Here is a 55,494-nt window from a genome sequence, read left to right on the forward strand (position 1 = left end):
AGACCTTCGTCACCAACCGGGGCTCTACGCTGGTCCCCGGATTCGGTGGCAAGCGGCCAGACATGACCATGCCCACCGGCGCAATCCATGTCGATCCGCACATCCGCGAAGCCTGGAACAAAGGCGGCGGAGACCGATGAGTTGGGATACATGAGCGCACGCTTGACCACCGGCGAGAAGAAGTTCTTCGCGATCGCCGCCATCACCGTTCTGTTGCTCGTCGCCGTCATCGGCGGCTCGGTGGCCGCGTTGGCCTCCGGACACGAGGACAACGACGTCCCCTATCTGCATGTCGCGAAGGGCAACACACTGATCACGGTTGAGCCGCTGATCTACTGCTCCATCGAGATGAAGGACTGCGAAGGATCACCGACCAACAAGCCGACGCGGATCCCCGTGCAGGTCGGCGACGCGGTGATGGTGTCGCTGTCGAGTGACCTGTCGGTCGGGCCCTGGACGCTCGTGGTGCAGTACCTCAGCAAAGACGGGTTCGACAACACCGCCGAGGTCTTCTACCGCAGCGACAGCAAACGCACATTCACCCTCGCCTCGACCCGCGACCGGATCCTGGCGACAATCGAGATCAAGCAGCCGTCACAGAAAGAAGACGCGGGCGGCTTCATCCCACGCGGGATCTGGGGCATCGACACCCTTCCCGACGGTGTCGATGTCCCAGCATCCGATTAGTCCGGATCCTGAACCCAGCCGGCTGATTCGAACCCAGCGGCGAAGCTGCGCGAGGACTACCTAGAACTACTAGAACTACTTAGGTCTCGAGCTCCCGGGCAACGGCCCGCACCACCTCGGAGATCCGGGCGGCGGTCTTGCGGTCGGGGTATCGACCCTTGCGCAGATCCGGCTGAATCTTGCCTTCCAGCAACGTGATCAGGTCGGCCACCATGCCGTGCAGCTCGTCAGGACTGTGCCGCTTGGGCTGTTCCTTGCGCGCTTCCCGCGTGTTCTTGGCAACGCTGGGAGCCGGATCAAGAACCTTGACCGTCAACGCCTGTGGGCCTCGACGACCCGCCGCCATGCCGAACTCGACCCGCTGGCCGGGTTTGAGCGCCTCGGTCCCATCGGGGAGCGCGGACGAGCGCACATAGACGTCTTCGCCCTCATCTTGCGAGAGAAAGCCGAAGCCCTTCTCCGCGTCGTACCATTTCACCTTGCCGGTAGGCACTGTGCTCACCCTCATCTACTCGCATTGCCCAAAACGAAAGCGCCCGCTGCGGGCAACTGGCCCAGCCGGACGCGTTCGGTCAGTCTAGCGCCTCGGCCAACCCCCGAGCACACGGGTTTTCGGCCGCCTCGAACCTGCACTACCGTTGTCTACATGCGCAAAGCCGAAGGCAGCCTGTTGCTGCGGGCCGCTGTGGGACTGTTTGTCGTCGGTGTCATCGCACTGCTCTGGCTGTTTCTGAGTACGCCGATCACCGGTGAGACCGCTCCCCTGTTCGTCTATCTGCTCACCATGTGTGCCCCGCTCGGCTTTTTGCTCGCGCTGATTTTTGCGTTGCGATCAGGGCGACGCCATCGGGACGCCGCTGCGCACCAGGGCGGCGGCTCGAGGTCGCCACTACAGTGACTGACGACATGACGCTCTCAATCGACGGAGCATTGACTCCCACCAGTGACGGCACGGCACTCCGCGCTGCATACAGCTGCTTTCCGACCGGTGTGGTCGCCGTGTGCCACCAGGGTGACGGCGAGCCCATCGGCATGGCCGCCAGCTCGTTCGCCACGGTGTCGCTCAACCCGCCACTGGTGTCGCTCTGTGTCCAGAACGAATCGACGACGTGGCCCAAGTTGCGCAGCGCTCCCGTCATCGGGCTGTCGGTGTTCGCCCATGATCAGGACGCCGAGTGCAAACAACTCGCGGGCCGAGCCGATGCGCGATTCACCGGGCTACGGGTGGAGACAACCGACGACGGCGCCCTTTTCATCGGCGGAGCGGTGGCCCAGCTGTCGTGCACCATCTACAACGAGATACCGGCTGGCGACCACAGCCTGGTCCTGCTCAAGGTCGAGGCGTTGCGCGCCGACCCGTCACAGGAGCCGCTCGTATTCCACGCCAGTGCGTTCCGGGCGCTGGAACGACGGCCGTAGCAGCCACGACTTCAGGCCCCATCGGAGAACGCCCGTAGTCAGTTTTTTCCGCGGATCCAACCTCGATCGGGCGATCACCGTAGGCTTGTACAGGTGACCGCCATCGCTCTGGGTATGCCAGCAGGCTTATCCGTCCGCCCGCCCGTCGGGACAGACGCCGTCATGCCCACCAGCGGTCCCATGGTGGACACCTTCGGGCGCGCCGTCCGCGACCTCCGCGTCTCGGTGACCGACCGCTGCAATTTGCGCTGCACCTACTGCATGCCCGCCGAAGGCCTCGACTGGCTCGACCGCGACGACGTTCTGACAGCTGCCGAGATCGTCCGCGCGGTCTCGGTGGGCGTGCGCGAACTAGGGGTGCGAGCGGTCCGGTTCACCGGTGGCGAGCCACTGTTACGCAAGGACCTCCCGGAGATCATCGAGGCGGTTGCCGCCCTCGATCCCCGGCCCGAGATCGCGTTGACCACCAACGGACTGGGCCTGGCCCGGCAGGCGAAACGACTGGCAGCAGCCGGCCTGGACAGGGTGAACGTCTCCCTCGACACCGTCGACGCCGCCAAGTTCGCCGCCATCACCCGTCGCGATCGCCTTCCCGACGTGCTGGCGGGCCTCGAGGCCGCGGCCGACGCCGGGTTGACGCCGGTAAAGGTCAACGCCGTACTCGACACCGCCGGCGGCCTCGACGACGCCGCCGCCCTCCTGAAGATGTGCCTGGACAAGGGCTATCAGCTGCGGATCATCGAACAGATGCCGCTGGACGCCGAACATCACTGGTCACGCACCTCGATGATCACCGCCGACCAGATCCTCGCCCGCCTACGGCAGGACTTCGATTTGCGGCCCGACGACGTGGCGCGAGGGTCGGCCCCCGCGGAACGCTGGATCGTCGAGGGTCATACCGGGCTCGACGGAAGACCTGCCCGGGTCGGGGTCATCGCCTCGGTCACCCGCCCGTTCTGCGGCGATTGCGACCGAACCCGACTCACTGCGGACGGCCAGCTCCGCAACTGCTTGTTCGCCACCTCGGAGACGGATCTGCGCAGTTTGCTGAAGTCAACTGACGCTACAGATCAGGAAATCGCCCTGCGGTGGCGACAGTCCACATGGGGCAAGCTTCCGGGCCATGGTGTCAACGAGCCGGGCTTCCTCCAACCCGCACGATCGATGTCTGCGATCGGGGGCTGACGATGCGTATCTGCGTCCGATTCTTTGCCGCCGCCCAAGCAGCTGCAGGTGTGGAACAAAGTGTGGTCGAACTCACCGACAAAGCCACTCTTGCGGATCTGGAAATCCAATTGGGTCAAAGCAATCCGCAGTTGGCTGAAGTATTGGAGAGATGCTCGTATCTGCATGAGTCCGTTGCCGTTCGCGACCGCTCACGAGTGCTCTCGAGTGGCGACACCGTCGACGTACTGCCGCCGTTCGCGGGCGGTTGAGCGCGTTTCACCGTGCGCAGCAACGTGTCATTCGACCCACATCGGCGTCTCATTCCTTCGGATGAGGCTGTGACGTTCCTCACATAACGGTTGGGTTACGGTACGGACACGGGACGACAGTCATACCGATGAGCAGCAGTAATGCCGAAACCGCCGAAAACAGGCCCGCCGACACGTCGAAAAGGCCGTCGAAGAAGTTGTGTGTAACCACTGATTAACCCGTACCGTCTGTCTCGGTCGACCTGATCGGCCAGACCGCAAGTGAATATTCCCGGCTCGCCGCGCCCAACCTCGTCCCGCGAACCGAGAAACTCCAAACGCATTTCAGGGACGAGGACGGGGGACCCAACATCTCCTGGAGATCACCGGGTTCCGAGAAATCGGAGCCCTTGGGGTGAAGCCCGCGCAAGCGGACCGAGCAACCTCTCGCTCGAACCCGACAGCTGACTTCGTAGGCGCGTGGAGAGAGGAAGTACAACTCATGTCCGGACGTCATCGTCAGCCGACCACCACTGGTCGCACCTTCGCCAAGCTCGCCCTCACCTCTGCCGTCATCGGCGGCGGCGCCACCCTCGCCTTCGCAGGCGGCGGCAACGCCGGTGCAGCCACCGACGCCGAGTGGGACCAGGTCGCCGCGTGCGAGTCGGGTAACAACTGGGCCATCAACACCGGCAACGGCTACCAGGGTGGACTGCAGTTCAGCCCGAGCACCTGGACCGGCCACGGCGGCGGCGAGTTCGCCCCCTCCGCCGACCAGGCAACCCGTGAGCAGCAGATCGCTGTCGCCGAGCGCGTTCTCGCCAGCCAGGGACCCGGCGCATGGCCGACCTGCGGCACCGGCCTGAGCGGCGCCACCCCGCGCAACGCTCCCGCTGCGGCCCCGAGCCTCGAGGTCCCCGCACTGCCCGAGCTCCCGCAGCTCCCGGACCTGTCCGCGCAGACCGACGAGATCGCCAACCAGCTGAAGGCTGCGATCAACGATCCCGCGATCCACGCACTGATCGATCAGGCAAATGCCGCCGGTGACCTCGACGCCGGGCAGATCGCCTTCTTCAACCAGTACAAGGACATCCTGCCCCTCCCCTGATCTCGGGGAGCCCAGACGAAGGGCCTCGCACGCGACCATGAGTCCGTGCGGGGCCCTTTTCCATGTCCCGATGATGGTGGGTTCGGGCGAGCATTTGCCCAGGTCGACCTCACCCGAACCCACCAATTCCGGGGGTGGGTGGGGCGCTCGGGTCAGGCGCAGCCAACCCATTCGTCGGTGCCGTCGGCGAAAACCTGGTGCTTCCACACCGGGAGTTGAGCCTTGACCTCGTCGACCAGCAGTGCGCACGTGGCGAAGGCTGCCTGACGATGATCGGCCGCCACCGCGACCACCAGTGCCGCATCACCGATCGCCAGCGGTCCCACCCGATGCGACACAGCGACCGCACGTACACCGTCGGCCCCGGCCGCGATCTCTGTCACGACCTTCTCGACGACCTCGCCGGCCGTGGGATGCGCGCTGTAGTTCAGCGCGGTGACGTCGCGGCCGCCGTCGTGATTGCGCACCGCGCCGACAAAACTCACGATGGCCCCGGCTGTTCCGCCTGAGGCCTCGGCCGCGAGGGCCTCATGCTCGGAGGTGGACAGCGGATCTTCGGTGACCACGGCACGGGCGACGATGGCAGCCATCAGTGATCGCCTCCGTTGATCTGGTCCAGAGCGTGCGTGAGCACGGGTGCAAGAACCTCGAGACCGTCACGGACACCACCCGTGGAACCGGGCAGGTTGACGATGAGGGTTCGACCCGCGATTCCAGCTGTTCCCCGCGACAGGACCGCCGTGGGGACCTTGGGCAACCCGCTGTTTCGGATGGCGTCGGCCAGACCGGGTATTTCGCGTTCGATCACCGCGGCGGTCTGTTCAGGGGTCTGATCGGTGGGGTTCAGACCGGTGCCGCCGGTGGTGAGGATCAGAGCTGTCTCGTCTCCGACGGCTGTTCGGAGCGCTGCGCCGACCTGGTCACCGTCGGGAACCACCACCGGGTCGCTCACCACGAATCCGCGGTCGCGTAACCATTCGACGATGATCGGGCCCGAGCGGTCGGCGTACACGCCACCGGCGGCGCGCGTCGACGCCACGACAACCACTGCGGTGTGGGGGTCAGCGGTGTGAGGGTCTGCAGTGTGGGGATCGGCCATCAGAGCCCACCGCCCGCGGTCTCGTCGGCCGGCCGGTCGTCCCGGGTCCAGTGCCCCTTCTTGCCGCCGGTTTTCTCCTGGAGACAGATGTCGGTCATCTGCGCGCGCGGATCGACCGCTTTGACCATGTCGTGCAGCGTGAGTCCGGTCACCGCGACAGCAGTGAGGGCTTCCATCTCGACGCCGGTGCGGTCGGTGGTGACCGCGGTCGCGCGCACCTCGATGAAGTCTGTGCCCAACTCGAAATCGACGCTCACTGTGCTGAGCGCGACCTGATGGCACAGCGGGATCAGCTCGGGTGTCTTCTTGGCGGCCATGATGCCGGCGATGCGGGCCGTTGCCAACGCATCCCCTTTGGGCAACCCGCCCGTCGACAACAGCGAGATCACGTCGGAGGTGGTACGAAAAACCCCGGTGGCCACCGCTTTACGCGTGGTGACCGCCTTGCCGCCGACATCGACCATCTGCGCCGCCCCCGTCTCGTCGAGATGGCTGAGACGTCCTGGGCCGGGCCGGTCGGTCGGCGCGCTCACCGATCAGCGATTGACGGTGGTTCGCGGGTGAAGGTAAGGCAGGTCGTCGACCGGGAGCGGGAAGGTGACCTCACCGAACGGTGACAGTGCGCCGGAGACGTGCGCAGCGAACTCACTGACGGCGTGCTCGCCCTCGGGAACCTCGGGCCAACCATTATCGACGTACTTCTTCTTTTCAGCCACGGGCGTCATTCTGCCATGAGTGGCCCGCATATCATCTACTGGATGAGCCCCGACCAGCCAATCAGTCTGGCCGACGACCTCGCCCGCCGCGACGACGACCAACTGCTCGATCTCCTGCAGTCCCGGCCGGATCTGGCCAGCCCTCCCCCACCCGGGGTCGAGGTGCTTGCGCAGCGCGCGATGTCGGCGGCCTCGATCAATCGATGTGGCGAAGACCTGGACCTGCTGGCGGTGGCGGTGCTCGAGACGATCGCGGAACTGGGTTCGCGATCCGGACAGACCCGTGGGCTGTCGCCTGTGTCCACCGACGCCATCGTCGAGGCGCTGTCCGAGCGAGCCGCACCCGACGCGATCCGGGCGCGCATCGACAACCTCGTCGACCTGGCGCTGCTGTGGGGGCCGCCCGATGCGCTGGTCACAGGACCGCACATGGCGGCGGCGTGGCCGTGGCGTTCGCGTCTTGCGACCGCCCCTGTCAACGCGTTGTCGCTCGCCGAGATCCGCGCGAAGGTCGACGCCCTCGGCGACCGGGAGCGTGACCTGTTGTCCACCCTGGCGTCGGGACCCGGTCTGGGACGAACCCGTGACGCCGGGCTGGGACCCGACTCGGATCGTCCGGTCCCGAGGTTGGTCCATCAGGGACTGCTGCTGGTGGTCGATGAGCAGACCGTCGAATTGCCGGTGGTGATCGGCCAGCTCATCCGCGGCGAGGATCCCGCCGAGCCGTTCGAGTTACGGCCGCCGGAGCCCTCCGGTGGCGGCGGACGCAAGGTCGGCTTGGCCGAGGTCGATGCCGCGGCCGGTGGCGAAGCGCTCGAGTTCCTGCGGCACAGCGCCGACGCCATCGAGACCCTCGGTGCCCACCCGGCGGCAGTTCTGCGGGCCGGCGGCATGGGCGTCCGGGAGATCCGTCGACTCGCCAAGGCCCTGTCCGTGGACGAGAAACGGGTAGGCCTGGTCATCGAGGTACTCGCCGGACTCCGCCTGATCGATTCCGGATTCCCCGTGCCCGACCCGTCGGACGGTCTCGAACCGTCATGGGCCCCGACCACGTCCGTCGACAGCTGGTCGCATCAGGCACCCGAGCGCCGTTGGTTCTCCATCGCCTCGGGATGGCTGGATCTGCACCGCAGACCGTGGCAGATCGGCGGACGCACGCCCGACGGCACGTTGATCGGCGCGCTGGTCGGTGCGATGCCCGAAGGTGCTGCCCGCGCAGAGCGGCTTCTTGTGCTCCAGGCGCTGGCCGAGGCCAAACCCGGCGCGGACGTCACGTCGGTCGCCCTGGGCAGGCACATCGCGTGGCGGCATCCCCGGTGGCTTCGCCGCATGCCGCAGTCGACGATCATCGAGACTCTCGCCGAGGCCCAGTCGCTGGGCCTGGTGGCTCACGGCGCTCTGACGTCGGCGGGCCGCGAACTCATCGCAACCGGTACACCCGACGAGGTCGAGGCCGCCACGGTCGCGGCGATGGCCAAGTCCATCCCCGCTCCCATCGACTTCTTCCTGGCTCAGGCGGATCTGACCGTGACGGCCCCGGGGCCACTGACCCCGGAGCTCGCCGCCGACTTGGCTCTGGTCGCGAACCTGGAGTCCGGTGGCGCGGCCTCGGTGTACCGGGTGTCGGAGTCGTCGGTTCGCCGAGCCCTCGACGCAGGCCGTACCGGCACCGAGCTGATGACACTGTTCACGTCACACTCCAAGACCCCTGTGCCGCAGTCACTCTCGTATCTCATCGACGATGTCGCGCGTAAGCACGGACAGCTGCGCGTCGGCGTGGCCAGTACGTTCATCCGTTGCGAGGACCCGACGACACTGGCGGCGGTGCTCAATTCACCTGTGGCCGAACAGTTGTCGCTGCGCGCGCTGGCCCCGACCGTCGCGGTGTGCGACGACCCCATCATCGATGTCCTGGACATCCTGCGGGCGGGCGGATTCGCCCCGGCCGGTGAGGATTCGGCCGGCGAACTGGTGGACCTGCGCACGCGCGGTGCTCGGCTGCCGACCCCGAGGGAACGCCGCGCGTCGGCGCGCAAGCCGTCACTGAGTTCACCCGCGCGCGATCGGCTGGCTGCGGTGGTGGGACACATGCGATCACAGGACGCGGCGAACGCAGCCACGCTCACCGCGGCCGGAGCCGGAGGGTCGTCGGTGACCGGCGGCGGCCTGCCTGCGACCGCGCTGCTGCAGACCGCTTTGGCCAACAAGCAGTCGGTACGGCTCGGATACGTCAACGCCGAGGGCTTTGCGTCCAAACACGTGGTGGTACCCCGGATGATCGGTGCCGGCCAGGTGATCGCGCTGGACCCGGGTAGCAACGACGAGCACCGGTTCTCACTTCACCGGATCACCAGTGTGGAGATCGTCGACTGATCGGCCGAGCGGTCACCATCGGTTGGCCAGGTGGTTCGGCCGCGGCGACGCTGCGCCGTAGGGCTCGCGTAGCGCATTCGAACGGCTGTTGAACACCACGAACAGGTTGCTACGGGGGAACGGCGTGATGTTCCCGGACGATGCGTGCAGGCAATTGGAGTCGAAATACAGCGCCGAGCCCGCCGGGCCGGTCACGGTGTCAATGCCCAGCTCGTGGGCCAGCGACGCCACGTGTTCTTGATCGGGGGTGCCGAACGGCGGCCGATAGGACGCCAACGACTCGCGGTGGTACCCGTCCGGTGTCTCGCCGGGACAGCTCACGTACACCTTGTGAGATCCCGGGATGATCATCAGGCAGCCGTTGTAGTCATAGTTCGGCGTCAGCGCGAGCGACACACTCAGCGCGCGCGGCACCGGCATTCCGTCCTCCGCGTGCCAGGTCTCGAAGTCGGAATGCCAATAGAACGGTCCGCCGGCGAAACCGGGTTTGAAGTTGATCCGGCTCTGGTGGATGTACACCTCGTCGTCGAGGATCTGTTCGGCGACATCGATGATCTCGGGCCTCGCGCAGATCTCGGCCACCACGTCACTGAGCTTGTGGACGTCGAACACCGAGCGCACCGAGCCGTCGGACGATTCCCGGATGACACGTTCGTCTTCCCCCAGCCGGTCGGTCAGCTCGGCCACGTCGGCAATGCACCTGTCGACATCTGGGCGAGTCAGCACCTGGTCGGCGGTGTGATAGCCACGAGCTTCGTAGGCTGTGATCTGCTGAGCGGTCAGCGGCCCTCGCGCCGTGCCGCCCCACACGGCCGGGTCGGGGCGCTGCCCGATCCTGCTCAAACCCGTCACCCGGGTGCGGTACGGGTCCTCGCTGTCGGTCTCGGCTGTGCCGGTACGTCCCGTGTGAACAACGGTGCTCATGGTGCCCCCTTCGCAAACCGATGCCGCCGGGAAGTTCGACGGCCTGTTAACTGTTGGTTACGAAGCGAGTTGCCAGATGTAGCAGCTCTCAATCCCCCGGCCACCGCTCGTGGCACAAACTGCTGCTTCTGAGGAGAATGGTTCCTTGTGACTGACGGACCGTTGATCGTGCAATCGGACAAGACCCTTCTACTGGAGGTCGACCACCCCCAAGCTGCTGAGGCGAGGGCCGCGATTGCGCCGTTCGCCGAGCTCGAGAGGGCTCCCGAGCACGTGCACACCTACCGGGTGACACCGCTCGCGTTGTGGAACGCTCGTGCCGCCGGGCACGACGCCGAGCAGGTGGTCGATGCCCTGGTCACGTTCTCCCGTTATGCGGTGCCGCAGCCGCTGCTGATGGATGTCGTCGACACCATGGGCCGCTTCGGCCGGCTGCAGCTGGTGAAGAGTCCGGTGCACGGATTGACCCTGGTCAGCTTCGACCGCGCGGTGCTGGTCGAGATCATGCGCAACAAGAAGGTGGCGCCGATGTTGGGCGCCCGGGTGGACGACGACACGGTCATCGTCCATCCCTCCGAGCGCGGCCGTCTCAAGCAGATCTTGCTCAAGGTGGGCTGGCCCGCCGAGGACCTCGCCGGGTACGTCGACGGTGAAGCCCACGAGATCAAGCTGGACGAGAACGGCTGGGAGCTGCGTGACTACCAGCAGCTGGCCGCCGAGTCGTTCTGGGCGGGCGGCTCCGGGGTGGTTGTGCTGCCCTGTGGTGCAGGCAAGACCATGGTCGGTGCGGCCGCGATGGCCACGGCGCAGGCCACCACGCTGATCCTCGTCACCAACACGGTCGCCGGCAGGCAGTGGAAGCGCGAGCTCATCGCACGTACATCGCTGACCGAAGAAGAGATCGGCGAGTACTCGGGTGAGCGCAAGGAGATCCGCCCTGTCACCATCGCCACCTATCAGGTGATGACCCGCAAATCCAAGGGCGAGTACCGGAATCTCGATTTGTTCGACTCCCGCGACTGGGGGCTGATCATCTATGACGAGGTCCACCTGCTCCCCGCGCCGGTGTTCAGGATGACGGCGGATCTGCAGTCGCGGCGCCGCCTCGGTCTCACCGCCACCCTGGTGCGTGAGGACGGCCGGGAAGGCGACGTCTTCAGTTTGATCGGACCCAAGCGCTACGACGCGCCGTGGAAGGACATCGAGGCGCAGGGCTGGATCGCTCCCGCCGAGTGCATCGAGGTGCGGGTGACGCTCACCGACAACGAGCGGCTCGAATACGCGGTTGCCGAGCCGGAGGAGAAGTACAAACTCTGTTCGACGGCGCACACCAAGATCAATGTGGTGAAGTCGATCCTCGAGCAGCACAAGAACTCTCAGACGCTGATCATCGGCGCCTATCTGGACCAGCTCGACGAACTCGGCGCTGCCCTCGACGCGCCCGTGATCAAGGGGTCGACGAAGAACAAGGAGCGCGAGGAGTTGTTCGCGAAGTTCCGCACCGGCGAGATCCAGACGCTGGTGGTCTCGAAGGTCGCGAACTTCTCGATCGATCTCCCCGAGGCGTCGGTCGCGGTCCAGGTGTCGGGCACATTCGGTTCTCGCCAGGAAGAGGCTCAGCGTCTCGGGCGATTGCTGCGCCCGAAGGCCGACGGCGGTCAGGCGCACTTCTATTCGGTGGTCTCCCGCGACACGGTCGACGCCGACTACGCGGCACACCGCCAGCGGTTCCTCGCCGAGCAGGGGTACGCATATCGGATCACCGATGCCGACGATCTGCTCGGGCCCGCCGTCGGCTGACGATCTTTTCGCCGGCGACGACGCGGAGGTGGAACCACCGGCAATGGGGTATCTGACGATCGGCAAACTGTAAGCTGTCGAGGTGTCCACTGCGACGTTCGAGCGGAGTGACCCGCAGCTTTTGTCGGTCGGCTATCGGCTCACCGGCAGTGTTGTCGCTGCCCTCGGGATAGCGGCCGATGGCGGTTCCACCTCAGATCCGGCAGATCGCCTCGTCCGCACGGTTCGGGCCGCCCTCGCGGCACTGCAGGCGGTTGCAGTACGCAAACAGACCTACACCGGGCCGTGGCTTCCCGAACCCATTGTCCTCGAACCCGATTCGTTCGAGGATCCGCTGGCCTCAGCCGTGGCAGGCGACGGCGCACGCCTGGCCACGATGGTGGCTCTCGAATCACTGTCCCCCACCACTCGCATCTCGTACGTGCTCCGGGATTGTTTCGGGACAGACGCCGGACAGATCGCCGGCGCACTGGCCATCTCGGCCGACAAGGTCAACCGGCTCGCCGACAAGGGTGCCGAGCTGATGGCCGACACGCTGCAGCCCGACAGCATCGAAGACCACAACGAGGTGGTCGCGCAAGGCGTGCTCGCGTTGACGCTGGGCGACATGGAATCGCTTGCCGCACTTGCTCACCCGGATCTGACGTATTTCGCCGACAGCAACGGGGTCACGCGGTCGGCAACCGGCCCGATCGTCGGCTCGGCCACCGTCCTGCGGCTGCTCTCCACCGTGATGACCCGGTACGGCAGCGAGATGACCCGCCACACGCGTCCCGTGCTGATCAACGGCGAGATGGGCCTGCTCACCGACGCCGGGATCCGTGAACAGAGCCCGCTGCATCGGCGGGTGACGGCGCTGGCCGTCAGCGGTGGCAAGATCGTCGCGGTGTACGACCTGTCGAATCCGGACAAGCTCACGGGGACACCACTCTTCCGATGACCAGCGAAAAGAAGCCGGCAGCCCGCATGCGGACGGTCAAACGCCTACAGCCGTTCTCGTCCACCATCTTCGCCGAGATGTCGCAGCTGGCGGCCGAGCACGATGCCATCAATCTCGGTCAGGGATTCCCGGACACCGACGGCCCGGCGGCGATGCTCGCCGCGGCACAAGAGGCCATCGCGACCGGCCAGAACCAGTATCCGCCCGGTCCCGGCATCCCGGCCCTGCGGGAGGCGGTGGCCCAGCACCAACTCGATCATTATGGGCTGCAGTACGATCCGGCCACCGAGGTACTGATCACGGTCGGCGCCACCGAGGCGATCGCCGGAGCGATCATCGGGCTGGTCGAGCCCGGCGAACGGGTGGTGATGATCGAACCGTATTACGACGCCTACGCCGCCGCGACAGCGATGGCCGGTGCCGAGCGGGTCACCATCCCTCTGACCGCCGATGGCGACGGTTTTGCACTCGACCAAGCCGCCCTGCGTGCGGCCGTCACCCCCGAGACGGCCATGGTGGTGATCAACAGTCCGCACAACCCCACCGGCACAGTGCTTTCCGATGAGGATCTGAAGGCCATCGCCCAGGTCTGCATCGACAACGACGTGCTGGTACTGACCGACGAGGTCTACGAACACCTGGTGTTCGACAAGCGGGTACACACTCCCCTGGCTACGTTGCCCGGGATGCGCGAGCGCACGTTGCGGGTGTCGTCGGCAGGCAAGACCTTCAACGTCACCGGCTGGAAGGTCGGGTGGATCAGCGGTCCGGCCGAGTTGATCGCAGCTGCCCGAGCCGCCAAGCAGTTCATGAGTTTTGTCGGCAGCGGCCCGTTCCAGCCGGCAATCGCCGTCGCCCTGGGCACGGAGATGGAATGGGTCCGGCGATCGTCGGCCGGGTTGCAGCGTAAGCGCGACCTCATCTCCGCCGCACTGACAGACGTCGGCTTCGGCGTTCACCGCAGCGAGGGCACCTATTTCGTCTGCGCCGACCCCCGGCCGCTCGGCTACCACGACGGCGCCGAGTTCTGCCGCGACCTGCCTGCCCGCATCGGGGTGGCCGCGGTTCCGGTCAGCGCGTTCGTCGACCACCCCGACCAGTGGACCCATCTGGTGCGGTTCGCGTTCGCCAAGGAGGACGCCGTGATCGAACAGGCAGCCGAGCGCCTTCGCGCCCTGTCCTGACGGTCGAATACCTGGTCAGACGCCAACTCGCGATCAGACGTCCGCGCCCACCGGCAGCAGCCGCAGCAGCACATCGTTCACCGTGAGGATTCCCGGTTCGCCGTTGTTGTCGTCGACGACCACCATCACGTGGTTGCTCTCGGCCTTGGCCCGCTGCAACGCCTCATATACCGGGGTCGTCGCGGGCAGGGTCAGCACCGGGCGTATCAGCTCCAGAGCAGGACTGTTCTCCGGCGCCCCTATGGTGTCGCGCACGTGCACCATTCCCTCCACCGTGTGGCGACCCCTGATCAGGATCCGCAGATGTCCACTGCCGGTGGCGGCTTCACGGACCTGCGCCACGGTCGCATCGGGCCGGACACTCACCGGCTCGATGCCCGGCGTCAGCAATTCACCGATGGTCACGCTCTCCAACTCCAGGGCGGCCATCAACTGGCCGTGGTAACGCTCGTCGAGCGTGCCGACCGTCGCCGAGTGCTCGACGAGGTGCCGTAGCGTTGCCGAGTCCTGCCCGGACTCGAGCTCATCGACCGGTTCGACGCCCACCTTGGCCAGGAGCCAGTTCGCCATGTGGTTGAGCGCCAACAAGATCGGCCGGGTGAGCACCATGAAACCCCTCATCGGCAACGCGAGCAACGTGGCCGATCGTTCGGGGTGTGCAATTGCCCATGACTTCGGTGCCATCTCACCCACAACCAGGTGCAGAAATGTGACGATGATGAGTGCCAGAACAAATCCGGCCACGTCGGCGAGCCAGCTCGGGGCGCCCCAGTCATCGAACAGCGGGGTGAGCCAGTGGTGCACAGCGGGTTTGGTCACCGCACCGAGGGCCAGGGTGCAGACGGTGATGCCCAACTGCGAACCCGCCAACAACACCGACAGTTCGGAAGCACTGCGCAGGGCGGCGCGGGCCGAGCGACTGTCGGGTGCGGCGTCTTCCAGCCGGTGCCGGCGCGCGGCGATCAGTGCGAACTCGACGGCGACGAAAAAGGCACTGGCAGCGATCAACGCCACCGTGATGGCCAGGACAATCCATGGACTACTCATGAGTGGATCTCCGAACCGCTGATCGTCACCAGGAGCGATGACGGGACCCGGTTGTCGACGGCCAGCACCTGTGCCTTCAGAAGTCGCGGGGCCGGGGTCGACTCGTCGACCAGATCGGCCGGGTCGGGCGAAAGCGGGATGGCGACAACGTCGTTCACGGCGGGGAAGTCGGCGAACCTGGAAACCACCAGACCGGAGAGCGTTTCGACATCGCCTTCCGGTATCCGGTGTCCCACAAGGCGCTCCACCTCGTCGAGGTGCACATCCCCGGCGATCGTCCACCCGTCTTCGCGTGACCCGCTGATCGCGACGTGGCCGTCGTCGTGTTCGTCGGCGATGTCACCGACCAGTTCTTCGGCGATGTCCTCGATGGTGATCACTCCGGCGAATCCGCCGTACTCGTCCACCACGAGTGCCATCTCCGCCGATGCGCTCACCAATCGTGAGACCACCTGTGGCAGAGGGAGACTGGTGGGTACGATCACCGCTTCGCGCATGCAGGACGCGGCATCGGTACCGTCCGGCTGCGCCGACAGCAGGTCATGCAGATCGATCACACCCAGCAGATCATCAGAGGTCGTACCGACCACGGGGTAACGCGTGTGGCCACTCCCCATCGTTGTCAGCACCTGCGCCACCGGGGTGTCGGCACGCACGGTGCCCACCCGGGCACGCGGCACCATCGCGTGTTCGGCGGTGCGATCGGGGAAGTCGAGGATCCGGTCGAGCAGCGCGGAGAGTTCCGCGGGCAACTCGCCGGCATCGCGAGACCTGGCGACGATGTGCTCGAGATCGCGAGCGGTCGCCGAGTGCTCCACGTCGTGCACCGGTTCGACGCGCAGGGCTCGCAGCAACAGGTTCGATGACTGATCGAACAACCAGATCAGCCAGCCGAAGAGCGAGAGGTAGATGGTGGTCGACAGGGCGAGCCGGCGCGCGACGGGTTCGGGGCGCGCGATCGCGAGGTTCTTCGGGAACAGCTCGCCGAAGAGCATCTGGACGAAGGTCGAGAACACCACCGCGACCACCGCACCGACGGCAATACCTACGCCGGTAGGGATGCCGACTCCGCCGAGCAATTCACCCAATCCCCGGCCGATGAGCGGTTCGGCGACATAGCCGACCAGCAGGCCGGTCACGGTGATCCCGAGCTGCGCCCCGGACAACATGAATGATGTGCGCCGGGTGACCTCGAGCGCGCGGGCGGCGCCCGCATCACCTGCCTCGGCCCGGGCCTTGAGACGGGATCGGTCAACCGACATGAAAGCGAATTCTTGGGCAACAAAATAGCCGGTCATCGCGGTGATGAGCAGGACGACGCCGACACCGAGAGCGATGGTCAGGACAATCAACGCCGGGTCAGCCCCGCTCGCGGTTGTTCAGTGGTGATGCTGGACAAAGATGGGCGCGATGCGCTCGACATGACTCTTTCTGGCAGATGGCGCGTTCGTCGGCGACGAACCGTCGTTGGTAAAGAGTAACTTTACCTAAGGTCTCGCCGTCTCGCCAACCGTTTCATTCGCACGCGTGTTCGATACGAGTTATCCTGAAGCCATGACTGCCGGTCGCCAAGCCTCGCTGTTCGAGGAAGCATCTACGGACCCGGCGCTGTCGGAGCTGGGAAGCGCAGTGGTCAGGCGCCCGCTCACACACGGCGCCTGGGTGGACCTGCGGCCCGGCTGGATAGTCGGCGCGGACGAACTGTTCAACCACCTGGCTGCTGATGTGCCCTGGCGCGACGAGCGACGCACGATGTACGACCGAGTACTTGATGTGCCCCGCCTGCTGTGCCACTACGGGGAACATGCGCAACTGCCCCATCCCCTGTTGGACAGATGTCGCGAGGCCCTCGGCCACCATTACCGCCGCGAGCTGCCCGAAGGGTTCGCCACCGCCGGACTCTGCCTGTACCGCAACGGAAATGACAGTGTGGCCTGGCACGGAGACAAGATCGGCCGGGGCAAGACCGAGGACACGATGGTCGCCATCGTGTCCCTCGGCTCACCCCGGCCACTCCTGTTACGTCCGGTCGGCGGCGGCGCGTCGTTGAAGTTCACCGTCGGCCACGGCGACCTGCTCGTCATGGGCGGCAGCTGTCAGCGCACGTGGGAGCACGCGGTGCCCAAGACCACCGGCGTGGGGCCTCGCGTCAGCGTGCAGTTCCGGCCGCGCGGTGTGCTGTGAGGAGAACTAGCGCGATACCTGCTCGAAGGAGTACTCGACGCCGGTGAGCGATTCGGACAGGTCCCACAGTCCGGCTGCCATCAACTCATCGTGTGATCGCTTGTTCGACTTGGCGGGGCCGGGGGCGCCGCGCATCCCGCCCATCTGGGTCGGACCGTAGAAGGCACCCGAACGCGCCTGCGGTGACGTTGCTGCGAACAGCTGCGGCAGCGCGCCATCGGCAGCGGACTGGGCGAAGTACGAGCCACCCACTGCCATCACCCGATCCCAGATCGACTCGGTGTGCGACTGCAACTCCGTCGACGCGTAACCGGGGTGCGCCACAACCGATTTCACGTGTGAGCCGACCGCGGTGAGGCGTTTGGCCAATTCGTATCCGAACAGCAGGTTGGCCAGTTTGGACTGACCGTAGGCGGGCCACCGCAGGTACCGACGCTGGCGGTAATTGGGGTCTTCGAGGTTCATCTTGCCGATCTGGTGCATGGACGACGACAACGTCACCACCCGATCGGACACCTTGGGCAAGAGCAGGCCGGTGAGCGCGAAGTGCCCGAGATGATTTGTGCCGAACTGCATTTCGAAACCATCTGCGGTGCGCCCCTGCGGCACTGCCATCACGCCGGCGTTGTTGATCAGCACGTCGACCGGACCCGTCCGCTCGGCGCATGCGCGAACCGAGTCCAGGCTCGCCAGGTCGAGTTCGGTGATCGTGGCGTTGTCGCCGATCCGCGCGGCGACCGGCTCCGCCTTGGCGACATTGCGGCAGGCGAGGATCACCTGGGCGCCCGCTGCGCCCAACGCGAGTGCGCTCTGCTCACCGAGCCCGCTGTTCGCTCCGGTGATGAAGAATGTTCGTCCGGTTTGGTCAGGAATATCCGATGTGTTCCAGCTCATGCTCACAACCTACCTTCGTTCGGGTCCCGCTCGGTTCGTTCGAAACATCTCATCGTCGAGGACGCAGCCCCAGCACCGTCGCCGGTATCTTCAATGCACCCTCGACCAGTGTCCGGAGGTTCCACTCTTCCGAATCCTTCGCCAGGGCAACGGTGTACAGCTTGGTGGGCTCCGCGCGCCCACGCAGCACCAGCGACCCGATCGAGTGCCACTGTCCCTGCTCGACCTCGGACGCCGCAAGCGCCGAACCACTGGCCAACACATGCGAACGCACCGATTTGGCGGCCTCGGACAGTCGTGCCGATTCGTTGACTGGGTCACCCACCACGGTGTACTCGTACCGAGTGGTCGCGCCGATGTTGCCGGCAAACACCACACCTGCCGAGACACCGATCGAAAACCGCAGTGGCCGCAGTACTTCGAGTTCGGAATGCAGATCGCGCGCCGCGGCGAGCGCAGCTCCGGCCGGGTCGTCCACGGTGCTGGGCGCCCCGAAGATCGCCAGCGCCGCATCACCCTCGAACTTGTTGATGAAGCCGCTGTGCCGATCGACGACATCGGCGACGATCGCGAAGAAGCTGTTCAAGATGGCCGCCACGGTGTCCGGCGCTTCGCGTTCGGCGAGCCGGGTGGAGCCCTGGATGTCGACGAAAAGGACTCCGACAAAGGTGTTCTCGCCATGGAAGCCGTCACCGCGTTCCATCGCGAGCTTGGCGACACCGTCACCCACATGTCGCTCGAAGAGTTCGCGGATCTGCTCGCGCTCGGCGAGTCCGCTGACCATGTCGTTGAATCCCTGCTGCAGGATGCCGAGTTCGGACGAGTCGTAGACGTCGAGGACGGGATACGTGTGCGCCACCTGCACCTCCTCCATACCCACGCGGATCTCACGCAGCGGATCGGTGATGGACCGCGACACCAGGAAGGTGGCGCGGATCCCGCCGAGGAGGCAGAACGTCGCCAGCACCACGGTGGGGGCGTCCAGGACATAGCGGTTCTCGGGCAACCAGCCCGTCGCGCGGCCCACGTTGATGGCGATGATGCCGAGCAACGGCACGGCAGAGAACACGATCCACACGGCGAGGAGTCGTTCACGGACACCGAGCAGCGACTTCGCGAGAACCCCATCACGCATCGCGATCGCGACGATGGGGCGCGAAACACGTTCGACAAGAAGGTAGGTGAGACATCCGGCAGATGTTCCCGCCATCAGGAACGCAGAGCCGAACACCACGAACTCGACTGCGGTACCGCCCAGCCCGAAAGGTATGTAGATCGCGGCCCCGGTTGTCCAGGTGACCATCGCCGCACTTGCCTGCTGCAACGGCATCATCTGGATCGATCTTCGCCGGGCGGGTGAGGCCGCAACGGCTTTGGTGAACCACATCAACTGCGGATACACCAGGTAGGCACTGAGGCTCCCACCGATCAGCAGAGCGCCGACCACGGAGGCGATGATGACCGGAACGGTGGATGGGTCGACCATCCCCCAGACACTCAACTCGCCGCCGGTCATCACCAGTCGCACCATCACGACCATCTCGATGGCGGCGAAGGTGTTGCTGGCGACCAAACCGAGACCGGCGAGGATGAGGAAGCGATTGGCCACGTGCCGTCGGCTGGCCGGGCCGTCTTGACTGGGGTCGGGTACCCCGATCAGGAACTCGTCGATCCGACGAACCGCACGCGACGCGCCGACGAGCGGTGAAGAGGTGGCGTGAGCCCGGGCGATACGGCCGCGACGCGACAACTTGGCCACTGCGGCACGCTTGCCGGAGACGCCACTGAGCAGCGATCGCCAGCCGATCGGGTGCGCCATCGTCGGGTTCCGCCTTCTCTCGCCGCTGATCATGCCCCCGGACGTGGCCAGATCGCGATCGAAGTCACGGCTGAGTATACATAGCGCAACTCGAGTTGCGTTAGAGTCGATCAGTGACCCAGTCCAGTTCGCCGAAGCGGCCAGTGCGCTCCCATCGTCGGGGTGCGGCGGTGCGCGACGGGGTCATGTCGGCGGCGGTGCACGAGTTGCTCACCGTCGGGTTCGACGGGCTCACCATCGCACAGGTGGCCGACCGCGCAGGCGTGCACGTCACATCGGTGTACCGACGATGGAAAACCAAGGAGCAATTGGTCACCGACGCGCTGATCAACCACCTCGACCCGTCGATACCGGCGCCCGACACCGGTTCGCTGCGGGGCGACCTGATCGCCATGTGTGCCGACCTCAACGTGTCGCTCACCAGCCCACAGATGAAGGCATTGCTGCGATTGTCTGCGATGCCGGTGGAGATCGATCCACTCGGCGACGCTCGACGGCGCATCATCGACGCCAGGACCGAGGCACTCAAGACGGTTTTCGCGCGAGCGGTCGACCGCGGCGAGCTCAGTGCGGACAACCAGCCCGACTACTCCATCGCGGTCGAGGTGATCCATGCGCCGATCTACGCGCGGGTGTTGCTCAACCGCGAGCCGGTGACCGGCGACTTCGTGGCCTCACTGGTCGACATGCTGCTGACCGGACTCGGCGGGACCCGCTCCCCCACGTGAAATTCGCGCCGCCTGCCTGCGGGCGCGCCGGTTGCACGCGGCGCGGCCGCAGGCAAGCGGCGCGAATTTAGGGGGCGTGGGCCTACAACGGCCCACACAACGCCGAACGGCGGCCGCGTCACCGGGTTACGCCGGTCGCGGCCGCCGTTGCGGATGCCTGATCAGTGGGATCAGGCAGGCGAGGTGAGGTCAGGCTGCGGCTTTGCCGGCCTCGATCTCGAGGGTGATTGTGATCTTGTCGCCGACGACGGTGCCGCCGGTTTCCAGGGGCATGTCGATGTCGATGCCGAAGTCCTTGCGGTTGAGCACCACCGAGGCCTCGAAGCCTGCGACGGGGCCGTTGCCCATTCCGGGGTTCACGCCGTTGAACTCGAGCTTGAGGGCGACGGGCTTGGTCACGCCATGGAGGGTGAAGTCGCCCTCGAGCAGGTAGTCGCCGCCGTCGGGCTTCACCGAGGTGGAGGTGAAGGTGGCGGTCGGGTACTTCTCGACCTCGAAGAAGTCAGCAGACTTGATGTGGCCGTCGCGCTGTTCGTTGCCGGTGTTGATCGAGTTGACGTCGATCTCGGCGGTGACGGCAGGGTTGCCGTTCTCGTCGACCGTGATGGCGCCGGAGAAGTTCTCGAACTTGCCGCGAACCTTGCTCACCATGAGGTGACGTACGGAGAAGTTGACGGCCGAGTGAACCGGGTCGATGGTCCAGGTGCCGGTCTCGAGTGCGTTGTTTACTGCAGTGCTCATGTGATGGTCTCCCTTGTCGAGCTGTGGTTTCGCCTACGTGAAGTGTAAACGGACCTCAGTCCGAATAATTCCCACCGGTGCGAACAGGCCCCGCCGAGCTTCGCTGATCTGCGGTTATCCCGCGTGAATGTGACCGGAACCACACTGCGCAGTACAGGATTGACGCATAATTCGGTGCGAACAGGCAGGCTCGAGACAGGTGGTTACCCATGGCCGACACCGACGTCCTCATCGCGGGCGCAGGACCGATCGGGCTCACCGCCGCGGTCGAACTGCGACGGCACGGCGTGCGATGCCGCATCGTCGACCCACTGCTCGAACCCCCGCAGTACGCGAAGGCTGTCGGCGTACAGCCCCGCACCCTGGAGATCTTCGAGGGAATGGGTGTACTGCGCCAGGTTCTCGACACGGCCATCCAGATGCGTGGCCAGATCGTGTACGTCAACGGTGAGCGCGCCGGCAAACTGGAACTGACACTGCCCGACGACATCCCTTTCGGGTTCACAGCCATTCCCCAGTACGACACCGAGCGCATCCTGCGCGACCGGCTGGCGACCCTCGACGTTCCCATCGAGCGAGGCCTGCGTCTGACCGGCTTCGAGCAGGACGGCGACGGCGTCCGGGCGACACTTTCCGGGGATGGCGGCGAGCAGACGGTTCACGCGCGCTACCTCATCGGCTGCGACGGCGCGCACAGCATCACCCGCAAGACCCTGGGCCTGACGTTCGAGGGCGCGGCATTTGACGAGCAGTACATGCTCGGTGATGTCGAGGTCGATTGGGATCAGCCGGCCGGATTCGGTATCCGCTCCATGCACCAGACCGAGGGAGTCACCGACGACCTCCTGGTGTGCATCCCGCTACCCGGCCGCGGACGCTACCGCATGTCGATGCTGGTGCCCGACGAACTCACGGCAAAGAACTCGAACACCGAATCCGGCGCGGTCGCCCACGGTTTCGAAGCAGGCCGACAACCAGAACTCCACCACATCCAGGACGTCTTGGACCGGCTTGCCCCCGAGCCCACCCGCGCCACGAATCTGCGGTGGTCGTCGGTGTTCCGGATCAGTCATCGCATCGTCGATTCCTATGGCACACAACGGGTCTTCGTCGCAGGCGACGCCGCGCACATCCATCCTCCGACCGGCGCGCAGGGTATGAACACCGGCATCCAGGACGCCCACAATCTGGCATGGAAGATCGCGTTGACCGTCGCCGGGCATGCGTCGCCCGACCTGCTCGCCAGTTACGACGCCGAGCGTCGTCCGGTCGGTGAAGAGGTGGTCGGCAGAACGGTTCGCAGCGCCCGCGAGGGCATCGGTGCCGATTCCGACGACATGACCCACATCATGAAGCGTGAGGCCCAGCTCCTCATCGATTACGCCGGCAGCCCGATCCTCGGGGACGCCCCGACAGGCCGCGCGCTCGTCGCGGCAGGTCTGCGGGCTCCCGATGCCACCGGCCTCACCCGACCCGCAGTCAGCGGTACCTTCCGACTGTTCTCGCTGCTCGATCGTCGTCGGCACACCGCAATCCTGTACGTGGACAGCATCTCCGGCGTCGACGACCTCACAGAGCTGGAAGATGTCGCAACAACTGCGGCCGGCGCGGCCCACGATCTGCTCGACACGTACCTGGTGATTGCCCCAGGAGTCGATCCTGGGCAGAGCTTGCTGCCCGTCATCACCGATTCCGGTGGGCTGTTCGCCGCGGCATACGGCCCGGGTGAGAGGTCGCTGTACGTCATCCGCCCCGACGGGTACCTCGGGTACGCCCAGCGCGGCATCGATGCGGGCGCGGTGGTGGACCACCTGAAGAAGACCTTCAGCTGACTCGTTCGCGTTGTCCCGCCTGGACGGACTGTGTGGGCGATGATGAATCGGTGATCGCGCAATCCTCTGCTGACGGATCAGGACCCCGGTGGTGGGTCAGAGACGTGGTCGTGGCCGGGATCGTCGCGGTGTTCGTCAGTGTCGCCACGATGACCGGCCAGAAGATCATCGACGATGTGCGCGCCGACCGTGACCACGAGATCTCGGACCGCCAGAGTCAGCGGGCCGAGCGCCTCGAGAATCTCCGCTTCATCCGTGGTCGCTCCAATGCCGATCCCTCCGTGGAGCGGCCGTTCTACGGACTGGACCTTGCCGGACTGAGTCTGTCCGGTCTGGACCTACCCGGCGCCAACTTCAGCGAGGCCGACCTGCACGGATGTGATCTGCTCTCGACCAACCTGCAAGGAGCCAATCTCTCCTACGCGAACCTCGCCGACACCATCTTGCTGGGCGTCGATCTGCGTGATGCCAACCTCGTCGGCGCGCAGTTCACCGACGTCACCATCGACAACGAGGTGGCCGCCAACCCGGCCCCCGGACAGGCAGGCCGGCTGACCAGTTTCGACGGCGCGGCGCTCCAGGCGGTCGACTTCAGCGGGGCGGTGCTGTGGGACGTCAGTTTCGCAGGTCACGACCTCAGTCGTGCGAAGTTCACCGGCGCAACGTTTTTCGGGGTGGACTTCACCGGCGCCAACCTCACCGACGCCGAGTTCGATGAGCTGAAGTACGACGACGCAACCGTGTGGCCCGAAGGTTTCACCCCGCCACCGAGCACCGACTGACTCACTCGTGGTGGATACGGCCGTCGGTCTGCGACAACGGCCGGCCCGCTCCGCCCCAGCGGCGGGCGATGATCTCGGCGGCGATCGAGACGGCCGTCTCTTCGGGGGTGCGGGCCCCCAGATCGAGCCCGATGGGGCTGGCGAGCCGACTCAGTTCGTCGTCGGTGAGTCCGGCGACCCGCAAGCGCTCGACACGGTCGTCGTGAGTGCGGCGCGACCCCATGGCACCGATGTACCCGACATCCGGTATGCGCAAAGCGACTTCGAGGAGCGGCACGTCGAACTTCGGGTCGTGGGTGAGAACGCAGATGACACTGCGCGCATCGAGTGCATCGGCTTCCACCTGCGCGCCGAGATACCGATGCGGCCACTCGACGATCACCTCGTCAGCGGTCGGGAATCGTGCGGACGTCGCGAACACCGGGCGCGCGTCGCAGACGGTGACGCGATACCCGAGAAACGAACCCTGCTCCGCGACAGCCGCAGCGAAGTCGATGGCGCCGAACACCAGCATCCTCGGCCGCGGCGCGTGGCTGGAGACGAACACCGACATACCTTCGCCGCGGCGCTGACCGTCGGGGCCGTAGGTGAGCACCTCACTGCGTCCGGCAGCAAGCAGTCCGCGTGCGTCGTCGACGACGGCGCTGTCCATCCGGTCCGATCCCAGTGTGCCGCTGACCTTCCCTGGAGTGATGATCAGCCGGCGACCCACCTCGTCGATGTCGGTGTGGTCGATCACGGTCGCGACGGCCACGGGTCGATGATTTTCGATGTGCTCGGCGACGTCGCCGAGTTCGGGGAACGTTTGCTGTGAGATGGCCTCGGCGAAGATGTCGATCACGCCGCCGCACGTGAGGCCGACCGCAAACGCGTCGTCGTCGGAGATCCCGTAGCGCTGCAGCACAGGAATGCCGGTGCGCGTGGAGTCGATTGCGAGTTCGTAGACGGCGCCTTCCACACACCCACCCGACACCGAACCGCTCACCGTTCCGTCCGATGCGACCACCATCGACGCGCCTGGCGGTCGCGGGGCCGAACGGAAGGTCCGCACAACGGTTCCCACACCGGCCGTCCCGCCCGAACGCCAGATCTTCATCAGATCAGTCAGCACATCTTGCATGTTCACCTTCACCAGCGCCGCGGTCGTGGACGAGTCCACAGATCAGGTCGATGTGTTCTCTCGTGCCACACTCAGCGCCATGACCGCGGTGTCGTCTTCCAGACCGGTCCCGAAGCTCGCCAACAGTTCACGCAGGTCATCGACGATCTGTTCGGCGGTGGTCGGTGTGTGCGCTGCCGCGAACTCGATCAGCGCACCATTGTCGTCGTATCGCTCTGTGCCAGGCCCGATTCGGGCTTCGGTCAATCCGTCCGTGTAGAGCACGAGGGTGTCACCGGCCGACAGGTGCACCCGCTTGGAGACGAACTTGGGGTCGCGGAGGATGCCGACGAACTGACCGCCCGCGGTGCTGATGTACTCCGCCTTCCCGTCTGCGGTGAGCAGCAGCGCCGGAGGATGTCCACCGCTGGCGAGGTGGACGTCGAATCCGTTGTCGCGACGGGTGAGAACACCGAAAACAACTGTGCAGAAACGTGGTTCATCGCCGTGGTAGTTCGAGTGCAGTACCGCGTCGAGGTTGTGCAGCACGGCAACGGGGTCGTCGTCGAACACCGCAGCAGACCGCAACGTGTACCGGGTCAGCGAGGTCACCGCCGCCGCGGTTGCGCCCTTGCCACACACATCTCCGAGGAAGAACCCCCATTTGTGGTCGGACAGGGCGAACAGGTCGTAGAAGTCGCCGCCGACGTCGTCGGTGGACGCGGGGTGGTAGTAGGCCGCCGCATCCATGCCGGCAGGCGGGGTGAGCGATGGTGGCAGAAGCGAGCGCTGCAGGGTCGAGGCGAGTACCTGCACACGGGCCCGTTCGTGTTCTGCCATACGCCGTTCTTCGAGCAGCTGTTTCTCGTACGTTCTGCGGTCGCGGGCGTCCTGCAGGGTGATGCGTACCAGCACCACCGACCCCGAGGCGTCGGTCTTGACGTTGGCGGTGACAAAGACGGGAAGTCGTTCACCATGCGCCGCAACAAGGTCGACGGTGATCCCGCTGAGCTCGCCTTCGAGCTGCAGCAGCGGCGCGAAGTGGGTTTCGTAGTGGATTCGACCGCCTGCGGTGAGCAGATCGGTGAACGGCTCATCCAGCAACGCGTCTCGTTCGAATCCGAGCCACGACGCGAGCGTGGCGTTGATCCGTGCGATGCGGCCGTCGGGCCATGTCGACAGGTAGCCACAGGGCGCATTCTCGTAGAGATCCTCGAGGTTCTCTTCGAGGATGTCCGCGTGCCGGAGCTCGTGTGGATCCCGCTGCATCAGCGGCGGCCGGCAAATGCGGTGATTGCCTCTGTGGTGGCCTCCGGCGCACTGAGTTGAGGACAATGACCGCTCGCGTCGAGCGTCACCAGTTCACTTCCGTCGATGCGTTCGTGGACATAGGCGCCGACGTGGCGCGGTGCCAGCGAGTCCCTGGCGCACTCGATGACAAGCGTCGGGATGGTCACCCGCGCGAGGTCCTCACGGTTGTCGGACAGGAAGGTGGTGCGCGCGAACACAAGCGCCTTGGCCGGATCGGTGCGGCAGAAACTCTCGGTCAGTTCGCCACCGAGCTGGGGCCGATCGGGATTGCCCATGATGTTCGGGGCCATGGTCTGCGACCATCCCAGGTAGTTGGCCTCCAGCGACTCGAGCAGCTCGTCGATGTCCGCTCGGGTGAAACCGCCCCGGTAGCCGTCGGACTCGTCGTCCACGTACCGCGGCGACGGGGTGAGCAGCACAAGTTTGGCGAACCTGCTCGGATCGGCCGCGACGGCGAGGACACCGATCATCGAAGCGACCGAATGGCCGACGAACACCACGTCATGCAGGTCGAGATCCTCCACCAGGGTCAGAACGTCCTCGGCGTAGGCATCGAGTGTGGAGTAGCGCTCGGCATCCCAGGCCGACGGGTCCGAGGCGCCGGCCCCGACATGGTCGAAGAGCACCACTCGGTAGTCCGCGATCAGTCGCTCGGTGACCAACCGCCACAGGTTCTGGTCACATCCGAAACCGTGGGCCAACACGATCGTCGGGCCACCGTCCCGCCCGACGATCTTCACATTGTTCTTGGCACGCACATCCACGTCCCACATCTTCTCATCCGACACACCGATCGTGGTGTCGCAAGTGCCGAAAACGTGGCCGCCCACACCTGCGCGCCGGCCGCGTCGTCGACATCGAGACCCGACGCCGACGACACGGACGCAACCCCGGGGACGAGCTGGGCGAACTAAGCGGCGTCGGTGGAGTCCGCTGCAGCGGACGCCTGGGCGACGGCCTTCTGACGTCGCGCCACCACATATCCCGCTCCGGCGCCCGCAGCCGCCAAGGCGCCGATGGCCACTCGGCTGGTGTTGAGGCGATGCCCGAGAGCGGCGTCGACGGAGTATTTGCCGGGTCCGGTGAGAGCCAGCGCTGCGGCGGCAAGGCCCAGTGTGGCCGGGTATTCGTAGCCGCCCGCGGTCGCGAAGAAGCCGGCCGGCTTGTGTACCGCGGCCGCGCCGATCATCGCGCCGACAGCACCGGCGGCGGCCACCGGGGTGGCAGCGCCGATTGCGATGAGCGCTCCCCCGGCTTCGCTGATACCCGCGACTGCGGCAGAGGGCTTGGCCGGTTTGAACCCCATCCCGTCGAACGCGCCGGCGGTGGCGTCGAGGCCGTGGCCGCCGAACCAGCCGAAGAGTTTCTGGGTGCCATGGGCGAACAAGGTGCCGCCCACGCCGACTCGCAGTGCCAACAGACCGATGTCCAAGGTGGACCGTTTTTGTGCAGATGCCATGGTTTTGTCTCCTAACGACACCGAAAACGATACTCCGGTCCGTTTAGGACGAGACGCCACCACCCCCGGATATCCGGGCGGTGACGGCGTCAGGCGATCTGATCGTCGAGCGTCACCTTCACCGAGACCTGGCCGCGTTCGTTACGCCGACTGACCGCGTGTCCGGTTCGTTTCGTGCCGTGAAGCGTGACCGTCACAGGCCCGCCCTCGCCGGAGAAGTTCCGCCACCAGTTCTTCTTGTCGGGGAGCGCGACGCCGATGAGCAGCTCGTCACCCCGCTGCTTGTAGCTCACCGGCAGACTGAAGGTCCTTCCCGACTTACGGCCCGTGTACGTGACCATCAGCATCGATCCGCCGGCGACTTTGTCGACCCCGGGCGCCTTCATCGCCGCGACAACAACTTTGTTGACCGCGCCGGCGACCTTCTGGAATGTGTTCACGTCCGTACCTCTTCTCGATCGGTCATGGTGTCCGATCTCACCGTAATCACCCCGGCCCGCGACGGCCCTGATTCACCACTGCCTCGATTGGGACCGCGATGCGCAGGTGATGCACAGACGAGCTGCGGGGAGGGCTTCGAGCCGGGCTTCGCCGATCTGGTTCCCGCACTGTTCGCAGATACCGTAGGTTCCCAGTCCGAGCCGCGCCATTGCGGCATCGATCTCCGTAAGCCGAGCCTTCGAGCGCGCCACCTGCGCAACCAGCTGTCCACGTTCGAAGGCGAGGGTGGAACCTTCCGGATCGTGTTCGTCGTCGGAACTCGCATCGGCGCCGGCCTCCACCACCGACCGCAGCCGCGCCGACATGGTCTCGATCAGCGCCAGCGTCGCTGCCCGTTCGTCGACCAGGGCCTTGCGATCGAGGTCGTGATTCATGCTGCGATGGTACGGATCTCCACTGACATCGGGTGCACATTGCCCGGTCGCGATGAGCACCCACACAAACGTCCGGCCCCGCACCGTCGGTACGGGGCCGGACGTCTCGTCGGGCGAACTCTACTTCTTGAGCAACGACGCCAGGTGGGTCGCCGACTTGAGACCCAGACGTGGCTCGGCCCTGCGGATTTCAGCGATCGCCTCGACCTGCTTGTCCGCCGGGATCCCAGCGGTGTTCAGCACACCCTGCGCCCAGGTGGTCGCGCGGGCTATCGCTTGCGGGTCGTCGGCGCTTTGATGTTCGCCGAAGATCGCGACAATCTCTTCTCGGGGGTTGCGATGGTCACCGACGATCAAGTCCTTGAACGACATCGTGTTTCTCCTTTCGGTTCCCCGACATGCGATTTGCACGCCAGAACTACAACGGGTGCCCGGAGGTCAATAGCCCCGCGCGGCACGACGCTGCGCGAGGGCTTCCAGGCGAGCACCTGACTGGCGGCGGGTCATCACCCGCAACGCCCGCGGCGCCAGGACAAGCCCCAGCACCGCCCATGCCACGGGTACCCCGATCGCCAGCACCACCTGTCCGACACCGTCGAACGTGGTACCGGGCACCAGCGTCACCCGTGACAACAATCCCAGCCAGTAGACCGGGAAGAATTTGATGGGAACCGTCAGCCAATCCGGGAGGTCCTCGATGGAGAAGAAGATGCCCGACACCGACATCAGGGCGTACGCCACCAACGAGATCGGGAAGATCGCCAGCGGCGACTTCACCAGGCTTCCGGCGACGGCACCGATGGGCACGGTCGCGAACAACGTCAGCGCCGCGACACCGGCCAACGCGACCCACCCCGCAAACGTTCCGGGCAGGATCGGTGCGACGAAGATGTGGGCGGGGATGAGGATCAGCAACGCGGTCACCACCCCGGTCACCAACAAACTCAACGTCTTTCCGATCAGATGTCCCGCGAGCCCGTAGGGCAGCGTCCGGACCCTGAGCATGGTTCCGTCGTCCTGTTCGGAGACCAGCTCCCCGCATATCCCGACGAATCCGCCGACGAACAGCGACGCGGCAGCGATCCCGGCGAGCATTCCGACGGCGCCTTGCCCACCCAGGACATCGCTGACGTCCACGTTGGTGAAGATCAGGACCAGGGCGATCGGAACGATCAGATGACCCAGCGCGCTCGGCCGGGTGAAGCGGATGACCAGTTCCACCTTGGCCTGCAACGCCCCGAACTTCACCACACCGAGACTGCCGACGCCCGCTCGCGAAGCGATTGTTGTCATGGTCGGACCTCCTCGGCTGTGTTGTTCTCGCGCACGATCGACAGGTACACCTGCTCGAGGGTGCCGCGCTGGACCTCGAGATTCCAGGCGCGCTCGGGGCCCGTGACCAGTTCGCGCACCAGCGAATCGGAGTCCTCGACCACACGACGCCGTGGACCCTGCTCCGACATCCACGACACGGTGCTGGTCGAGGCCAGCGTGGCGCGTAGTTCGGTCGGACTCCCGTCGGCCACCACCCGACCGTGATTCAGGATGATGATGCGCTCGCACATCTCTTCGGCTTCGTACAGGTTGTGTGTGGCCCAGATGATCGTGGTGGAGTGCGCCAGGCTTCGGACGAGTTCGTAGAACGACTGCCGGATCTCCGGATCGAAACCTGTTGTCGGCTCGTCGAGAAAGAGTAGTTCCGGACGGCTGATCAGTGCGGCGGCGACGTCGACCCGACGACGTTGGCCTCCCGAAAGGGACCGAATCTGCTGATGTGCGCGGTCGCCCAGCTCGACTGCTTCGAGCAACTCGTCCACCGGCCAGAGATTCGCCACCCCCGCTGCCCGATGGGCGGCACTGATGTACCGCAGGAAGTCACCGATCTTCCATGTCCCGTGATCCCGCCACGCCTGCAGCACCACGCCGAGGCGCGACCGCCACTGTTCGGGCGCATCGTCGGGGCGTTGACCCAGCACGGATACGTTGCCCCCGGACGGTTTTCGCAGACCCTCGAGGATCTCGATCAGCGTGCTCTTCCCGGCACCGTTGGGGCCGAGCACAGCGACCTTCTGGCCGGAAGGGATCTCGAATCCCACGTTTTTCAGCACATCGGTTGTGCCATAACGCATGGTGAGTCCGTCTACGCGAACGCTCGTCGATCCGGTTCGACTCGAATCGAGGACGTTCATGGACGTCTGGCTTGTCATGATCGTGTCCCATCGTCGGGTTCGGTGTTGTCGCGCATGTGTTGTCGTCGGGTCAACCACGTCACGAAAGGGGCCAGGCCCGCAAGGTGGTCCGTTCGGCCGGTGGTGCGCACGAAGTCGAACATGTGGAGCGCGATGCGAGCAGCCACCACATCGTCGAGGCGTCGTCGATCGACGTCTTGACCGGATTCAGCCGAGTAACCGTCGAGCAGAGCCTGCGCTGCTCGTCCGAACGGCGCCGAGTGCGCGGCACCGAGGGACCGGCCAGAGTTCTGCGCGGTGTATTCGAACTCCGTCAGTTCACCGATCATCCAGCCCAGATCGAGTTCTGCGGGCCCACTGCACATCTCCGGCCCGGTCACCATCTCTACGGTCTTGTGATCATCGTCGGTGAACACCGACCCCAGGCTGAAACCGCCATGGCAGATCAGGTGCGGTCCGTCGGTGATCGTCTGGGCAATCGACCGGAGCGCGCCCAGCGTCCCCTCTGGTAACGCTGTGTGCACTGCCGACACGTCCGCATCGGTGGCCGACAGGTAGGAACGCAGTCGTCGCACGTGGGGACTACCGAGATCCGCGGGCGGAGGCGGACCGCCGCCGTGCAGGCGAGCCACGAGTCGCCCGAGGTCGGCCATGGTCTGCAACCCGTTGTCGGTCAGGAACGTCGGGCTCACCACAGGCCACAGCTGGTTGGCGAGTTGGTCGCCGACTGTCAGGTCGAACCGGAACTCGCTGTCATCCACCCGTACCCCGCGAACGAACGCGGCACGTCCGACTGACAGGGGCACGGTCTGGCCCCATTGGTGCCCGGCCACACACTGTTGCCGATAGCGGCGGGTCAGTGCGAACGACGAGCCGGTGTGCATGAGCCGCTGGTACCAGGCCGCGGTGTCGAACTCCCAGACCATGGTGGCAGTGTTCAAGTCAGCAGGGTCCGTCCCGGTGCCGTTCATTCCGAACTCTCCAGCTGGGTCTGGTCGGCCAATGCCGACGACAACGCCTGCGCCGCAATCGGAAACAGCACCGGCGGCAGGCCTTCCAGATCCGGATCGCTCACGCTGAAGCCCTTCATCGGTGCCAGCAACTCGACGTTGGGACGGTCCTCCAGGGCTTGGCGGTGCCGACGCCATACCGGTGTCTGGGTGAAACCCGGTGGCGCCGAGGCGGCCACCACCACCGGGGCGGTACTGCCCTGAATGGCCAACATCGCCGGCGAATCACAGAGTCCGGCAGAGAGTCTGGACACGAAGTTCATGGTGGCCGGGTGAACGAGATACCCCTGCGCCCACTGTGTGAGATCCACGTGAATCGGCCGGTGCTCGTTGTCCTGCCAGCTGTCGATCACCGGTTCGTACCCAAAACCTCGGATGGTGCCCAGCCCGACGAACTGCAGGGCGGCTGGGGTGAGGACCACCCGGACCTGCGTGGACGGGGATGTCGAGCGCAACCATCCCAACCACGAGTGCAGGAAGGCCGAGCCGAGCGCCCCCGTCGCCATCACCACGATCCGGCGTTCGGCGAGCCCGTCGATGCGGTACGACTGTGGGTCCGCGCCGTCCATCAGGCAACCACCCCGGTGGATCGGGCAGACATCCGTGGGATCGCGTGCTCGGGGATCGTCAGGCGCGCGGATGATTTGGCGTGGAGCGCAGCCAGGATCTCCTCGAGATCCTCGACCGCCTGGCCGGCTCCATGGAGTTTGGCGACACCGAAGACGTTCAGGACAACCTCGTGCACGCCACGCCGGTGCAGGTCGGCGACCGAGTCGACGAGTTCGTCAGCAGACCCGTACAGGTAGGTCCCGGATGAGACCAGTTCACCGGCGCCCGCCCACGGATCGGATTGATCGACGGCGACACCGCCCTGTCGGAGCATGTCGGTGTAGTGCGGCGCGCTCAGGTGAGCTCCGACCGCGGCATGCGCGAGCTTCTGCGGATCTCGTCCCGGACGGCGGATAGCCATGTGGACCACAGCGGCGACTCGAGGTGCGGGTCGGTCGTGTTGTGCTGCACTCGCCCGCATCTCGGGGATCAGGACATCCTCCAGGTACCCGGCTGGGGTCAGCCAGGTGATCGCCCATTCCGCGGCCCGCCCGGCACACCGGGCCATGCTCGGGCGAAGAACACCCAACCCGGTTTCGACCGAGCCGAACATCTTGTCGACTCGCTCCGGGCCGTCGGCCGGACCCGTCTGCAGAGGCCCGGGAATGATCTCTTTCACCTGGTCGAGGAACTTCCGCGCCGAACTGACCGGTGCCTTCATCGGCGCGCCATAGAGGCTCTGCTGCAACTGCGCACTTCCGGGACCGATCCCGGCGACGTAGGTCTGACCGGTCAGCCGCCCCACCGATTGGGATTGGACAGCAAATCCGTGAGGCTGGAACAGCGGATAAAGCGCTACGGCACTGCCGAATTGGAGCGGGTATCCTCGGCCGGCCAGTGCAGCCATCGTGAGATGGGAATCGACTGTGGACGAGTGCCCGAACCACAGACGATGGCCGCCTCTGCGGGCCGCCTCCGCGTAAGGCATCACCGGACCGATGGCAACCGGCATCTCCGGATACATGATTCCGATGTTCGAGTTCACAATTCAACCCACTTTCCGTTGGAGCGGTCAGGTGAGAGCACCACAGCACCGAACCCGTCTGGCTCGTAGAGTGTTTCGACCGTGCGCGTCAGTGTGTCGCCGCCGGCGCGAGCGACCAGATCCTCTGGCGACCCGGTGGTGTCCAGCGCCGAATCCAGAGAACCTTCGTATATCGCCGCCCGTTCGTCCACCGCCGACTGCAAGGCATCACGGTCGACGATTGTGCGACCGATCAGATAGCGCGCCGCGTCCACCATGCTGTGCCGCGTGAGCTCTCGATGCGCGAACTGGTCGAGAGCGGTCCGGATGGCGTCGTCGCAAGCGTTTTCATCACCCGGGGTGGTCTGTACATCAACGACCAGCAGATGCCGTCCGTCGCGCTGCAACAACGTGGACTGGGGGCTGTAGCTCAGACCGCGCTGTCGCCGAACACAGTCGACGAGGTGTGAGCCGTACACGCCTCCGAAGGCCACATTCACCAGGCTCCGCGCGAGTCGCTCGTCGGGGTCTGGCGGTGGGTCGATGAACCGATACCACCGCACCCACGATGACCTGACCGGGACCTGGGCCCAGCGCCGTGTCGGCACGTCCGGTCGCCGAGGTGTTCGGCGCGCGGTTTCCCGCTTCGGCTTTGCGCCGTTCTCCACTGCGGTGTTGACCGCGTCGCAGATTCGGTCACGGGCTGAGCGGAGCGCGGATTCGCAGTCGCCGCCCCCGACAACCACGTCGAAGGTGAGCGTGGTCAGGACGGACGCCATTTCGCCGTCGGTGGGGTCGGTCTCGTCATCGGTGTCGAAGGTCAGGGCGGTGATCAGTTCGGCCGGCGAGGTCGGCGGCGACGCGGGCGCAATTATGTTGCCTGCAAACATATTTCGCCAGTTTTGAAGTCTGGGCACCAGGTCGTCGACAGCGCTGGAATCCGATCGCCACGTCGCGGTGACAAAGATCCCTTCGGAGCCGGCGTGGGCGCGAGCCGAGACGATGCCGGCCCGCTGGAGTCCCTCGGTGAGGGTACGTGCCAGACGCGCCCGCGCACTCCATCCCACCGCCGGTGTTGTCACGAGCGAGACGTACATCAGGTCGGTGTTGCCCCGCACCAGTACGTCATCGGTCAGCAGGCCCGTCATGATCGACCCACCCCTACCGTCGCTGCCGAACTCAGTGTCCCGGCCGCACACGTGCGCGCATGCCGGAGGTACTGATCGATCTGTTCAGGTGTGGTGTGTGCGACAGCGCAGCGGCGTGCCAACGTCTGTACGCCGAATGCGCTGTCTCGAGCCAGCATCGCGGCGTGGGTCGCCGTGCTCGACAGTTCCTTGTCGATGGTTTCCAGCGCGCGCTGCTGTGCGTGTACAAAAAGCTCGGAGCGGCGATCCGAGGGCGCATCGGCCCACTGCGGAACCGCGATGTCGGCGCTGTGAGGTCGACTTCCGATGAGAACACGGTGGTCTGGCCCCATCGTTGCGCCGAACAGTCCTGCTTGCCAGTGCGTTCCGGGCGACATGGCGTTGGCCCATTCGACCGCGATCATGGAGTGCGCTTGTGCCGATTCCGGGGCGGCCCCGTGCGCGTCGGGTACGTAGCGAATCGACGAGTACATGGGAATCTGGGTCGCAACAGAACTCTGCCGATGGTGCGGACCATCGATCAGGTCGTCGAAAGCCGCGGTATAGGCGTCCGTCGCGGCTCTTTTCGGTTCACCCTCTTCGCAACCGATGAGATCCAGCACCAGGTCGGGACTCCACGGCCCGGCAACACCCACGGCCACCGGTGCTGACGAGTACGTGCAACGCAGGAAATTCTCAATAGCCTCCGGCGTGGCTGCCTCGATGTCGGCAAGATCGGAGAACCCGTTGTGGCGCAGTCCGAAGTCGGTCGACAACACGCCCAGTGCGTCGATCCAGGGAAAGCCCGCCGTCGGCGAGGTCGACATACGGCGTGCCACCTCCTGCCGGATGATTCGGCCCTCGCATTCGATGTCGACTGGGGTGATGCGCGGTGGTGCAACCCGGGCGATCGCCCGGTCGACCCAGTCCGGGATCTCGGCTTCGGCGGGTGCCGGGATGACAAAGCTGTATTCGGTGTGAAACGGGTAGGTCTGCGCGTTCGAGATGCCGCCGACACGGGCTATCTGGTCTTCGACTTTCTCGCCCAATTGATCTCGTCCGTACTGATGCATCAGATGCTCACTCAGATGGGCGAAGCCGGCCTCTCCGGGCCGCTCGTGGGCGGTCCCCGCCGGGATCACCACACTCAGTCCCATCGTGCGCGCGGACTGCACCCGGCTCGCAGTGATGTGACACCGACCCCGACGCCGACTGGTCATCGTGAACACGTCATGTCTCGGCATGGTCTGGACTCCACTGCTGTTCAACGCTTCTGCCCGTCCCTTCGTGTGTTCGACTGGACTGTGTTCGACGCAACCCGATCACCCGGCGCCACCACGGAGACGGCAATGCGCGTCTCCGTGGCAGGCCTGGAGTGCTACCTCAGCAACCTGCGCCGACGGTGATGCTGGTGCTGGTGACAACACCGGCGCTGGCACCGACCGAGAAGGCAGCGCATTCGGGGCTGGAGGCCGACACGAACGCCGAGACCGGGCTGATGCCGGGTGCCGATTCCGCGTTGACGTGTGCGAGCTCTTCGCTGCGGACGTAGTTGGCGTAGCCGGAGATGAGTGACTGGGAATTGGTCATGATGCTCCTTCGAGAGTGGATGGTCTGATATTTGGATTCTCAGATCGAGAGGGTCAGGCGTGTCGAGCGTGGTGGAGCGGTCAGCAACCCCAGGTGATGGTTGCTCCGACACCGCCGGAGCTGATGACGCTCACTGCGGTTCCACACGCGGTCGACGAGGTGCCGATGAAGCTCAGAATGCCGGGCGTCGCGGACGGAGCTGCTTCACTCATCTCGGTCAATTCCGGTGCTGCCGCGTAGCTGCGGTATCCAGCCACCAGGGACTTCGTAACTGCCTCTGACATGATGTCCTTCCTTTCGTTCGTTCGGTCATTTCCTGATGTCGAGGGGCAGATGCCCCTCGCCTGGCCGTATGGCCAAGTCTTTGGGTTGCCGACTCTTCTAGTGCGCCGGCGAATCGAGGTTGCGGTACACCGCGGCAGGGTCAATGTTGGCCGTGATGAGCTGGCGCCGAACAGCTTTGGCAAGATCAGGTGCGGCGGTCAGCCCCTCGGCCACGATCGCTTTGGCAATGGTGTTGCTGCGGTGTTCTCCGAAGCTCGTCCCTCCGCGTGGGGTCGAGATGTCGGCAGGCTCCCACGCCATCGATACGCCGTTGCTCACCTGCCGGCAGAATAGTGAGCCCGGGGCGTGCGGGCGGTCGCTGCGAAGATGGTCCGCTATCTCGTCGACCGCATGCCAACTCTCGGACGGCAGGTACACCACCATGCCGTCGTTGCGCGGGAACCCCGAGCGCCGCGACACGATCTTGACGCGCAACGGCAGGCGTCGCTCTTCGATCCATCTGATGAACGATCCCCACACCTCGATGGCTTCTTCGGCGTCCCCGAGGTGGCGGTACAGGCGGAGCAGACGGGACGTGTGCCCGGCACCCGCCGTGGAGGTGTAGAACATGAACCCCAACGACAGTCGACTCTCCACCGAGGGCACTGCGGCCAGAACGGTGTGCTCGCCCTCTGAGAGGATGGTGTTCGATTCGAAGAAGACCCGAACACCGTTCATCGACAACACAACTCCGGAGTCGCCGGGTGCACGTTCCACGAGGGTCAACGTGGAAGCTCGATGTTTGACCGGCGTTGCCTCGTACAACCGCGACTCGAGTTCGGGATCTTCGAGAAGCGCAGGGATGAACTCACTGTCACCGGCGCCTGCGGACATGCTGGCATGCAGGTTGCGGTAGAGATGCCCGCCGAGATCGCGTTGCAGCTCGGCAGGGGACTCGGCACTGAGTTCGGTTCCGTCGAAAGTCACTTCGCAGGAACCGGATTCAGAAACTGTCAACGCGCTTGTCCGCGCGATCAACCACCGGACCGCTCGATCGAGTTCGACGTGTGAGGTGCCGCCGGCTGGTTGTTCGTGTCGTAGTTGTTCGAGTCGCTGCATCGTGGTCACGCCGCGACCCTCCCCTCGGTCATGCCGAGCGCCTCGGCGTAGTCGCCGCCGCCGAGAATGGCCTCGCGGCCGATGCCCGCCAGCGCCCGATCGAGGGCAGACAACCGACCGAAGTACGTTCCGGCCGCAAGCGCCCGATCGAACAGTTGCCAGCCGAAGTACTGAACACTTCGCGCGACGAACTCCGGGTCGGCCGCGTCGGCCCGGACCGCGCGGTACGCGTCCCATACCGCACGGGCACCCGGCGTCGCCTCGGCCAATGCGGCCGTTCCCCGCTCGATGATCTCGGTGTCGGTGACCGATTCTTCGTCGCCACCTGCGAACGAGGCCAGGCTCTTTCGCATCCGGTGGTAGAACACCTCGCCCATCAGAGCGCCGACGTCGCGGGCACCGTCCTGGAGCCGGAAGTCCTCCCAGTCGAGGATCCAGTTGGTCTCGCCTGCCAGCAGGATCTGGTCTCCGCGCAGGTCTCCATGGATGGGTACCTTCGGTGTCGGTGTGGTCGCGAGCTGGTCGAGCGCTGCCCGTAAACCTTTATCAGACTGGATTATTCGCCACATGTCGAGCTGGCCCATGGTGGATCCGTAGTACATCTGGGTGGAGATGGCGTTCGGTCCGTGTGGCGGGAAGAACGGTGTGGTGTGGTCGGTCACCGAGGCATCGCGCACCGGCAGGCAATGCAGTCCCGCGACGCATCGGCCGACCCGTTCGAGGGTTGCGAAGTCGATGTTGTCGTCTCGGAGGAGTTGACCCGCACTGACCCCGTCGTCGATGAACTCGTACACCACCGTGTGGCTGTTGTCGTCGCGGGCGAGAAGTGTGGGCGTCGCAGTGTGAGCGGGCGCGTCCGACACGTCGATCGCATCGTGGAACGACACGCTTCGGGTGTATCGGTCCACCGCGCCCAGTCCGGTCATGCGTTTGATGAACACGGTGTGCGAGCCCTCGAAGGTGATCTGGCCGCTGATGTTGCGGCCGAGCAGGGGTTTGACCTCGACGATCTCATCGACATTTCGGCCCAACTGCGGGATCACGTGCGCGATCGAGGAGATGAGTTGCTTCTCTTGCCGCCGGAACACGGGTTTTGTCATGACGGCACGTCTTTGCGGTACAGCGACAGGCAGCGCGGGCTGTCGGGGCCGAAAGGTGTACTGCCCCAGTCGGCCCAGCGCTCGGCCAACGTCAGACCCGCGTTGCGGGCGACGGCGTCCATCTCGTAAGGGAACAGGTATCTGAGGACGTGTGTGTAATTGAACTGTTCGCCATCCCGAAAGACGAGGTTCTGGGCTATGAGCAACTGCCGGCTCGGCTCGGCCACGTACTGTTCCAGCTGGGTGGTGGAGGCGTCGAGCTGGCGCATCTGCACGTCCGGTTGGCGAAGACCATGGTAGTGGTTGGGATTGAAGGTCTCCACCAGAAAGAACCCGTCGTCGGTGAGATTGGCTGCAGCGTTGGCGAATACGGCGACCTGCTCATCCAGATTCTTCGCCACGAACAGGGTGTTTATCATGAGCAGGACTGCATCGAATGTTCCTTCGACCCGCTCGGTGATGAAGTCTTGCTCCACCACCTTGACCCGCCCCTCGACGTCTTTTTCCTTCAGCTTCGCCAGCATTTCACCGGAGACATCGAGCCCGGTCACCTCAAACCCGTTTTCTACCAACGGCATTGCGATCCGGCCGGTTCCCACTCCGAATTCGAGAACTCGAGTGCCCTTGGCCCGCGCCCTGACGAACCCACAGAATGTTGCGGTGTCATTGAAAAAATCCGGGTACAGCAGATCGTAGATCTGCGCTATCCGAGCGGGGTAGAGATCTTCTCCAGACATGCGAAAAACCCTCTCTCACACCGATTGTTGGCGGGTGCACTCTGCGGTGCACTCGTGACGGAAGTGCCGGTTCAACCAAAGCCTTGATTCGTTCTCGCCGCGATCCACGTTATTGATGAACTACCCGGGCTTCAACGTAGATAACGCCCACACGGGCCTATTAAGGAGTTGTTCACATTGCATCCACGAAGGCGTTACCGCGTGTGGTGGCAACCGGACCGGCGTCCCACATATTCTTATGACTTCGCGTAAATGCGAAGTATTCTTCGCAATTGAGTGGAGTTGGTTCATCTCGAATTGAATTACCGAATCACTTTCTTGGTAATTCAAATTTTTGAGCTGATCGGCGTCCCGATCCTGGTTCCACTGGCGCCTGCCGCGCGCGTGTCTGCGCTTCGCCGACATCCACAACCGCTGGCCGGACCGAGACTGCAGCCAGACCGCCGGCTCGTCGCTCGGGCCGGACTCCGGCCATGGCCACGTAGACTGGTTGCAAATGATTAATGTCGAGCGTCATTCCATTAATCCAGTCACCGACTGGAGCGATGCTCGACGCGTGGCTCGCCTTCGATCGACCCGGCTCGGCAGCAATTGGCGACGGTTCGGGCGTCTTCGTCGCGGGGCTCTGCGTGTGGGCCTCTTGCTCATCGCGCTGTCGATTCTGTGTGCCCACTATTACGCGCTGGATGTGCAGCCCGAGCGCCAACGTCTGGCGATGACCCACCCTCGTCTCCATCACATCCACGACGCTCAGCACCCGCTCGACAGTGGTACCGCAGTGGTCGACCTGGTCGGTCTGGGAAATGTCGACGCCAGTGACACGGCGCGGTCGCTCCCGGCATTCACGGGCATCGGTCAGGTGTGGGCGGTGCAGTACGACAACGCCGGTCTGGACACGGCAGTCATCAGCCGGCTGGTCACTCAGCACGCCCGTCGGGCCGGCGTCAGCAGGATTGTCGTCGCGGGCCACAGCATGGGCGGCATCATCGCTCTGGAGGTCGCCGAGCACCTGTACGAGGACGGGGACCTCGTAGTCCGGGCCGTGATACTCGACTGCACACCGATCGACCTCCACGCCGTGCGTGCGCAGAGCCGAGACGCAGGCGAAGACATGCTGCGCTGGATGGGCTGGGTTCCGGGTGCCCGCGAGAGCCGGGCTCTACGCCTGGTGGTGGAGACCGCCGCGCGCAGAGATCGATACCTCTTCCGCCCGTCCGACGGGCATCCGCTGGTGGATACCGGGGAGCTCACCGGCGTGGTGAAAGAAGTGCTCCGCAAGAAGTTGTTGTCCGACGATACGGCCAGCAACGGGTTGATCGAATCCCAATTCAAGGCAATTGTCGCCTCGGGTGCACAGAATGATCTGCAGACCCTCACCACCGAGTCGGGCGACCGCACTCCCCCGGCGATCATCTTCATGCGTCCGGCATTCGGCGCAGACGACCCGGTGGTCGACGTCGACTACAGCCAGCAGGTGTTGCTCGACGACATCGCCGGCACCGACGCCGAGCTTCTCGTGGTGCGGATGGCCGGGACCGGACACGCGAATCCCAAGCAGCAGCCGGGGATCTACAACGCCGCCATCGACACCAAGGTGGCACCGTTTCTTGACCGGATGGACGAGCGTGCCGACGCATCGGTGACGATCACGCGGGACACGGACGTCGCGGGGGCAGTCAGCTCACCGTGAGGCAGTGCCCCACGCGCAGAAGAACCCCACACGCAAAAACCTCCGACTCCTGCTTCATCCTCCGGTTGCAACCGGAGGATGAGACAGATGTCGGAGGTTCTGTGCAGATGCTGCCGGCCGGGCTATTCGGCGACAGCGTGCTCCGGCTCGACGGCTTCGGTTGCCGCCGGTCGTTTCGCTGATCGGACCATCGTCGCCGCGAGGACCAGGACCACCGACATGATCCCGCCGACGAGGAACGCGAGGTGGATACCGTCGGCGTTCGCGACGACCGCATTGCTGCCGTCGTCGAAGGACGACTGCGTCCCCCGCGTCATCAAGGTGATGAACAAGGCGGTACCCGCGGCTCCGGCGACCTGCTGAACGGTGCTCACGGTTGCGCTGCCGTGCGAGTACAGCTCCGGCGGAAGCGATCCCAGCGCCGATGTCATCAACGGGGTGAGACCGAAAGCGATTCCCGCGCTCAGGATCACGTGGGCGATGATGACGGTGTACAGCTGCGATTCCGAGTCGAGGGTGGCCAGCAGCCACGTACCCGCACTCATCGCGATCGCGCCTGGGAGCACCAGTGGCCGGGCACCCCACTTGTCGTAGAGACCACCCACCAGAGGTCCGAGCAGACCCATCACCAGACCGCCGGGCAATAGCACCAAGCCGGTTGTCAGGACATCTTTGTCGAGCACGTTCTGCAGGTACAGCGGCAACAGGATGAGGGCGCCGAACAACGTCAACATGAAGCCGCCCATCAAGCCCACGGCCAGACGGAACGACCCGACCGCGAAGGTGCGCAGATCGAGCAACGCGCGGCCCTTCTGGACAAGCTTGAGCTGGCGGGCGACGAACAGTGCCAGCGACACCACACCGATGGTCAGCGGCAGCCACGGCGGCACCGGTGCGTGACCGGACGCAGACTCACCGATGCTGCTCAGCCCGTAGACGATTCCACCGAATCCGAGGGCGGACAACGGAACAGAGATCACGTCGAGGTGAGCGGCCCGCGGTTCGGTGACATTGCGGACGAAGATCCCGCCCATGATGGTGACCGCGATGGCGATCGGCAGGACGATCCAGAACATGGCTCGCCAGCTCAGCGACTGGAGGATCAGACCGGACACGGTGGGTCCGATCGCCGGTGCCACCGAGATCACGATGGTGACCAGGCCCATCACCCGCCCGCGGGAGTGCTCGGGTACGACGGTCAGGATCGTTGTCATCAGCAGCGGGATCATGAGCGCCGTGCCCGAGGCCTGGATGACGCGGGCGACCATCAACAGCTCGAAACCGGGCGCCAACGCGGCGACCAGGGTTCCCACGGTGAACGCGGCCATCGCCGCTATGTAGACGGACCTGAGCGCGAAGCGCTGCAGGATGAACCCGGTGGTCGGGATCAGGATCGCCATGGTCAGCAAGAAGCCGCTGGTCAACCACTGCGCCGTGGGCGCACTGATGTCCAGGTCCACCATCAGGGTCGGTAGTGCAACGCTGAGGATCGTTTCGTTCAGGATCACCACGAAAGTCGCCACGAGCAGGAGGCTGATCAACAGCACACTGCCCGACGGACTTCCGCCATCCTTGCGTGACGCCTCGGCGCCGACTGCCACGTTCTCGGTCATGGATTCATCCCCCACTCGGTCCTTCACAACCTGTGCAGCATATATCAAGTGTCAGTGACTGCCACATTGGCAGCGCGTGACGAAAAACCATTTGACAGCTAAGCTCCGCATCATGACAGCCCAGCCGCTCGCCGCGCCCGATCTGCGTACGCGGCGTCGCACGGAGACTCGCCTGCAGATTCAGCAGGCCGCGCTGGACCTGTTCGAGCAGCAGGGCTTCGAGTTGACCACGGTCGACGAGATCGCGGCGTCCGCGGGTGTGTCGGCGCGGACCTTCTTCCGGTACTTCGCCACCAAAGAGGACTCGGTCCTGTTCGACATGTACGGCTTCGACGAGGCCTTGCGAGCCTGCGTCGCGGGCGCCGAACCCAGCCGATTTGAACTCGCGGACGTCGAGCGGGCCTTCGAGGGCGTCATCGCGAGCATTCGCGAAGAGCAGGGTGAGCTGGCGACCACGATCCTGCGCATTCAGAAGCTGGTGTCGGCCAACCCGTCGTTGAGCAAGGCGGCCATGGGACGGTGCGCGGACTCGTCACATCACCTGCTCACTCTGATCGACGACGACGGGACGCCCGGGCGGCGTTCCCACATCCGGATGATCCTCGAGATCGCGCAGCTGGCCTTGCAATGCGCCTTCGACGAGTGGGTCAACTCGTGTGCTCCGAGCCTGCCCGACGCCGACCTGCTGACCATCTACCGTCAGGTGTGCGCTCGTCTACGCCGACTCTGACGGTCCTCGGTTCGCACACCCGGTTCGCCAACCCCGTTGCACTCCGGACACGGCCTCGCCTGACCTACCCGTTCGCGATATGCCACCGTGGTCGACATGCTCTACGAATACCGCTTCGACGTGGTGTCGTTTCTCGTCTCGCCCGCCCACGCGTACTTCGGTCGAGCGAAAGACGGACCTGCGGCCCACGTTGCCACTCAGACTCCCCACTCCGTCGAGATCGTGGCCGACAAGGGAATTCGCGGTGACCGCTTCTTCGGCGTCCGTGCCCATACCGAAGCAGCGGTGACCTTTCTGGCGCTCGAAGCGTGGGAGGCAGCGGCTGGTGGTGTCGATCCCGCCGTAGCCCGGCGCAACGTGATGGTGCGCGGACTCGAACTCGACCCGCTGCGCGCTGAGGAGTTCGAGATCGACTCCGGCGACGGCCCGGTTCGGTTCCGCGGCGGCCGACCCGCACATCCCTGTAGCTGGATGGATTCGATGGCCGGCGACGGCACCAGAAAGGCGCTCATCGGCCGGGGCGGATTGCGCGCGCAGCCATTGACCTCCGGCATTCTCACCACGGGCCCCGCGATCATCCGGTGCAACACAGAACTCGATCCGTCGCGGGCCGCAGATCAGGTGCGCCGGGCGCAACCGATCTGAGTGCGCGGCCATCCGGACGGTGCCGCCCCGAACATCACCCGAGACGTGCCAGACTTCGCGCATGACCGAGAGCAAACCCGACCTGGTCCTACTCCACGGCGTGACGATGTCCGGGTCCGCGTGGACCGACGTGATCCCACTGTTGTCGCAGGTTCACCGGGTACATGCGCCCACCGCACTCGGCCATCGCGGCGGTGCGCCGGCACCGGCCCGCCGACCGGTCACCCTCGGCGACATGGTCGACGATGCCGAGCGCATCCTCGACGATCTCGGCCTCGACCGACCACATCTGGCAGGCAACTCGATGGGCGGCTGGATGTCCATCGAATTGGCACGCCGCGGTCGCGCTGCAAGCGTCTGTGCGTTGTCTCCGGCAGGAATGTGGTCGATCGGGAGCGCAAGCCAGGATCACGCGGTTGCGCGGCTACGCCGCGAGGTCGCTCTGACAAAGGTCAGCAGGCCCATCGCCCCACTGGCACTAAAGCTCGCAGCCGTGCGGCGAATTGCCATGCGCGACATCGCCTGGCGCGCGGATCGACTCACACCTGCCGCGGCTCTCACTGCGGCAGATGACCTTCTGGGGTGCGCGGTGACCGTCGACCTCCTCGGTACCCGCGAGCACCTCGAACCGCTCGACCCCCTGCCGTGCCCGATCACTCTCGCATGGGGTCAGCACGACCGGATCTTCCCTGTCGACGTCAACGGCGCCATCGCGCGGGATCGCATTCCGCAGGCCACGTTCACGGTGCTGACCGGCGTCGGTCACGTTCCGATGATCGACGACCCGGCTCTCGTGGCCGACACCATCATCGGCACCACCGGTGCGGCCCGTTCGAATTGAAGGATCCGGCGCCGCACAGGCGCGCTACAACGTTGTCGCCATTCCCCCGTCCACCGGAATCACTGTGCCGGTGAGATAGGAGCCCGCCCGGCTCGCCAGGTAGACGACGGCGCCGACCATGTCGTCGGGCCGGCCGATCCGCCCCAACGGCGACGCGGCCTCGATCTCCGCGCGAAGGTCCTTGAGGATGGGCGCCATCATCCGCGACTCGAATGGTCCTGGCGCAATGGCGTTGACGGTCACGTGACGCTCGCTGAGATCGCGGGCGAGGTGACGCGTGAGCTGATGTACGGCGGCCTTGCTCGCCGAATAGGAGTAGGAAGCTGTGCGCGGCACGCGGATTCCGTCGATGCTGCCGATCATGATGACCCGCGAAGGATCGTCTGCGGTGGCCGTTCGCTCCAACATCGGAAGCAAGGCCTGCGTCAGGACAAACGGCGCCCGAACATTCAGATCCAAGACCCGGGACCATGCCGAGTCGGGGAACTCGTCGAGCGGAGCACCCCACGTGGCGCCGGCGTTGTTGACCAGGATGTCCAGACCGTCCACCCGGTCGGCAACCTTCTCGGCCAGTTCACGACAGCCGTCTGTGGTCGAAAGATCGGCTTGGATCGCCGTCAAGCCGTCAGCCTCGGCCGCTTCCAGAGCCGGCTGCTTTCGTCCTGCGATGACAACGCGTGCGCCGTGTTCGAGCAGTCCGTGGGCGATCATCGCCCCTATACCGCTGGTACCGCCGGTGACCAGCGCAGTCTTGCCTGCGACGTCAAATAGGTTGCGGCTCATGCCCTGAGTCACTTCAGTCATATCTTCAGGTTCTATCATCCGGGCGGGGCTCCACGTGCCGCTTCGAGCGCCCCGGTGTCAGCAACGGCTCAGGGTAGGACTGTCAGTCCCTGACTAGGTCCCACGATCGCGGATACCGTGGCGACCATGGAACTCGGATTGCATATCGCGGACTTCACCTACCCTGCCGGGCCGTCCGGACTGGCGGACGATCTGGTCACCATCGCGCAGACAGCTGAGGCGCAGGGGTTCGCCAAGCTCAGCGTGATGGACCATCTTTGGCAGATCGGACCCGTCGGCCCTGTCGACACCGACATGCTCGAGGCCTACACGGCGCTGGGCTACCTGGCCGCGGTGACCGAGAAGGTCGACCTCCTCGCCTGGGTGACGGCCACCGTCTATCGCGAGCCCGGACTGCTCGCAAAAGCGGTCACAACTCTTGATGTGCTGTCCAAGGGTCGGGCCTACCTGGGCATCGGCGCGGCTTGGAACGAAGAGGAATGCGTGGGCCTGGGTCTGCCGTTCCCGAGCACGGCCGAGCGGTTCGAGCGCCTCGAAGAGACCCTGCAGATCTGCCTTCAGATGTGGAGCGATGACAATGGGGCCTACGACGGCAAGCACTACCGTCTCGGAAGCACACTCAATGTGCCGCAAGCGTTGCGCAGGCCTCATCCGCCGATCCTGATCGGCGGCAGCGGAGAGAAGAAGACCCTGCGGATGGTCGCCCAGTATGCGCAGGCGTGCAACCTGTTCGGCGGACCCGATGTGGAACACAAGCTCAATGTGCTTCGCTCGCACTGTGAATCACTCAGCACCGACTATGACGCGATCGAGAAAACCGTCATGTTCCCTCTCGACCCGGGAGCAGAGGGCGCGAACGTCGACGAGCTGCTCGGGCAGCTCAAACCACTGGCAGATCTGGGTGTCACCCACGTTCACGGCTGGGTCCCGGGGGTTGCCGAAATCACCCCGCTGGAGATCCTCGGCGACCGCGTCATTCCGGTGATCGCAGACTGGTAGAGGTAGGGCGGGGGCCCGGTCTGGGTCGAAGACGTGCGAAAGGTCGATGTAGACAGAGGGTTTACTGAATCACCCGCAGGACTTTTGTTCGTCTGCAGGTGTTGCAGAGCCTGCAGATGAACACAAAGCCTGCGAGGATCCAGAACTTGTTTGACTCGAACCTGTGTTCGACAATGTCGGATTCTGTTGGTAGACTTGATGAAAGGGGTTCGAGGGCTGGGGGGCTTGTCGATGAGTGATTCGGTGACGGTGGATCCACCGCCAATGCCGGTGTTGGTGGGGTTGTATCGCGATCTTGATGTTCTGCTGCAGCGGATTGCTGGTGCGTCATCGACCGATGTTGATGATGTGCAGGTGGCCGAGTTGGTGCGGGTGAACGAGAGAGTTGTTCGGGCACTGACGTTTCAGGGCCTCAAGCGGTTGCAGGAGGTCAGTGATCGGGGCCTATTTCGTAAGGCTGGTCATTCGACGTTGCATCGGTTTGTGATGAGTGAGTTGCGGGTCTCTCGTGGTGATGCCTCGTCGCGGTTGAAAGCGCTTGATGCTGCCGGTGTGTTGTTGTCGATGCAGGGTGAGGCGTTGCCCCCGAAGTGCCCAGCCGCCGCCCAAGCCCTGGCCGAGGGTTCGATTGGGTTGGCGCACATGGATGTGTTGCTCAAAGTCCGCGACAAAATCCCGCACAAGTCGGCGCCGGAAGTGTATGACGTGGTCGATGCGTGGCTGACCGACAACGCCCGCACCCTGGGCCCCACCGAACTTGAAGTCTGCGGGCGGGAAGTCCTGGCGCGGGTCGATCCGGACGGGACACTCACCGACGACGCTGACCGCAAACGCAACCGGGGCTTGTCCGACGGGGCGCAGGGCTTGGACATGATGGCGAAAATTACTGGCCATCTCGACCCGGCAACGTTGGCTCTGTTTCGCACGGTGATGGATGTGTGGGCAGCACCCGGGATGAACAACCCGGATGATCCCAACTCACCCGTCGGCGCTATTGACGACCCTGGTGTGGACGCGCAGGTGATTGAGGCTGCCGCAGGGCGTGACACCCGGAGTAGAGCTCAGCGTCAGCACGATGCATTCAAGGCGATCTTGAAGACCATCCTGGAGTACAAACTGCTCGGTACTTCGCATCGTGGGTTGCCGGTGCAGGTGATCATCACGATGACCAAGCAACAGCTTGATGAGGCCGCGGGTATCGCCCACACCGCCTCCGGCGTTGACCTGCCGGTCAAGGACGCTCTCGAACTCGCCGCCCGCTCGGATTGGTCGTTGGCGGTGTTCGCCAACCATTCCGCTGACGTGCTCTACTTCGCACGGGCCAAACGCACCGCCCAACAAGGCCAACGGATGGCGTTGTTCGCCAAAGACCGAGGCTGTACCAGTCCGGGTTGTCGTAACCCGATCTCCTGGACCGAAATCCATCACACCACCGCCTGGGCCGACGGCGGACACACCGACATCGACGAACTCGCACCGGCGTGCATCCCGCACCACGCGATGATCGGCCCCGGCGAAGATCAATGGCAGACCATCATGCTCCGCGACGGACCCGACGCCGGCCGAGTCGCCTGGATCCCACCCACATACATCGACCCCGACCAACAACCCCGCATCAACCGGGCCCACCACACCGGCCACACCATCGAGGCGGCCTGGCAGAACATCATCGCCAAACGCCAAACGGCACTCAACGAACGCGAACAACGCATGCAGCTACAGCAACACAACCCGGCCGAGTTGACCGCGAACCTGGATGACACCGCCGAAGACTCGGCAGAACACGTCGAGGAATAGCGGCGCAGTCAAACGCAGGGCGTTTGTTCGTCTGCAGGTGTTGCAACACCTGCAGACAAACACAAAGCCTGCTTGGGCCAATTCCGAGCCCACTCGGGCGCGTCCCGCTACATCTGAACACCGCTGTCGTGCAGAACCTTACACGTCAACCGCCACTGCGACCGCGATCACCAAACGCTCGTCGACTATGCGAACATACCGTTCTCGTCGACGTCGCTCGGCGGTCGGCGGCGAGTCAGGCAAGCAAGTGCAATCCCGCACGCAGCAACGGTGACCGCGGCCAGCATCACTTCAGTGGTGGTGGGCTGGTGGCTGTCGAAGCCCGATGGGCTCGAGGTGCCGTAGGCGACCCAGCCGAAGCTGATGCCGGCGACGGGGAACAGTGTGGCTGGTCCCGCGACCGCGATAGTGCTGACAGGTGCGGTCGTGGGTAGACAAGCTGCGACCACGTGCGCGCCCGCGACGGGAACCACGAATGCGGCGACAATCCCCACGGCATCCCAGGGCGATCCGTCTATTGCAGTCATGAGTGTGCAGACGAGGAGCACGGCCATAGCGATCATGGGGTGTGCCCAGCGGCGTCCGGTCACGAGACCGCCGGCGATCAGAATCACGAAGACTAGAAGCATCGGCCATGATCCTTGCCATTTGGGCAAGCCAGCTGCAGCGGTTAACGTCGCGAGTATCGCCAGTAACACCAGACCGTTGCGGTGCGGCAACCACCACACGCCGACTATGATCACCGGCAGCAGAATTATGCCGTATGCCCATGTACCGCCCTCGATGTCGTCGCCGGACCCAACGGTGGCAATGAACCACCACCAGGACAACAACGCGACGACTGGCACGCCGATCCCGAGCGTCAAAGTGGGCCCCAGAGCAGAACGCTGCGTAGCCGATCGGCCGTTGTCGTCGGGGAATAGGGCGTGCGGAGGCCCAGTGAACCTGGCGGCCGCGAACAGAACGAGTGCGGCAACTACACCGACAACCAGCGGCCAGTCGGGGGGCGTGCCGGTTGGTGTGTAGGCGCCGGAGTACGTGACCGATGAGCGGTACTGCTCGAGTGGCCGGGCCAACCAAGCGCCGACCAAGGCACCAGCAAAGAGCCAAGTCTGCAACAACTCTCGGTTGTCTTCTTGCACTGCCAACGATCCCGTCGCAGCAATCAACAGTCCTGTGGCCACGGCGCTGAGGTAGCTTGCCCAATTCGCTGAGGTGCCAACAGCAGCCACGGCACCAAGGGCCACCAAGCCGGCGCCGCCGACGAAGAAGACAAGAGAGCGACCCATCAAGACACTGACGACAACCGCGACCACAGCGCACAACGCAAGACACGCGACGTCACCCTGATACAGCACTCGCCATGGATCTGACTCGAACACCGACTGTCCGCCACCGAGGCGGGTCAGGAGCACCACGACGGAGATGAACGCACCCACTGCCACCGCAGCCGAGACCAGCACCCTATTCACCATGCTGAACTCTCGATGTGTGCGCAGCAGTGTTGGTCTCGTGCCTGCAGCTCATATGCCGCAGTGTGTCAGAGGGGCCCCAGCTCGTAGGCGAGAGGGCCGTACCGGCACCCACCGGTCTCCGCGCGCCACGCGATCCACACCGGTTCGCCGACAGCTCTTTGGCGCGAGTTTGCCCAAACATGACGAACGCCTCACTCGCAGAGGGCATTATGAGACGGTTCAAACGCGCTCACACGAACTCAAGGGCAACATGAAAACACACAACCGACTTGGTTCAGCCATCACCGTGATGGCATTGGTCTCACTGGTACTCAGCGGCTGCTCGTCCTCGTCAGATGAGTCGGCAGCATCGTCAGAGTCAACAGCATCGTCGACGACAACGCCCCCAACGACTGTGGCCCCCTCCGAAGCCGCCGCATTCCAGAAAGTTCTCGACGACACCCGCAACCAGGCAGGTTTTCCCGGCGTCATCGCGCAAGTCGCCTCGCCCGACGGAACCTGGACCGGCACATCGGGAACCATCGGTCAGGGAAAGACCCAGGCGCCCACGGCGACCGACAAGACCCGCATCGGATCACTCACCAAGACGATGACCGCCACGGTGTTGCTGCAGTTGGTGCAAGAAGGCAAGCTCGCCCTCGATGACACCATCGGCAAGTACGTGCCGGGTATACCCAACGGCGATGTGGCGACCCTGCTGCAACTGTCCGACATGACCAGCGGCATCCCGAGCTACACGAAGTCCGACGCGATCGTGAACAAGTTCTTCGCGAATCCCGAATATGCCTGGCCTCCACAAGAACTGGTGGACGGCGTCAAGGGACTCCCGGCCGACTTCGCTCCGGGTCAGGGTTGGGAGTACTCGAACACCAATTATGTGCTCTTGGGCATGGTGATCGAGAAGGTGCTGGGCCGGCCGATTGCCGACGTGTTCGAGCAGCGACTGTTCGGACCACTGGGGATGGCCGACACCTCGTTCCCCGGCGGCTCCACCGAGATCGGCAATCCACACATGGACGGTTTGACGAACCAGAACCAGCCGCCCGGGCAGAACGTCGACTCCACCCGTTGGAACCCATCGTTCGCCTTCACCGCGGGCGCGGTCATCTCGACTCTCGACGACCTGAAGAAATGGGGCCACGCTCTGTTCACCGGTGAAGGTGTCCTCGACAGTTCGACGCAGCAGTTCCGGAGGGATTCGATCATCCGCGACATCCCTCCGAACACAGCGACCGCGGGGTACGGCATCGGGATCGGCGATCGGGGCGGCTGGTGGGGCCACGACGGCGACATCCCCGGATACAACAGCGTGCTGTTCCACAACTACGACTCCGACACCACGATCATCGTGCTGACCAACAGCGACAACACCTTCACTGTCGACGGCAAAGAGGCCTTTCCCGCTCCGGCAGTATCGGCGGGACTCCAGGCGGCGCTGGGCTGACGCTGCCCCGCAACCGGTCCGTTTGTGAACCATCGCGGGTGGGTAAAGGCTCTTCGCCTATGACAGCACCGGAAAGGACGCCATGAGCAACCCCAATTACGATGCAGCCCCACCCGCGACGACCACCACCACTGCCCCCGCGTCCGGCAGCGGCCGCAAGATCTCCACGATTCTCGGGCTCATCCTCGCTGCGCTCCTGGTGATCGCACTGATCGTCTTCGTAACGCAGAACACCGAACAGGTACACATCGAGTTCTTCGGACTCAACCTCGACATGGCACAAGGTGTTGCCCTGCTCCTCGCGGCCGTGGTCGGTTTCCTCATCGCGCTGCTCGGCAGCGGCATCCTGCGGCTGCGACGCAAGGTGCGCGACCGCCACCGCTGAGACTTGACCATCGTTGGACGAGGGTGACCAGACACCCACAGCACCCGCCGCTAAGCTCGGCAAGATGACAGTGCGGGCAGGAATCGTGGTGACCGGTACCGAAGTCCTCACCGGCCGGGTCACCGACCAGAACGGCCCGTGGGTCGCTCAGCATCTCCTCGATCTCGGTGTCGACGTCGCACACATCACCGTGTGCGGCGACCGCCCGGATGACCTCACTGCCCAGCTGCAGTTCCTGGCCGACCAGCGCGTGGACCTCATCGTCACCACCGGTGGCCTCGGCCCGACCGCTGACGACCTCACCGTTGCAACGGTGGCCGCGTTCTGCGGACGCGAACTGCACCTCGAGGCCGAACTCGAGCAGCACATAGATGCCATCGTGCAGCGGTGGCGCGGACGATTGACATCTGCGCCGGACGCTGCGCCACTGCGTGCGGGCATCCAAAAGCAGGCGATGGTTCCCGAAGGCGCAGAATCCATTCCGCCTACCGGCACCGCACCCGGAGTGGCCATCGCCGCCGAGGTGGTCGATTCCGTCCCGGTTCGGCCCGCCATCCTGGTGTTGCCGGGGCCGCCCCGCGAATTGCAGGTAATGTGGCCGACGGCGCTCGAGACCGCACCGGTGATCGAAGCCCTGGCGGGACGGTCGGAGTTCAATCAGTCGACGATCTTCGCGTACGGGTTGTCGGAAGCCGACCTGGCAGCAACCCTGCGGACCGTCGAGCACGAGATCAGCGGCTTCGATGATCTGGAGATCACCACCTGCCTTCGGCTCGGCGAGCTCGAGATGGTGACTCGCTACCCAGAGTCGGCTGCGGGGGCGTACTCCCGATTGGCAGAGCAGATCACCGCCCGTCATGGAGACCGGATCTTCTCGACCGACGGGTCGACCATCGACGATCTGGTGGCGGCAGCACTCGCCGGCCGCCGTATCGCCACAGCAGAGTCATGCACTGGCGGCCTCGTCGCGGCACGACTCACCGAACGGCCCGGATCATCGGCATATGTGATGGGCGGCGTCGTCTCGTACGCGAACGACGTGAAATCCGGCCTTCTCGACGTCCCCGCGGAGATGATCGCCGAGCACGGAGCCGTCAGTGAAGAGGTCGCCGCACGGATGGCCGAGGGTGCGCTGAGCCGGGTCGGCGCTGACGTGGCGGTGTCCACAACCGGGATCGCCGGGCCCGGCGGTGGATCCGAACTCAAACCGGTGGGCACGGTTTGCTTCGGGGTCGCGGTGACTGGTCAGCCGACCGTCACGAAGACTCGACGCCTACCCGGCGATCGGACGAGTGTGCGGGCACTGTCCACCACCGTTGCCATGCACCTGCTCGCGGAAGTCTTGGACGCAGCCGAACGGGTGTGACTCGACTGCGCTCTGACCCGTTTGCATCACGCAACCAGATATAGCTTCTGAGCGGACCAGGCGATATCACCGTCCCCGCCGACAAATCGCATTTTGCTGCCTGCACACAACCACTTCGTTTACGGTCGCGACAGAAGTCGGCCGCGATACGTCAAGAAGGTGATTGTGCAATGGGATTCACCACGCCTACTCTCCTCAGTCTCGAGATGGACGAGTGGAGCCGCGGGACCCGTGCGGAGAAGATCCGCCCGATGGCCCGCCATTGGGCGGAGGTCGGCTTCGGCACACCCGTTGTGCTGCACCTCTTCTACGTGGTGAAGATCCTTCTGTACATCGTGGTGGGCGGACTGATCGCCGGGTCGACGTCCGGCCTCGGCGGCGTCACGCAGATCAGCAGCTGGTGGGACGAGCCCATCGTCTTCCAGAAGATCGTGATCTACACCCTGCTCTTCGAGGTGCTCGGGCTCGGCTGCGGATTCGGCCCACTCAACAATCGGTACTCGCCCCCGATGGGGTCGGCGCTCTATTGGCTGCGACCGAACACCATTCGACTGCCGCCGTGGCCTCGGGTGATCCCATTCACCGCCGGCAGCAACCGAACTCCCGTCGATGTACTGCTCTACGCGTTGCTCCTCGTGACGTGCGTGCTCGCTTTGATCTCAGGCGGTGATGGACCGGCGCCCGATCTCGGCAGCGATATCGGACCGCTCCCCCTCTGGATACCGATCGCCGTGCTGGTCGCGCTAGCGCTGATCGGGCTGCGGGACAAGACGGTTTTCCTCGCAGCTCGCGGCGAGGTCTACGGCGCCCTGGTCGTGACTTTCCTCCTCACAGGCGCTGACATGATCCTTGCCGCGAAGATCGTCTTCGTCATCATCTGGATGGGTGCGGCCACTTCCAAACTCAACAAGCACTTCCCGTTTGTGGTGCCCACGATGATGTCGAACAACCCGATCGTGCGACCACAGAGGATCAAGCGAAAGTTCTTCGAGCACTTCCCCGATGACCTGCGCCCTGGCCGCCTCTCACGTGTGGTGGCGCACGGTGCCACGGTGATCGAGATGGGTGTGCCCCTGATCCTCTTTTTCTCACACGGTGGCTGGTCCACTGCCATCGCGGCCACCGCGATGGTGGTCTTCCATCTCGGCATTCTCAGTGCCATTCCGATGGGCGTGCCGCTGGAGTGGAACGTTTTCATGATCTTCGGCGTGCTGTTCCTGTTCGTCGGCCACGCCGACGTCGCGCCCTCCGACGCCGACCATCTCTGGCTGGTTCTCGCACTCACCGGTGTGAGCGCGGCCGTCGTGGTGGCGGGCAACCTCTTTCCCGGCAAGATCTCGTTCCTGCCGGGAATGCGTTACTACGCAGGAAATTGGGACACCACACTGTGGTGCATCACGCCCTCCGGCTCGGCCAAGATCGAGGCGGGCATCGTCTCGATCGCCAGCATGCCTGCCGCACAACTCGAGCGCGTCTACGGCAAGGAACGCCTGGAGATCCCGTTGTATCTCGGCTACGCCTTCCGCGCGATGAACACCCACGGCCGGGCCCTGTTCACCCTGGCGCATCGGGCGATGACCGGACGCAACGAGTCGGACTACCTGCTCACGGACGGGGAACGCATCTGCAGCACGGCGCTCGGATGGAACTTCGGTGACGGCCACCTCCACAGCGAACAGCTCATCGCAGCGCTACAGGAGAGGTGTCATTTCGAACCCGGCGAGGTACGGATCGTGCTGCTCGAAGCCCAACCGATCCACCGCGGAACCCAGCAGTACCGGCTCGTCGACGCAGCCACCGGGGAGTTCGAGCGCGGCGAGGTGCGAGTGGCCGACATGGTGACCCGTCAGCCGTGGGACGACGACGTACCGGTGCACGTGCATTCGGCAGTCGCACCCTGAATACTGTGCGCGCTCAGCGGTATCCGTTGCCCAGATCAGCACTGAACTCCTGTGCCACCGATACCAGGAACCCGGCGGTGTCGGCAGCAAATGACTCCGCCGTGGCACGCGCCGACGATGTCGAGCAGGCCAGCGCCCCGACCACCGATCCACCGGCGTCGCGAACCGGTGCGGCCAGTGAGATGAGGCCCACCTCCAGTTCCTGCTCGGTCAGCGCATAACCCTGCTCCCGCACCTTGGCCAGCTCTCGGTGGAGCTCTTCACCCGAGGTCACCGTCGCCGGCGTCAGGGCATGCGCAAAATCCGTCTTCTCGATCACCGAGCGGACCACACCGGCCGGAGCCCAGGCCAGCAACACCCGACCCATCGATGTGGCGTATGCCGGGATCCGGGTACCCACCGACACGTTGATGCTCATGATCCGGCGCACCGGAACGCGCGCTGCATACACAACTTCGGCTCCGTCGAGCACGCCGAGCGACGCCGACTCGTGAACGGTCTCGACGATCTTGAGCAGATGCGGCATTGCAGTATCGGCAAGCGAATGCGACGCGGTGTAGTGCTGGCCGATGCTCAGGACGCGCGGGGTGAGCGACCATCGGCCGTCACCACCCGATACGTAACCGAGCCGCTGCAGTGTCAGCAGTATGCGACGTACC

The 55,494-nt window shown here is 64.9% G+C and carries 59 protein-coding genes and 1 riboswitch (2 of these 60 cut by a window edge); of the genes, 25 read left to right on the forward strand and 34 right to left on the reverse strand.

Annotation, left to right across the window (positions count from 1 at the left end):
* A protein-coding gene (locus KXR83_RS07390; protein ID WP_437424269.1) for an MFS transporter crosses the window boundary here: on the forward strand, window positions 1-140 show its 3' portion. 1,906 nt of this gene lie to the left of the window's left edge; 140 of the gene's 2,046 nt are visible here — the last part of the coding sequence; its start codon lies beyond the left edge, outside the window; the stop codon is at window positions 138-140.
* Window positions 141-150: 10 nt separating this feature from the next.
* Window positions 151-687, forward strand: coding sequence for a DUF2771 family protein (locus KXR83_RS07395; protein WP_437424270.1), 537 nt, complete (start codon window positions 151-153; stop codon window positions 685-687).
* A gap of 79 nt (window positions 688-766) precedes the next feature.
* On the opposite strand, the gene KXR83_RS07400 is transcribed toward KXR83_RS07395, so the two are convergent.
* Window positions 767-1,180 carry a cold-shock protein gene (locus tag KXR83_RS07400; RefSeq protein ID WP_023955337.1) on the reverse strand — a complete coding sequence of 138 codons (414 nt, stop codon included), beginning with the start codon at window positions 1,178-1,180 and terminating at the stop codon, window positions 767-769.
* Window positions 1,181-1,333: 153 nt separating this feature from the next.
* Between KXR83_RS07400 and KXR83_RS07405 the strand changes: the two genes are divergently transcribed.
* The 5 genes from KXR83_RS07405 (at window position 1,334) to KXR83_RS07425 (ending at window position 4,629) form a co-directional block, all read left to right on the forward strand.
* On the forward strand, window positions 1,334-1,585 hold the full coding sequence (locus KXR83_RS07405; protein WP_437424271.1) for a hypothetical protein: 252 nt from the start codon (window positions 1,334-1,336) through the stop codon (window positions 1,583-1,585).
* Window positions 1,586-1,593: 8 nt separating this feature from the next.
* Complete coding sequence (locus KXR83_RS07410; protein ID WP_247207781.1) at window positions 1,594-2,106, forward strand: flavin reductase family protein; 513 nt, start codon at window positions 1,594-1,596, stop codon at window positions 2,104-2,106.
* A gap of 93 nt (window positions 2,107-2,199) precedes the next feature.
* A complete protein-coding gene (gene moaA, locus KXR83_RS07415; protein WP_437424272.1) occupies window positions 2,200-3,291 on the forward strand; it encodes a GTP 3',8-cyclase MoaA in 1,092 nt (363 codons plus the stop codon).
* Window positions 3,292-3,293: 2 nt separating this feature from the next.
* Window positions 3,294-3,542, forward strand: a complete 249-nt coding sequence (locus KXR83_RS07420; protein ID WP_023955345.1) for a MoaD/ThiS family protein — start codon at window positions 3,294-3,296, stop codon at window positions 3,540-3,542.
* A 301-nt stretch (window positions 3,543-3,843) separates the two neighbouring features.
* Window positions 3,844-4,016: riboswitch (cyclic di-AMP (ydaO/yuaA leader) on the forward strand.
* Window positions 4,017-4,023: 7 nt separating this feature from the next.
* Window positions 4,024-4,629 (forward strand): transglycosylase family protein, encoded by a 606-nt coding sequence (locus KXR83_RS07425; RefSeq protein ID WP_437424273.1) that lies wholly within the window; start codon window positions 4,024-4,026, stop codon window positions 4,627-4,629.
* Between the two features lie 152 nt (window positions 4,630-4,781).
* Here KXR83_RS07425 and KXR83_RS07430 read toward each other — a convergent pair whose 3' ends face one another.
* The 4 genes from KXR83_RS07430 to KXR83_RS07445 form a co-directional block, all read right to left on the reverse strand.
* The gene (locus KXR83_RS07430) at window positions 4,782-5,219 is read right to left on the reverse strand and encodes a molybdenum cofactor biosynthesis protein MoaE (protein ID WP_437424274.1); all 438 of its coding nucleotides are present in this window, start codon (window positions 5,217-5,219) and stop codon (window positions 4,782-4,784) included.
* Window positions 5,219-5,728, reverse strand: a complete 510-nt coding sequence (locus tag KXR83_RS07435; RefSeq protein WP_437424275.1) for a MogA/MoaB family molybdenum cofactor biosynthesis protein — start codon at window positions 5,726-5,728, stop codon at window positions 5,219-5,221. Before KXR83_RS07435 ends, KXR83_RS07430 begins: the two co-directional genes overlap by 1 nt.
* A complete protein-coding gene (gene moaC / locus KXR83_RS07440) occupies window positions 5,728-6,192 on the reverse strand; it encodes a cyclic pyranopterin monophosphate synthase MoaC (protein WP_437424466.1) in 465 nt (154 codons plus the stop codon). Before moaC ends, KXR83_RS07435 begins: the two co-directional genes overlap by 1 nt.
* Window positions 6,193-6,264: 72 nt before the next feature.
* Complete coding sequence (locus tag KXR83_RS07445) at window positions 6,265-6,453, reverse strand: hypothetical protein (RefSeq protein WP_023955355.1); 189 nt, start codon at window positions 6,451-6,453, stop codon at window positions 6,265-6,267.
* A gap of 33 nt (window positions 6,454-6,486) precedes the next feature.
* On the opposite strand from KXR83_RS07445, the gene KXR83_RS07450 reads away from it, so the two are divergent.
* Window positions 6,487-8,817, forward strand: coding sequence for a helicase-associated domain-containing protein (locus tag KXR83_RS07450; protein WP_437424276.1), 2,331 nt, complete (start codon window positions 6,487-6,489; stop codon window positions 8,815-8,817).
* Window positions 8,818-8,829: 12 nt separating this feature from the next.
* On the opposite strand, the gene KXR83_RS07455 is transcribed toward KXR83_RS07450, so the two are convergent.
* Entirely contained in the window at window positions 8,830-9,741 is a 912-nt protein-coding gene (locus tag KXR83_RS07455; RefSeq protein WP_437424277.1) for a phytanoyl-CoA dioxygenase family protein, read from the reverse strand.
* A 147-nt stretch (window positions 9,742-9,888) separates the two neighbouring features.
* Between KXR83_RS07455 and KXR83_RS07460 the strand changes: the two genes are divergently transcribed.
* The 3 genes from KXR83_RS07460 to KXR83_RS07470 all read left to right on the forward strand — a co-directional run bounded on the left by KXR83_RS07460 (window position 9,889) and on the right by KXR83_RS07470 (window position 13,665).
* On the forward strand, window positions 9,889-11,541 hold the full coding sequence (locus KXR83_RS07460) for a DNA repair helicase XPB (RefSeq protein WP_062795455.1): 1,653 nt from the start codon (window positions 9,889-9,891) through the stop codon (window positions 11,539-11,541).
* Between the two features lie 82 nt (window positions 11,542-11,623).
* A complete protein-coding gene (locus KXR83_RS07465) occupies window positions 11,624-12,481 on the forward strand; it encodes an RNA polymerase sigma factor SigJ (RefSeq protein ID WP_437424278.1) in 858 nt (285 codons plus the stop codon).
* Between the two features lie 26 nt (window positions 12,482-12,507).
* Window positions 12,508-13,665, forward strand: a complete 1,158-nt coding sequence (locus KXR83_RS07470; protein WP_437424467.1) for a pyridoxal phosphate-dependent aminotransferase — start codon at window positions 12,508-12,510, stop codon at window positions 13,663-13,665.
* Window positions 13,666-13,698: 33 nt separating this feature from the next.
* On the opposite strand, the gene KXR83_RS07475 is transcribed toward KXR83_RS07470, so the two are convergent.
* Together KXR83_RS07475 and KXR83_RS07480 are read right to left on the reverse strand one after the other, a co-directional pair.
* Window positions 13,699-14,712, reverse strand: a complete 1,014-nt coding sequence (locus tag KXR83_RS07475) for a hemolysin family protein (protein WP_437424279.1) — start codon at window positions 14,710-14,712, stop codon at window positions 13,699-13,701.
* Window positions 14,709-16,064, reverse strand: a complete 1,356-nt coding sequence (locus tag KXR83_RS07480; protein ID WP_437424280.1) for a hemolysin family protein — start codon at window positions 16,062-16,064, stop codon at window positions 14,709-14,711. The genes KXR83_RS07475 and KXR83_RS07480 overlap by 4 nt, the downstream gene beginning before the upstream one ends.
* 202 nt (window positions 16,065-16,266) lie before the next feature.
* Here KXR83_RS07480 and KXR83_RS07485 point away from each other — a divergent pair, with 202 nt between their 5' ends.
* Entirely contained in the window at window positions 16,267-16,896 is a 630-nt protein-coding gene (locus KXR83_RS07485) for an alpha-ketoglutarate-dependent dioxygenase AlkB (RefSeq protein WP_437424281.1), read from the forward strand.
* Between the two features lie 6 nt (window positions 16,897-16,902).
* Here the strand turns inward: KXR83_RS07485 and KXR83_RS07490 are convergent, their stop codons facing one another.
* On the reverse strand, window positions 16,903-17,790 hold the full coding sequence (locus tag KXR83_RS07490; protein ID WP_437424282.1) for an oxidoreductase: 888 nt from the start codon (window positions 17,788-17,790) through the stop codon (window positions 16,903-16,905).
* A 49-nt stretch (window positions 17,791-17,839) separates the two neighbouring features.
* Window positions 17,840-19,609 carry an adenylate/guanylate cyclase domain-containing protein gene (locus KXR83_RS07495; RefSeq protein ID WP_437424283.1) on the reverse strand — a complete coding sequence of 590 codons (1,770 nt, stop codon included), beginning with the start codon at window positions 19,607-19,609 and terminating at the stop codon, window positions 17,840-17,842.
* 113 nt (window positions 19,610-19,722) lie between these two features.
* Here KXR83_RS07495 and KXR83_RS07500 point away from each other — a divergent pair, with 113 nt between their 5' ends.
* The gene (locus KXR83_RS07500) at window positions 19,723-20,337 is read left to right on the forward strand and encodes a TetR/AcrR family transcriptional regulator (protein WP_437424284.1); all 615 of its coding nucleotides are present in this window, start codon (window positions 19,723-19,725) and stop codon (window positions 20,335-20,337) included.
* 189 nt (window positions 20,338-20,526) lie between these two features.
* Here KXR83_RS07500 and KXR83_RS07505 read toward each other — a convergent pair whose 3' ends face one another.
* Window positions 20,527-21,078 carry a YceI family protein gene (locus KXR83_RS07505; protein WP_437424285.1) on the reverse strand — a complete coding sequence of 184 codons (552 nt, stop codon included), beginning with the start codon at window positions 21,076-21,078 and terminating at the stop codon, window positions 20,527-20,529.
* A 209-nt stretch (window positions 21,079-21,287) separates the two neighbouring features.
* Between KXR83_RS07505 and KXR83_RS07510 the strand changes: the two genes are divergently transcribed.
* Window positions 21,288-22,910 (forward strand): FAD-dependent monooxygenase, encoded by a 1,623-nt coding sequence (locus tag KXR83_RS07510; protein ID WP_437424286.1) that lies wholly within the window; start codon window positions 21,288-21,290, stop codon window positions 22,908-22,910.
* A gap of 50 nt (window positions 22,911-22,960) precedes the next feature.
* Window positions 22,961-23,692: a pentapeptide repeat-containing protein gene (locus KXR83_RS07515; protein ID WP_437424287.1), complete on the forward strand. Its 732-nt coding sequence runs from the start codon at window positions 22,961-22,963 to the stop codon at window positions 23,690-23,692.
* A 1-nt stretch (window position 23,693) separates the two neighbouring features.
* On the opposite strand, the gene KXR83_RS07520 is transcribed toward KXR83_RS07515, so the two are convergent.
* From KXR83_RS07520 to KXR83_RS07610, 19 genes are all read right to left on the reverse strand, one after another.
* Entirely contained in the window at window positions 23,694-24,812 is a 1,119-nt protein-coding gene (locus KXR83_RS07520; protein ID WP_437424468.1) for an XdhC family protein, read from the reverse strand.
* A 42-nt stretch (window positions 24,813-24,854) separates the two neighbouring features.
* Window positions 24,855-26,060 (reverse strand): PP2C family protein-serine/threonine phosphatase, encoded by a 1,206-nt coding sequence (locus tag KXR83_RS07525; RefSeq protein ID WP_437424288.1) that lies wholly within the window; start codon window positions 26,058-26,060, stop codon window positions 24,855-24,857.
* Window positions 26,060-26,866, reverse strand: a complete 807-nt coding sequence (locus KXR83_RS07530; RefSeq protein ID WP_437424469.1) for an alpha/beta fold hydrolase — start codon at window positions 26,864-26,866, stop codon at window positions 26,060-26,062. Before KXR83_RS07530 ends, KXR83_RS07525 begins: the two co-directional genes overlap by 1 nt.
* 146 nt (window positions 26,867-27,012) lie before the next feature.
* Window positions 27,013-27,561, reverse strand: coding sequence for a DoxX family protein (locus KXR83_RS07535; protein WP_116917359.1), 549 nt, complete (start codon window positions 27,559-27,561; stop codon window positions 27,013-27,015).
* 89 nt (window positions 27,562-27,650) lie between these two features.
* Window positions 27,651-28,001 (reverse strand): hypothetical protein, encoded by a 351-nt coding sequence (locus KXR83_RS07540; RefSeq protein ID WP_437424289.1) that lies wholly within the window; start codon window positions 27,999-28,001, stop codon window positions 27,651-27,653.
* A gap of 72 nt (window positions 28,002-28,073) precedes the next feature.
* Window positions 28,074-28,436 carry a TraR/DksA family transcriptional regulator gene (locus tag KXR83_RS07545; protein ID WP_437424290.1) on the reverse strand — a complete coding sequence of 121 codons (363 nt, stop codon included), beginning with the start codon at window positions 28,434-28,436 and terminating at the stop codon, window positions 28,074-28,076.
* Window positions 28,437-28,556: 120 nt separating this feature from the next.
* Entirely contained in the window at window positions 28,557-28,808 is a 252-nt protein-coding gene (locus tag KXR83_RS07550) for a hypothetical protein (RefSeq protein ID WP_116917357.1), read from the reverse strand.
* Window positions 28,809-28,874: 66 nt separating this feature from the next.
* A complete protein-coding gene (locus tag KXR83_RS07555) occupies window positions 28,875-29,729 on the reverse strand; it encodes an ABC transporter permease (RefSeq protein ID WP_437424291.1) in 855 nt (284 codons plus the stop codon).
* A complete protein-coding gene (locus KXR83_RS07560; RefSeq protein ID WP_437424292.1) occupies window positions 29,726-30,643 on the reverse strand; it encodes an ABC transporter ATP-binding protein in 918 nt (305 codons plus the stop codon). The genes KXR83_RS07555 and KXR83_RS07560 overlap by 4 nt, the downstream gene beginning before the upstream one ends.
* Complete coding sequence (locus tag KXR83_RS07565; protein WP_437424293.1) at window positions 30,640-31,566, reverse strand: hypothetical protein; 927 nt, start codon at window positions 31,564-31,566, stop codon at window positions 30,640-30,642. Before KXR83_RS07565 ends, KXR83_RS07560 begins: the two co-directional genes overlap by 4 nt.
* A 26-nt stretch (window positions 31,567-31,592) precedes the next feature.
* Window positions 31,593-32,204 (reverse strand): flavoprotein, encoded by a 612-nt coding sequence (locus KXR83_RS07570; protein ID WP_437424294.1) that lies wholly within the window; start codon window positions 32,202-32,204, stop codon window positions 31,593-31,595.
* Window positions 32,204-33,229, reverse strand: a complete 1,026-nt coding sequence (locus KXR83_RS07575) for an LLM class flavin-dependent oxidoreductase (RefSeq protein WP_437424295.1) — start codon at window positions 33,227-33,229, stop codon at window positions 32,204-32,206. Before KXR83_RS07575 ends, KXR83_RS07570 begins: the two co-directional genes overlap by 1 nt.
* On the reverse strand, window positions 33,226-34,356 hold the full coding sequence (locus KXR83_RS07580; protein WP_437424296.1) for an insulinase family protein: 1,131 nt from the start codon (window positions 34,354-34,356) through the stop codon (window positions 33,226-33,228). The genes KXR83_RS07575 and KXR83_RS07580 overlap by 4 nt, the downstream gene beginning before the upstream one ends.
* Entirely contained in the window at window positions 34,353-35,579 is a 1,227-nt protein-coding gene (locus KXR83_RS07585; RefSeq protein ID WP_437424297.1) for an insulinase family protein, read from the reverse strand. Before KXR83_RS07585 ends, KXR83_RS07580 begins: the two co-directional genes overlap by 4 nt.
* Window positions 35,580-35,718: 139 nt before the next feature.
* The gene (locus KXR83_RS07590) at window positions 35,719-35,925 is read right to left on the reverse strand and encodes a hypothetical protein (RefSeq protein WP_023955406.1); all 207 of its coding nucleotides are present in this window, start codon (window positions 35,923-35,925) and stop codon (window positions 35,719-35,721) included.
* A gap of 80 nt (window positions 35,926-36,005) precedes the next feature.
* Window positions 36,006-36,209 carry a hypothetical protein gene (locus KXR83_RS07595; RefSeq protein WP_133248684.1) on the reverse strand — a complete coding sequence of 68 codons (204 nt, stop codon included), beginning with the start codon at window positions 36,207-36,209 and terminating at the stop codon, window positions 36,006-36,008.
* Between the two features lie 97 nt (window positions 36,210-36,306).
* Window positions 36,307-37,308, reverse strand: a complete 1,002-nt coding sequence (locus tag KXR83_RS07600; protein WP_437424470.1) for a T3SS effector HopA1 family protein — start codon at window positions 37,306-37,308, stop codon at window positions 36,307-36,309.
* A 5-nt stretch (window positions 37,309-37,313) separates the two neighbouring features.
* Window positions 37,314-38,408: a phosphotransferase gene (locus tag KXR83_RS07605; protein ID WP_437424298.1), complete on the reverse strand. Its 1,095-nt coding sequence runs from the start codon at window positions 38,406-38,408 to the stop codon at window positions 37,314-37,316.
* Window positions 38,405-39,145, reverse strand: coding sequence for a class I SAM-dependent methyltransferase (locus KXR83_RS07610; RefSeq protein WP_437424299.1), 741 nt, complete (start codon window positions 39,143-39,145; stop codon window positions 38,405-38,407). Before KXR83_RS07610 ends, KXR83_RS07605 begins: the two co-directional genes overlap by 4 nt.
* 496 nt (window positions 39,146-39,641) lie before the next feature.
* Here KXR83_RS07610 and KXR83_RS07615 point away from each other — a divergent pair, with 496 nt between their 5' ends.
* Entirely contained in the window at window positions 39,642-40,835 is a 1,194-nt protein-coding gene (locus KXR83_RS07615) for an alpha/beta fold hydrolase (RefSeq protein ID WP_437424300.1), read from the forward strand.
* A gap of 122 nt (window positions 40,836-40,957) precedes the next feature.
* Here the strand turns inward: KXR83_RS07615 and KXR83_RS07620 are convergent, their stop codons facing one another.
* Window positions 40,958-42,448: an MDR family MFS transporter gene (locus KXR83_RS07620; RefSeq protein WP_437424301.1), complete on the reverse strand. Its 1,491-nt coding sequence runs from the start codon at window positions 42,446-42,448 to the stop codon at window positions 40,958-40,960.
* Between the two features lie 112 nt (window positions 42,449-42,560).
* Between KXR83_RS07620 and KXR83_RS07625 the strand changes: the two genes are divergently transcribed.
* The 3 genes from KXR83_RS07625 to KXR83_RS07635 all read left to right on the forward strand — a co-directional run bounded on the left by KXR83_RS07625 (window position 42,561) and on the right by KXR83_RS07635 (window position 44,664).
* On the forward strand, window positions 42,561-43,178 hold the full coding sequence (locus tag KXR83_RS07625; protein ID WP_437424302.1) for a TetR family transcriptional regulator: 618 nt from the start codon (window positions 42,561-42,563) through the stop codon (window positions 43,176-43,178).
* A 96-nt stretch (window positions 43,179-43,274) separates the two neighbouring features.
* Window positions 43,275-43,823, forward strand: coding sequence for a molybdenum cofactor biosysynthesis protein (locus KXR83_RS07630; RefSeq protein WP_437424303.1), 549 nt, complete (start codon window positions 43,275-43,277; stop codon window positions 43,821-43,823).
* A gap of 61 nt (window positions 43,824-43,884) precedes the next feature.
* Entirely contained in the window at window positions 43,885-44,664 is a 780-nt protein-coding gene (locus tag KXR83_RS07635; RefSeq protein WP_437424304.1) for an alpha/beta fold hydrolase, read from the forward strand.
* Between the two features lie 24 nt (window positions 44,665-44,688).
* On the opposite strand, the gene KXR83_RS07640 is transcribed toward KXR83_RS07635, so the two are convergent.
* On the reverse strand, window positions 44,689-45,468 hold the full coding sequence (locus tag KXR83_RS07640) for an SDR family oxidoreductase (protein WP_437424305.1): 780 nt from the start codon (window positions 45,466-45,468) through the stop codon (window positions 44,689-44,691).
* Between the two features lie 126 nt (window positions 45,469-45,594).
* Between KXR83_RS07640 and KXR83_RS07645 the strand changes: the two genes are divergently transcribed.
* Window positions 45,595-46,467, forward strand: a complete 873-nt coding sequence (locus tag KXR83_RS07645) for an LLM class F420-dependent oxidoreductase (RefSeq protein WP_437424306.1) — start codon at window positions 45,595-45,597, stop codon at window positions 46,465-46,467.
* A gap of 231 nt (window positions 46,468-46,698) precedes the next feature.
* Window positions 46,699-48,264 (forward strand): DUF222 domain-containing protein, encoded by a 1,566-nt coding sequence (locus tag KXR83_RS07650; protein WP_437424307.1) that lies wholly within the window; start codon window positions 46,699-46,701, stop codon window positions 48,262-48,264.
* Between the two features lie 185 nt (window positions 48,265-48,449).
* Here the strand turns inward: KXR83_RS07650 and KXR83_RS07655 are convergent, their stop codons facing one another.
* The gene (locus KXR83_RS07655; RefSeq protein ID WP_437424308.1) at window positions 48,450-49,739 is read right to left on the reverse strand and encodes a hypothetical protein; all 1,290 of its coding nucleotides are present in this window, start codon (window positions 49,737-49,739) and stop codon (window positions 48,450-48,452) included.
* Window positions 49,740-49,989: 250 nt separating this feature from the next.
* Between KXR83_RS07655 and KXR83_RS07660 the strand changes: the two genes are divergently transcribed.
* The 4 genes from KXR83_RS07660 to KXR83_RS07675 all read left to right on the forward strand — a co-directional run bounded on the left by KXR83_RS07660 (window position 49,990) and on the right by KXR83_RS07675 (window position 54,835).
* The gene (locus tag KXR83_RS07660) at window positions 49,990-51,183 is read left to right on the forward strand and encodes a serine hydrolase domain-containing protein (protein WP_437424309.1); all 1,194 of its coding nucleotides are present in this window, start codon (window positions 49,990-49,992) and stop codon (window positions 51,181-51,183) included.
* A gap of 82 nt (window positions 51,184-51,265) precedes the next feature.
* On the forward strand, window positions 51,266-51,568 hold the full coding sequence (locus tag KXR83_RS07665) for a lipopolysaccharide assembly protein LapA domain-containing protein (protein ID WP_116917341.1): 303 nt from the start codon (window positions 51,266-51,268) through the stop codon (window positions 51,566-51,568).
* 64 nt (window positions 51,569-51,632) lie between these two features.
* Complete coding sequence (locus KXR83_RS07670; protein WP_437424310.1) at window positions 51,633-52,934, forward strand: competence/damage-inducible protein A; 1,302 nt, start codon at window positions 51,633-51,635, stop codon at window positions 52,932-52,934.
* A gap of 170 nt (window positions 52,935-53,104) precedes the next feature.
* Window positions 53,105-54,835 carry a DUF3556 domain-containing protein gene (locus tag KXR83_RS07675; RefSeq protein ID WP_437424311.1) on the forward strand — a complete coding sequence of 577 codons (1,731 nt, stop codon included), beginning with the start codon at window positions 53,105-53,107 and terminating at the stop codon, window positions 54,833-54,835.
* 13 nt (window positions 54,836-54,848) lie between these two features.
* Here the strand turns inward: KXR83_RS07675 and KXR83_RS07680 are convergent, their stop codons facing one another.
* On the reverse strand, window positions 54,849-55,494 hold the 3' portion of the coding sequence (locus tag KXR83_RS07680; RefSeq protein WP_437424312.1) for an IclR family transcriptional regulator domain-containing protein. Its footprint extends 146 nt past the window's final position; 646 of the gene's 792 nt are visible here — the last part of the coding sequence; its start codon lies off the right edge, out of view; the stop codon is at window positions 54,849-54,851.

The organism is Williamsia muralis, assembly GCF_051487485.1.
Lineage (GTDB): Bacteria > Actinomycetota > Actinomycetes > Mycobacteriales > Mycobacteriaceae > Williamsia > Williamsia muralis_B.

Excerpts from the sequence above, each read along its gene's own strand:
- KXR83_RS07395 (WP_437424270.1), top strand. The coding sequence starts at position 151 with ATGAGCGCACGCTTGACCACCGGCGAGAAGAAGTTCTTCGCGATCGCC.
- KXR83_RS07405 (WP_437424271.1), top strand. The coding sequence starts at position 1,334 with ATGCGCAAAGCCGAAGGCAGCCTGTTGCTGCGGGCCGCTGTGGGACTG.
- KXR83_RS07410 (WP_247207781.1), top strand. The coding sequence starts at position 1,594 with ATGACGCTCTCAATCGACGGAGCATTGACTCCCACCAGTGACGGCACG.
- KXR83_RS07420 (WP_023955345.1), top strand. The coding sequence starts at position 3,294 with ATGCGTATCTGCGTCCGATTCTTTGCCGCCGCCCAAGCAGCTGCAGGT.
- KXR83_RS07425 (WP_437424273.1), top strand. The coding sequence starts at position 4,024 with ATGTCCGGACGTCATCGTCAGCCGACCACCACTGGTCGCACCTTCGCC.
- KXR83_RS07430 (WP_437424274.1), bottom strand. The coding sequence starts at position 5,219 with ATGGCTGCCATCGTCGCCCGTGCCGTGGTCACCGAAGATCCGCTGTCC.
- KXR83_RS07435 (WP_437424275.1), bottom strand. The coding sequence starts at position 5,728 with ATGGCCGATCCCCACACTGCAGACCCTCACACCGCTGACCCCCACACC.
- moaC (WP_437424466.1), bottom strand. The coding sequence starts at position 6,192 with ATGGTCGATGTCGGCGGCAAGGCGGTCACCACGCGTAAAGCGGTGGCC.
- KXR83_RS07445 (WP_023955355.1), bottom strand. The coding sequence starts at position 6,453 with ATGACGCCCGTGGCTGAAAAGAAGAAGTACGTCGATAATGGTTGGCCC.
- KXR83_RS07450 (WP_437424276.1), top strand. The coding sequence starts at position 6,487 with ATGAGCCCCGACCAGCCAATCAGTCTGGCCGACGACCTCGCCCGCCGC.
- KXR83_RS07455 (WP_437424277.1), bottom strand. The coding sequence starts at position 9,741 with ATGAGCACCGTTGTTCACACGGGACGTACCGGCACAGCCGAGACCGAC.
- KXR83_RS07470 (WP_437424467.1), top strand. The coding sequence starts at position 12,508 with ATGCGGACGGTCAAACGCCTACAGCCGTTCTCGTCCACCATCTTCGCC.
- KXR83_RS07475 (WP_437424279.1), bottom strand. The coding sequence starts at position 14,712 with ATGAGTAGTCCATGGATTGTCCTGGCCATCACGGTGGCGTTGATCGCT.
- KXR83_RS07485 (WP_437424281.1), top strand. The coding sequence starts at position 16,267 with ATGACTGCCGGTCGCCAAGCCTCGCTGTTCGAGGAAGCATCTACGGAC.
- KXR83_RS07490 (WP_437424282.1), bottom strand. The coding sequence starts at position 17,790 with ATGAGCTGGAACACATCGGATATTCCTGACCAAACCGGACGAACATTC.
- KXR83_RS07495 (WP_437424283.1), bottom strand. The coding sequence starts at position 19,609 with ATGGCGCACCCGATCGGCTGGCGATCGCTGCTCAGTGGCGTCTCCGGC.
- KXR83_RS07505 (WP_437424285.1), bottom strand. The coding sequence starts at position 21,078 with ATGAGCACTGCAGTAAACAACGCACTCGAGACCGGCACCTGGACCATC.
- KXR83_RS07510 (WP_437424286.1), top strand. The coding sequence starts at position 21,288 with ATGGCCGACACCGACGTCCTCATCGCGGGCGCAGGACCGATCGGGCTC.
- KXR83_RS07520 (WP_437424468.1), bottom strand. The coding sequence starts at position 24,812 with ATGCAAGATGTGCTGACTGATCTGATGAAGATCTGGCGTTCGGGCGGG.
- KXR83_RS07525 (WP_437424288.1), bottom strand. The coding sequence starts at position 26,060 with ATGCAGCGGGATCCACACGAGCTCCGGCACGCGGACATCCTCGAAGAG.
- KXR83_RS07535 (WP_116917359.1), bottom strand. The coding sequence starts at position 27,561 with ATGGCATCTGCACAAAAACGGTCCACCTTGGACATCGGTCTGTTGGCA.
- KXR83_RS07545 (WP_437424290.1), bottom strand. The coding sequence starts at position 28,436 with ATGAATCACGACCTCGATCGCAAGGCCCTGGTCGACGAACGGGCAGCG.
- KXR83_RS07550 (WP_116917357.1), bottom strand. The coding sequence starts at position 28,808 with ATGTCGTTCAAGGACTTGATCGTCGGTGACCATCGCAACCCCCGAGAA.
- KXR83_RS07555 (WP_437424291.1), bottom strand. The coding sequence starts at position 29,729 with ATGACAACAATCGCTTCGCGAGCGGGCGTCGGCAGTCTCGGTGTGGTG.
- KXR83_RS07560 (WP_437424292.1), bottom strand. The coding sequence starts at position 30,643 with ATGACAAGCCAGACGTCCATGAACGTCCTCGATTCGAGTCGAACCGGA.
- KXR83_RS07570 (WP_437424294.1), bottom strand. The coding sequence starts at position 32,204 with ATGGACGGCGCGGACCCACAGTCGTACCGCATCGACGGGCTCGCCGAA.
- KXR83_RS07580 (WP_437424296.1), bottom strand. The coding sequence starts at position 34,356 with ATGACGGGCCTGCTGACCGATGACGTACTGGTGCGGGGCAACACCGAC.
- KXR83_RS07585 (WP_437424297.1), bottom strand. The coding sequence starts at position 35,579 with ATGCCGAGACATGACGTGTTCACGATGACCAGTCGGCGTCGGGGTCGG.
- KXR83_RS07590 (WP_023955406.1), bottom strand. The coding sequence starts at position 35,925 with ATGACCAATTCCCAGTCACTCATCTCCGGCTACGCCAACTACGTCCGC.
- KXR83_RS07595 (WP_133248684.1), bottom strand. The coding sequence starts at position 36,209 with ATGTCAGAGGCAGTTACGAAGTCCCTGGTGGCTGGATACCGCAGCTAC.
- KXR83_RS07600 (WP_437424470.1), bottom strand. The coding sequence starts at position 37,308 with ATGCAGCGACTCGAACAACTACGACACGAACAACCAGCCGGCGGCACC.
- KXR83_RS07605 (WP_437424298.1), bottom strand. The coding sequence starts at position 38,408 with ATGACAAAACCCGTGTTCCGGCGGCAAGAGAAGCAACTCATCTCCTCG.
- KXR83_RS07610 (WP_437424299.1), bottom strand. The coding sequence starts at position 39,145 with ATGTCTGGAGAAGATCTCTACCCCGCTCGGATAGCGCAGATCTACGAT.
- KXR83_RS07615 (WP_437424300.1), top strand. The coding sequence starts at position 39,642 with ATGATTAATGTCGAGCGTCATTCCATTAATCCAGTCACCGACTGGAGC.
- KXR83_RS07620 (WP_437424301.1), bottom strand. The coding sequence starts at position 42,448 with ATGACCGAGAACGTGGCAGTCGGCGCCGAGGCGTCACGCAAGGATGGC.
- KXR83_RS07625 (WP_437424302.1), top strand. The coding sequence starts at position 42,561 with ATGACAGCCCAGCCGCTCGCCGCGCCCGATCTGCGTACGCGGCGTCGC.
- KXR83_RS07630 (WP_437424303.1), top strand. The coding sequence starts at position 43,275 with ATGCTCTACGAATACCGCTTCGACGTGGTGTCGTTTCTCGTCTCGCCC.
- KXR83_RS07635 (WP_437424304.1), top strand. The coding sequence starts at position 43,885 with ATGACCGAGAGCAAACCCGACCTGGTCCTACTCCACGGCGTGACGATG.
- KXR83_RS07640 (WP_437424305.1), bottom strand. The coding sequence starts at position 45,468 with ATGACTGAAGTGACTCAGGGCATGAGCCGCAACCTATTTGACGTCGCA.
- KXR83_RS07645 (WP_437424306.1), top strand. The coding sequence starts at position 45,595 with ATGGAACTCGGATTGCATATCGCGGACTTCACCTACCCTGCCGGGCCG.
- KXR83_RS07650 (WP_437424307.1), top strand. The coding sequence starts at position 46,699 with ATGAGTGATTCGGTGACGGTGGATCCACCGCCAATGCCGGTGTTGGTG.
- KXR83_RS07655 (WP_437424308.1), bottom strand. The coding sequence starts at position 49,739 with ATGGTGAATAGGGTGCTGGTCTCGGCTGCGGTGGCAGTGGGTGCGTTC.
- KXR83_RS07660 (WP_437424309.1), top strand. The coding sequence starts at position 49,990 with ATGAAAACACACAACCGACTTGGTTCAGCCATCACCGTGATGGCATTG.
- KXR83_RS07665 (WP_116917341.1), top strand. The coding sequence starts at position 51,266 with ATGAGCAACCCCAATTACGATGCAGCCCCACCCGCGACGACCACCACC.
- KXR83_RS07670 (WP_437424310.1), top strand. The coding sequence starts at position 51,633 with ATGACAGTGCGGGCAGGAATCGTGGTGACCGGTACCGAAGTCCTCACC.
- KXR83_RS07675 (WP_437424311.1), top strand. The coding sequence starts at position 53,105 with ATGGGATTCACCACGCCTACTCTCCTCAGTCTCGAGATGGACGAGTGG.